The 57,671-nt window shown below is 68.0% G+C and carries 45 protein-coding genes and 1 pseudogene (1 of these 46 running past the window's edge); 35 read left to right on the top strand and 11 right to left on the bottom strand.

All coding sequences use genetic code 11. The annotated features are described in order from the left end of the window. The 5 genes in view from atpD to FVP33_RS17020 are tightly spaced (at most 55 nt apart) and all read left to right on the top strand, a layout consistent with a single transcriptional unit that may run on beyond the window. Window positions 1–866, top strand: the 3' portion of a protein-coding gene (atpD, locus tag FVP33_RS17040) for a F0F1 ATP synthase subunit beta (protein WP_187270780.1). The gene continues 622 nt to the left of window position 1, outside the view; the window shows 866 of its 1,488 coding nt (coding positions 623–1,488); the start codon falls outside the window, past its left edge; its stop codon occupies window positions 864–866. Window positions 867–868: 2 nt separating this feature from the next. After that, on the top strand, window positions 869–1,135 hold the full coding sequence (locus FVP33_RS17035) for a F0F1 ATP synthase subunit epsilon (protein WP_147784893.1): 267 nt from the start codon (window positions 869–871) through the stop codon (window positions 1,133–1,135). 13 nt (window positions 1,136–1,148) lie between these two features. Further along, a complete protein-coding gene (locus tag FVP33_RS17030; protein WP_147784892.1) occupies window positions 1,149–1,670 on the top strand; it encodes a P-loop nucleotide/nucleoside kinase family protein in 522 nt (173 codons plus the stop codon). Continuing rightward, the gene (locus FVP33_RS17025; RefSeq protein WP_147784891.1) at window positions 1,670–2,419 is read left to right on the top strand and encodes a YaaA family protein; all 750 of its coding nucleotides are present in this window, start codon (window positions 1,670–1,672) and stop codon (window positions 2,417–2,419) included. Before FVP33_RS17030 ends, FVP33_RS17025 begins: the two co-directional genes overlap by 1 nt. A gap of 55 nt (window positions 2,420–2,474) precedes the next feature. Continuing rightward, entirely contained in the window at window positions 2,475–2,930 is a 456-nt protein-coding gene (locus FVP33_RS17020; RefSeq protein ID WP_147784890.1) for a DUF5684 domain-containing protein, read from the top strand. Between the two features lie 12 nt (window positions 2,931–2,942). Here FVP33_RS17020 and FVP33_RS17015 read toward each other — a convergent pair whose 3' ends face one another. Continuing rightward, window positions 2,943–3,551, bottom strand: a complete 609-nt coding sequence (locus FVP33_RS17015) for a DNA-3-methyladenine glycosylase I (protein WP_147784889.1) — start codon at window positions 3,549–3,551, stop codon at window positions 2,943–2,945. 32 nt (window positions 3,552–3,583) lie between these two features. Then, a complete protein-coding gene (locus FVP33_RS17010; RefSeq protein WP_147784888.1) occupies window positions 3,584–4,099 on the bottom strand; it encodes a methylated-DNA--[protein]-cysteine S-methyltransferase in 516 nt (171 codons plus the stop codon). A gap of 134 nt (window positions 4,100–4,233) precedes the next feature. On the opposite strand from FVP33_RS17010, the gene FVP33_RS17005 reads away from it, so the two are divergent. After that, window positions 4,234–5,205, top strand: a complete 972-nt coding sequence (locus FVP33_RS17005) for an aldo/keto reductase (protein ID WP_147784887.1) — start codon at window positions 4,234–4,236, stop codon at window positions 5,203–5,205. Window positions 5,206–5,322: 117 nt separating this feature from the next. Here the strand turns inward: FVP33_RS17005 and FVP33_RS17000 are convergent, their stop codons facing one another. Next, complete coding sequence (locus FVP33_RS17000) at window positions 5,323–6,237, bottom strand: NADP-dependent oxidoreductase (protein ID WP_147784886.1); 915 nt, start codon at window positions 6,235–6,237, stop codon at window positions 5,323–5,325. A gap of 80 nt (window positions 6,238–6,317) precedes the next feature. Between FVP33_RS17000 and FVP33_RS16995 the strand changes: the two genes are divergently transcribed. From FVP33_RS16995 to FVP33_RS16985, 3 genes are read left to right on the top strand one after another with little or no spacing between them, the layout of a single operon-like run. Then, window positions 6,318–6,908 carry a TetR/AcrR family transcriptional regulator gene (locus tag FVP33_RS16995; RefSeq protein WP_246142394.1) on the top strand — a complete coding sequence of 197 codons (591 nt, stop codon included), beginning with the start codon at window positions 6,318–6,320 and terminating at the stop codon, window positions 6,906–6,908. A gap of 2 nt (window positions 6,909–6,910) precedes the next feature. Then, a complete protein-coding gene (locus FVP33_RS16990) occupies window positions 6,911–8,644 on the top strand; it encodes an ABC transporter ATP-binding protein (RefSeq protein ID WP_147784885.1) in 1,734 nt (577 codons plus the stop codon). Then, window positions 8,641–10,623, top strand: a complete 1,983-nt coding sequence (locus FVP33_RS16985) for an ABC transporter ATP-binding protein (protein ID WP_147784884.1) — start codon at window positions 8,641–8,643, stop codon at window positions 10,621–10,623. Before FVP33_RS16990 ends, FVP33_RS16985 begins: the two co-directional genes overlap by 4 nt. A gap of 3 nt (window positions 10,624–10,626) precedes the next feature. Here FVP33_RS16985 and FVP33_RS16980 read toward each other — a convergent pair whose 3' ends face one another. The 4 genes from FVP33_RS16980 to FVP33_RS16965 all read right to left on the bottom strand — a co-directional run bounded on the left by FVP33_RS16980 (window position 10,627) and on the right by FVP33_RS16965 (window position 15,191). Then, entirely contained in the window at window positions 10,627–11,688 is a 1,062-nt protein-coding gene (locus tag FVP33_RS16980) for a hypothetical protein (RefSeq protein ID WP_147784883.1), read from the bottom strand. A gap of 48 nt (window positions 11,689–11,736) precedes the next feature. Further along, window positions 11,737–13,107, bottom strand: coding sequence for an NAD(P)/FAD-dependent oxidoreductase (locus FVP33_RS16975; RefSeq protein ID WP_147784882.1), 1,371 nt, complete (start codon window positions 13,105–13,107; stop codon window positions 11,737–11,739). A 192-nt stretch (window positions 13,108–13,299) separates the two neighbouring features. Further along, window positions 13,300–14,721 (bottom strand): aspartate aminotransferase family protein, encoded by a 1,422-nt coding sequence (locus FVP33_RS16970; protein ID WP_187270778.1) that lies wholly within the window; start codon window positions 14,719–14,721, stop codon window positions 13,300–13,302. A 2-nt stretch (window positions 14,722–14,723) separates the two neighbouring features. After that, window positions 14,724–15,191 carry an Lrp/AsnC family transcriptional regulator gene (locus FVP33_RS16965; RefSeq protein ID WP_147784881.1) on the bottom strand — a complete coding sequence of 156 codons (468 nt, stop codon included), beginning with the start codon at window positions 15,189–15,191 and terminating at the stop codon, window positions 14,724–14,726. 125 nt (window positions 15,192–15,316) lie between these two features. Between FVP33_RS16965 and FVP33_RS16960 the strand changes: the two genes are divergently transcribed. The 10 genes from FVP33_RS16960 to FVP33_RS16915 all read left to right on the top strand — a co-directional run bounded on the left by FVP33_RS16960 (window position 15,317) and on the right by FVP33_RS16915 (window position 34,364). Next, the gene (locus FVP33_RS16960; RefSeq protein ID WP_147784880.1) at window positions 15,317–16,750 is read left to right on the top strand and encodes an aminobutyraldehyde dehydrogenase; all 1,434 of its coding nucleotides are present in this window, start codon (window positions 15,317–15,319) and stop codon (window positions 16,748–16,750) included. 35 nt (window positions 16,751–16,785) lie between these two features. Next, window positions 16,786–17,418: an FHA domain-containing protein gene (locus FVP33_RS16955; RefSeq protein WP_147784879.1), complete on the top strand. Its 633-nt coding sequence runs from the start codon at window positions 16,786–16,788 to the stop codon at window positions 17,416–17,418. A gap of 35 nt (window positions 17,419–17,453) precedes the next feature. Further along, the gene (locus FVP33_RS16950; protein ID WP_147784878.1) at window positions 17,454–18,284 is read left to right on the top strand and encodes a PP2C family protein-serine/threonine phosphatase; all 831 of its coding nucleotides are present in this window, start codon (window positions 17,454–17,456) and stop codon (window positions 18,282–18,284) included. Window positions 18,285–18,448: 164 nt separating this feature from the next. After that, entirely contained in the window at window positions 18,449–19,867 is a 1,419-nt protein-coding gene (locus FVP33_RS16945; RefSeq protein ID WP_147784877.1) for a serine/threonine-protein kinase, read from the top strand. Between the two features lie 9 nt (window positions 19,868–19,876). Then, on the top strand, window positions 19,877–25,768 hold the full coding sequence (locus FVP33_RS16940) for an Ig-like domain-containing protein (protein WP_147784876.1): 5,892 nt from the start codon (window positions 19,877–19,879) through the stop codon (window positions 25,766–25,768). Window positions 25,769–25,808: 40 nt separating this feature from the next. After that, entirely contained in the window at window positions 25,809–26,780 is a 972-nt protein-coding gene (locus tag FVP33_RS16935) for an AAA family ATPase (protein ID WP_147784875.1), read from the top strand. Continuing rightward, the gene (locus tag FVP33_RS16930) at window positions 26,777–28,195 is read left to right on the top strand and encodes a DUF58 domain-containing protein (protein ID WP_246142393.1); all 1,419 of its coding nucleotides are present in this window, start codon (window positions 26,777–26,779) and stop codon (window positions 28,193–28,195) included. The genes FVP33_RS16935 and FVP33_RS16930 overlap by 4 nt, the downstream gene beginning before the upstream one ends. Then, window positions 28,192–30,513: a transglutaminase-like domain-containing protein gene (locus FVP33_RS16925; RefSeq protein ID WP_147784874.1), complete on the top strand. Its 2,322-nt coding sequence runs from the start codon at window positions 28,192–28,194 to the stop codon at window positions 30,511–30,513. Before FVP33_RS16930 ends, FVP33_RS16925 begins: the two co-directional genes overlap by 4 nt. Window positions 30,514–30,524: 11 nt before the next feature. After that, a complete protein-coding gene (locus FVP33_RS16920; RefSeq protein WP_147784873.1) occupies window positions 30,525–31,427 on the top strand; it encodes a double zinc ribbon and FHA domain-containing protein in 903 nt (300 codons plus the stop codon). A gap of 93 nt (window positions 31,428–31,520) precedes the next feature. Then, on the top strand, window positions 31,521–34,364 hold the full coding sequence (locus tag FVP33_RS16915; protein WP_147784872.1) for an FtsK/SpoIIIE domain-containing protein: 2,844 nt from the start codon (window positions 31,521–31,523) through the stop codon (window positions 34,362–34,364). A 22-nt stretch (window positions 34,365–34,386) separates the two neighbouring features. Here FVP33_RS16915 and ald read toward each other — a convergent pair whose 3' ends face one another. Beyond that, complete coding sequence (gene ald / locus FVP33_RS16910; RefSeq protein WP_147784871.1) at window positions 34,387–35,502, bottom strand: alanine dehydrogenase; 1,116 nt, start codon at window positions 35,500–35,502, stop codon at window positions 34,387–34,389. A gap of 248 nt (window positions 35,503–35,750) precedes the next feature. Here ald and FVP33_RS16905 point away from each other — a divergent pair, with 248 nt between their 5' ends. The 5 genes from FVP33_RS16905 to FVP33_RS16885 are packed head-to-tail and all read left to right on the top strand — an operon-like array spanning window position 35,751 to window position 41,311. Beyond that, window positions 35,751–36,959 carry an ABC transporter substrate-binding protein gene (locus tag FVP33_RS16905; RefSeq protein ID WP_222706782.1) on the top strand — a complete coding sequence of 403 codons (1,209 nt, stop codon included), beginning with the start codon at window positions 35,751–35,753 and terminating at the stop codon, window positions 36,957–36,959. Beyond that, the gene (locus FVP33_RS16900; RefSeq protein WP_147784870.1) at window positions 36,959–38,158 is read left to right on the top strand and encodes an ABC transporter ATP-binding protein; all 1,200 of its coding nucleotides are present in this window, start codon (window positions 36,959–36,961) and stop codon (window positions 38,156–38,158) included. The genes FVP33_RS16905 and FVP33_RS16900 overlap by 1 nt, the downstream gene beginning before the upstream one ends. Before the next feature lie 2 nt (window positions 38,159–38,160). After that, window positions 38,161–39,093, top strand: coding sequence for an ABC transporter permease (locus FVP33_RS16895; protein ID WP_147784869.1), 933 nt, complete (start codon window positions 38,161–38,163; stop codon window positions 39,091–39,093). A gap of 32 nt (window positions 39,094–39,125) precedes the next feature. Further along, window positions 39,126–39,956 carry an ABC transporter permease gene (locus FVP33_RS16890; RefSeq protein WP_147784917.1) on the top strand — a complete coding sequence of 277 codons (831 nt, stop codon included), beginning with the start codon at window positions 39,126–39,128 and terminating at the stop codon, window positions 39,954–39,956. A 2-nt stretch (window positions 39,957–39,958) separates the two neighbouring features. After that, a complete protein-coding gene (locus FVP33_RS16885; protein WP_246142392.1) occupies window positions 39,959–41,311 on the top strand; it encodes a transaminase in 1,353 nt (450 codons plus the stop codon). Window positions 41,312–41,333: 22 nt separating this feature from the next. Here FVP33_RS16885 and FVP33_RS16880 read toward each other — a convergent pair whose 3' ends face one another. Both FVP33_RS16880 and gabT read right to left on the bottom strand, forming a co-directional pair. Beyond that, window positions 41,334–42,317: an asparaginase gene (locus FVP33_RS16880; protein WP_147784868.1), complete on the bottom strand. Its 984-nt coding sequence runs from the start codon at window positions 42,315–42,317 to the stop codon at window positions 41,334–41,336. Continuing rightward, the gene (gene gabT / locus FVP33_RS16875; RefSeq protein ID WP_147784867.1) at window positions 42,314–43,675 is read right to left on the bottom strand and encodes a 4-aminobutyrate--2-oxoglutarate transaminase; all 1,362 of its coding nucleotides are present in this window, start codon (window positions 43,673–43,675) and stop codon (window positions 42,314–42,316) included. Before gabT ends, FVP33_RS16880 begins: the two co-directional genes overlap by 4 nt. Window positions 43,676–43,745: 70 nt before the next feature. Between gabT and FVP33_RS16870 the strand changes: the two genes are divergently transcribed. The 11 genes from FVP33_RS16870 to rbfA all read left to right on the top strand — a co-directional run bounded on the left by FVP33_RS16870 (window position 43,746) and on the right by rbfA (window position 57,083). Continuing rightward, window positions 43,746–44,213 (top strand): OsmC family protein, encoded by a 468-nt coding sequence (locus FVP33_RS16870; protein ID WP_147784866.1) that lies wholly within the window; start codon window positions 43,746–43,748, stop codon window positions 44,211–44,213. 127 nt (window positions 44,214–44,340) lie between these two features. Then, on the top strand, window positions 44,341–45,306 hold the full coding sequence (locus FVP33_RS16865) for an FKBP-type peptidyl-prolyl cis-trans isomerase (RefSeq protein ID WP_147784865.1): 966 nt from the start codon (window positions 44,341–44,343) through the stop codon (window positions 45,304–45,306). A 91-nt stretch (window positions 45,307–45,397) separates the two neighbouring features. After that, window positions 45,398–46,486, top strand: coding sequence for a 1-deoxy-D-xylulose-5-phosphate reductoisomerase (gene dxr / locus FVP33_RS16860; RefSeq protein ID WP_147784864.1), 1,089 nt, complete (start codon window positions 45,398–45,400; stop codon window positions 46,484–46,486). A gap of 64 nt (window positions 46,487–46,550) precedes the next feature. Next, entirely contained in the window at window positions 46,551–47,879 is a 1,329-nt protein-coding gene (locus FVP33_RS16855) for a M50 family metallopeptidase (RefSeq protein ID WP_147784863.1), read from the top strand. Window positions 47,880–47,946: 67 nt separating this feature from the next. Continuing rightward, complete coding sequence (ispG, locus tag FVP33_RS16850; protein WP_187270776.1) at window positions 47,947–49,095, top strand: flavodoxin-dependent (E)-4-hydroxy-3-methylbut-2-enyl-diphosphate synthase; 1,149 nt, start codon at window positions 47,947–47,949, stop codon at window positions 49,093–49,095. Window positions 49,096–49,143: 48 nt separating this feature from the next. Beyond that, window positions 49,144–50,916 carry a proline--tRNA ligase gene (locus FVP33_RS16845; RefSeq protein ID WP_147784862.1) on the top strand — a complete coding sequence of 591 codons (1,773 nt, stop codon included), beginning with the start codon at window positions 49,144–49,146 and terminating at the stop codon, window positions 50,914–50,916. A 227-nt stretch (window positions 50,917–51,143) separates the two neighbouring features. Then, window positions 51,144–52,073 (top strand): hypothetical protein, encoded by a 930-nt coding sequence (locus FVP33_RS16840; protein WP_147784861.1) that lies wholly within the window; start codon window positions 51,144–51,146, stop codon window positions 52,071–52,073. Window positions 52,074–52,317: 244 nt separating this feature from the next. Further along, window positions 52,318–53,313, top strand: a complete 996-nt coding sequence (gene nusA / locus FVP33_RS16835; protein ID WP_147784860.1) for a transcription termination factor NusA — start codon at window positions 52,318–52,320, stop codon at window positions 53,311–53,313. 76 nt (window positions 53,314–53,389) lie between these two features. Further along, window positions 53,390–53,716 (top strand): YlxR family protein, encoded by a 327-nt coding sequence (locus FVP33_RS16830; protein WP_147784859.1) that lies wholly within the window; start codon window positions 53,390–53,392, stop codon window positions 53,714–53,716. 74 nt (window positions 53,717–53,790) lie between these two features. Then, window positions 53,791–56,508, top strand: coding sequence for a translation initiation factor IF-2 (gene infB, locus FVP33_RS16825; RefSeq protein WP_147784858.1), 2,718 nt, complete (start codon window positions 53,791–53,793; stop codon window positions 56,506–56,508). Window positions 56,509–56,639: 131 nt separating this feature from the next. Continuing rightward, window positions 56,640–57,083: a 30S ribosome-binding factor RbfA gene (gene rbfA, locus FVP33_RS16820; protein ID WP_147784857.1), complete on the top strand. Its 444-nt coding sequence runs from the start codon at window positions 56,640–56,642 to the stop codon at window positions 57,081–57,083. On the opposite strand, the pseudogene FVP33_RS16815 reads toward rbfA, so the two are convergent. Further along, window positions 57,080–57,647 (bottom strand): annotated as a pseudogene (locus FVP33_RS16815) (integrase core domain-containing protein); the annotation flags it as partial. The gene rbfA and the pseudogene FVP33_RS16815 overlap by 4 nt on opposite strands. Window positions 57,648–57,671: the final 24 nt, after the last annotated feature.

Below are 57,671 nucleotides of genomic sequence, written 5' to 3'. Positions count from 1 at the left end.
GAGTCGGCGAGCGCACCCGTGAGGGCAACGACCTCATCTTCGAAATGGAAGAGGCGGGCGTCTTCGACAAGACCGCGCTCGTGTTCGGCCAGATGGACGAGCCGCCGGGGACGCGTCTTCGCGTCGCGCTGTCGGCGCTCACCATGGCGGAGTACTTCCGCGATGTGCAGAACCAGGATGTGCTGCTCTTCATCGACAACATCTTCCGGTTCACGCAGGCTGGCTCCGAGGTGTCCACCCTGCTCGGGCGCATGCCGTCCGCCGTGGGATACCAGCCGACCCTCGCCGACGAGATGGGCATCCTGCAGGAGCGCATCACCTCCACGCGCGGACACTCGATCACCTCGCTGCAGGCCATCTATGTGCCGGCCGACGACTACACCGACCCGGCGCCGGCCACGACCTTCGCGCACCTCGACGCCACCACGGAACTGAGCCGCGAGATCGCGTCGCAGGGCCTGTACCCGGCCGTCGACCCGCTCACCTCCACGAGCCGCATCCTCGACCCGCGCTACCTGGGCGCCGACCACTACCGCGTGGCCACGAACGTCAAGGCGATCCTGCAGAAGAACAAGGAACTGCAGGAAATCATCGCGATCCTCGGTGTCGATGAGCTCTCCGAGGAAGACAAGATCACCGTCTCCCGCGCCCGCCGCATCCAGCAGTTCCTGTCGCAGAACACCTACATGGCGAAGAAGTTCACCGGTGTCGAGGGATCGACAGTGCCGCTCAAGGACACCATCGAATCCTTCGACGCGATCGTGCGCGGAGACTTCGACCACGTCGCAACGCAGGCCTTCTTCAACGTCGGCGGCATCAACGACGTCGAAGAGCAGTGGGCGAAGATCCAGAAGGAGAACGGCTAAGCATGGCCGAGCTCCAGGTGACAGTCGTGTCGGCTGACCAGTCGGTCTGGTCCGGCGCGGCGTCGATGGTCGTGGCTCGCACGACGGAGGGCGAGATCGGCATCCTTGCCGGGCACGAGCCCCTGCTCGCGATCCTCGCCGCCGGCGAGGTGCGGATCACCGATCCGCGCGGCACGGTCGTGCGGGCGAAGGCCGACGACGGATTCCTGTCGGTCGAGCACGACACCGTGACGATCGTCGCGCGGTACGCCGAGCTCGCCACGGCGTAGCCGGAGTCCGCACGTGCTGATCGCGATGGCCGGGCTTCCTGGGTCTGGCAAGAGCACGATCGCCGAGATCGTCGGCGGTCGACTTCGCGCCTCGGTGATCTCGGTCGACCCGATCGAGTCCGCGATCCTGAGCGCGGGCATCGACAGCGACCAGCCCACGGGGCTCGCCGCGTACCTCGTGGCCGAGAAGCTCGCCGAGTTCGTGATCGACGCCGGCCACGATGTGATCGTGGACGCGGTCAACGCCGTGGACCCGGCGCGGGAGCAGTGGGTGAACCTGGCGCGTGATCGCGGCGAGGTTCTCAAGTTCATCGAAGTCATCTGTTCCGACCTCGAACTTCATCGCTCGCGGCTCGAGTCTCGCGAGCGTCGGCTGCCTCACCTCTCCGAGGTGAACTGGAACGCGGTGGAGCAGCGCGTGGACGAGTACGACCCGTGGAGCGGGCCGAGCGCGGCCGTCGCCCGCATCACCCTCGACTCCGTGAACCCGATCGGGTTCAACGTCGACGCCGCGATGGCATTCATCGCGTCCTGATGCTGATTCTGCTTCCCCCCTCCGAGACGAAACGAGACGGCGGGGCAGAGGGGTCGACCCTCGATCTGACGCTGCTCGGGCATCCGGAGCTCTCGCGCCCCCGCAAGGCGGTGCTCGCGTCCACTCGCCGCCTTTCGCGCAATCGGGCTACCATGTCCACCGCGCTGGGGCTCGGCCCGCAACAGGCGTTCGAGGTCGACCGAAACCGGCAGTTGTCGACGTCGCCCACGATGCCCGCGCTGCTGAGGTACACCGGGGTGCTCTACGACGCCCTCGATGCCGCGTCGCTCGACGGGCCGGCCCTCGCGTTCGCCGCCGAGCATGTGGTGGTGCATTCCGCGCTGTTCGGACTGGTCGCGGCGGACGATCCCATTCCCGCGTACCGCCTTTCGCACAACTCCCGACTGCCCGACCTCGCGCTCCGTTCGACCTGGCGCGACGCCGTGTCGTCGGTGCTCGCCGGGCGCGACGGGCTCATCGTCGACTTGCGTTCGGAGGCCTACGTGCAGCTCGGCCCCATCCCCTCTGACCGGCACGCCTTCTTCGTGCGGGTGTCGGCGGAGGGACCGGACGGCCGGGTGCGGGCGCTCAACCACTTCAACAAGAAGGGCAAGGGCCTGTTCGTGCGGCGACTCGTCGAGACCGGAATCGACCATTCGTCGGTCGAATCGCTTCTCGATTGGGCGGCGGCGGACGGAATTCAGCTCACGAAAAAAGGTGAGTCGGAGCTCGAACTCGTGGTTTACTGACGTCGGGCCTCGTCGTGGGCCCGTCGCACCGGCGAACTATCGAAGAGGGGTTCAGATGAACGACAACGGATACGGAGCGGGCGCGGCGGCGGCCGCGGCACTGGTGCTGGTCATCATCGTCGTCTACCTGGTGGTGTTCCTCGGGGTCTATGCCCTCGTCGCCTGGATGCTGTCCCGGGTCTTCGCCAAGGCCGGCGTGCTCCCGTGGAAGGCCTGGGTGCCGGTGTTCAACTACTGGGTGTTCTTCGAGATGGGCGGACAGCTGGGCTGGCTCGCGCTGCTGAGCCTGATACCCGGCGTGAACATCGTCGCGGCGGTGTTCGCCTGCATCGCCGCCTGGCACGTCGGCTCGGCCTTCCAGAAGCCCGGGGTGGGCTGGCTTCTGCTCTACATCTTCCTGCCGGTGATCTGGATCGGGATCATCGCCTTCGACGGCTCCCGGTGGGAGCCGGAGAAGATGGCCGTTCGACCCCTCTACGGACCCAACGTTCCCTCGCCGACGGCCGCGTGACCCCGAGTCGACTCAGGTCGCCCGCCAGCACCCCTCGACATGGTCGTCGACCATGCCCGCAGACTGCATGAGCGCGTAGAGAGTCGTCGGACCGACGAACCGCAGGCCCAGTGACCTCAGCGCCTTGCTCATCGCCGTCGACTCGGGAGTCACGGCGGGGATGTCGCCGAAGCCCCGGGGGCGGGGTCGCTGCGCGCCGGGTGCGAAGCTCCACATCAGCTCGTCCAGGGCGCCGGGAGTCTGGCGCACCAGCTCCTGCACGATGCGCGCGTTGCCGATGGTCGCACTGATCTTCGCCCGGTTGCGGATGATGCCCGGGTCCTGCATGAGCGCCTCGGCCTCGGCATCGTCCATGGCGGCCACCCGGTCGATGTCGAAGTCGTGGAACGCCAGCCGAAATGTCGGCCGGCGGCGGAGGATCGTGATCCAGGACAACCCGGCCTGGAATCCCTCGAGGCTGAGTTTCTCGAAGAGCGGCCGGTCTCCGTGCAGTTCGAACCCCCACTCCTCGTCGTGGTAGCGACGGTATTCCGGATCGCTCGAGCCCCAGGCGCAGCGCGGCACGCCGTCGTCGCCGACGGCGACGGCTGCCCTTCCCTCGCTCTGGGTCGGCGGTTGCACGTCGCCCGACCTCGGTGTCGGCTCCGGCTCCGTCACGAGGCGTGCACTATCCCCTCGTGGTCGAGGAGCCACACCTTGGTCGGGATGCCGTTGCCGCCGCTGTAGCCGGTGATGCGCTGGTTGGAGGCGAGCACCCGGTGACAGGGGATGATGATCGGCACGGGGTTGGCGCCGACGGCTCCGCCGACCGCCCGACCGGCGGAGGGTCGGCCCGTGGCGCGACCCAACTCGCCGTACGAGATCACCTCGCCGAACTCGAGCTCGGTGAGCTCCGCCCAGACCGCCTGCTGGAAGGCGGTGCCTGTCACGGCCACCGGAACGTCGAAGCTGGTGCGGGTGCCCGCGAAGTACTCCTCGAGTTCGACGGCCGCCCGATCGAGGACATCATCGCTCGTCTCGGGGAATTCCTCGAGCGGGAGGTGGCCGGCTCGCTCGATGGTGAGGGAGGTGACGGCGGTGCCGTCTCCGGTCAATTCGATCCTGCCGATGGGAGACTCCAATCGACGAAGTTGCGCGGGCGGCGTCGGCCCGATCAGTTCTGAGGTCATGACTCGACTGTAGCCGCGGCCTCCGACCTCACTCCGGCGGTTTTCGGACATCGGCTGCGGAGCCCGGAAGGGAGGTGCCGGTGGGGGACTGGAGGACGTCGCAGCATCCGGCCGCCGCGATCTAGGCTGGAGGAATGACTGAAATCCAGTACCGCAACCTCGGCCGGTCCGGCCTCATCGTGTCCACGGTCGGGCTCGGCTGCAACAACTTCGGGCGTCCGAAGACGACGACGGAGAGCCAGGCCGGCACCGACGCCGTCATCTCGGCGGCGATCGACGCCGGGGTCACCCTCTTCGACACCGCGGACATCTACGGCGGCGAGCGCGGCCTGAGCGAGACGCTCATGGGCAAGTCGCTCAAGGGCCGCCGGGGCGACATCGTGCTCGCCTCCAAGTTCGGCATGGACATGGCCGGCTCAAACGGACCCGACTGGGGCGCCCGCGGTTCGCGACGGTACGTGCGCCTCGCGGTCGAGTCGTCGCTGCGTCGCCTGCAGACGGACTGGATCGACCTCTACCAGCTGCACGCCCCCGACCCGAAGACGCCCATCGAGGAGACCCTCTCGGTGTTGGACGACCTCATCGCCGAGGGCAAGGTGCGCTACATCGGCCACTCGAACCTCACCGGCTGGCAGATCGCGGACGCCGAGTACACGGCGATCCTGGGCGGGCATCCGAAGTTCATCTCCGCCCAGAACGAGTATTCGCTGCTCGCGCGCGGTGTCGAGGCGGAGGTGCTCCCGGCGGCGAATCACTACGGACTCGGATTCCTCCCGTACTTCCCGCTCTACAACGGGCTGTTCACCGGCAAGTTCAGTCGGGAGGGCGGACCGGCAGACAGCCGGATCATGGCCATCCGTCCGCACCTGCTCGAGACCGCCCCCTGGGACACGATCGAGAAGTACGAGGCGTTCTGCGCCGACCGCGGCGTGAGCATGCTCGCCGCGACCTTCTCCTGGCTGCTCGCCCAGCCCGGCCTCACGAGCGTGATCGCCGGCGTCACGAAGCCGGAGCAAATCGTGCAGAACATCGCCGCGGCCAACGAGTGGCAGCCCACCGTGGCCGACATCGCCGAGATCTCGGAGCTCTTCGCGAACCCGAGCTGACCGGAGTCGAGGCGCCGCGCACCGACTCGGCCGTCAGCAAGTGTCGGCTGGGGGCCTCTGGCGAGCACTTGGTGACGGATGAGCGGGGCCGGCCGATGCGGACCCGGCCGGCCGGGGTCAGTCGGTGAGAAGCACGATCTTGCCGAGTAGATGGCGAGACTCGAGTCGCGTGTACGCCTCGCGAACCTCGCCGAGCGGGTAGGTCGCTGCGACCGGCAGCACCAGGTCGCCGTCGGCCACGAGCCTCGCGAGTTCGGCGAGTTCGGCCGAGTTCTTCTTGCCGCCGCCGACCGCCTGGATGCCGTACTCGTCCACTCCCGCGTGGTAGACGATCGTGTTGATGCGCTTCGGGTCGACGCCGAGCTCGAGGCCGAGAAGCACGGTCTCCTCTCCGGCGTTGTCGAGCACGGCCGTGATGCCCTCGGGGGCCGCGGCGCGAACCCGATCGGCGAGACCGGGGCCGTAGGTGACCGGGATCACGCCGAGGCTGCGCAGAAACTCGTGGTTGGCCTCGCTCGCCGTGCCGATCACGGTCGCGCCGGCGCGGATCGCGAGCTGGCACTCGAGCAGTCCGACGCCGCCGGCGGCCGCGCTGACGAGCACGGTGTCGCCGGGGCCGGGGGAGACGGCATCCGTCGCCCTCCTCGCGGTGTTGCCGACGAGGCCGATGCCGGCGGCCGTCGCCCAGTCGAGGCCCGCCGGCTTGGGCGCGAGTTGGCTGGGCGGCACGACAACGTAGTCCGCCTGCGCAGCGAAGGAGACCCAGCCGAGCACCTCGTCACCGACCGCGAAGCCCTCGACGCCGTCGCCGACCTCGTTGACCACTCCGGCGAATTCCTGGCCCTGGCCGCTCGGAAGCTTCTTCGAGGGGAGGTAGGAGGCATCTTGCCGCACCTTGAAGTCGAACGCGTTCAGCCCGGCCGCACGCACGCGCACCCGCACGGTGCCGGTGCCGGCGTGCGGCTCGTCCACCTCGACCACGTCGAGGACTTCCGGACCGCCATGGCGACTGAACTGTACTGCTCTCGACACGGTGTGCTCCCTAGAATCGAATTCCTTCCATTCTGCCTCCCAGTATTGTGAGTGAGCACTCACTCATTTAGAATTCCGACGTGGAGTTGACGAAGATCAGCCGGGCGCGGCCTCTCCCGCTCGATGACCGACGGGCGATGATCGTCGATGCCGTGATCCCGCTGCTCCTCGAACACGGCCGAGACATCACGACCCGGCAGATCGCCGACGAGGCGGGAATCGCCGAGGGAACCATCTTCCGCGCCTTCGGCGACAAGGAATCGATCATCCAGGCCGCCGTGGACAAGTTCCTCGACCCGCTGCCGTTGCGCACCGCACTCCGCTCGATCGACCCAGATCTCCCGCTCGAGCAGAAGGTGCACGACATCCTGTTCCACCTGAGGGCCCGGTTCGCCGGAATCATCGGCATCATGTCCGCGATTGGCATGACCGGTCGCCCGCCGGGCCACGGAGGACGCAACGAGTTCGCCGAGATCGTGGCCGAGGTGCTCGAGCCGGAGGCGGCGAGGCTGAGACTCGACCCGACGAAGGTCGCCTACCTCGTGCGGATCATCGCCTTTGCCTCGTCCATCGGCCCCTTCAACGACGCTCACCCGCTCTCCACCGACGAACTCGCCGACATCATCCTGCACGGGATCGTCACCCGACCCGACAACGACAACGAGGAATGACCATGCTGCTTAAGGTCCTGCGCACCTACCTCCGACCCCACGGGCGTCTGCTGCTCGGGGTCGTGGTGTTCCAGTTCGCCCAGTCGATCGCGTCGCTGTACCTCCCCAGCCTGAACGCGGACATCATCGACAACGGAGTGGCGAAGGGCGACATGGCGTACATCCTGCGCCTCGGCGTGGTGATGCTCCTCATCACACTCGGCCAGGTCGCCTGCGCGATCATCGCCGTCTATTTCGGTGCGAAGGCCGCCATGGCGCTCGGCCGCGACCTGCGCGGGGCGGTGTTCCACCAAGTGGGCGCCTTCTCCGAGCGGGAGGTCTCCAAGTTCGGCGCGCCGTCGCTCATCACGCGAACGACGAACGACGTGCAGCAGGTGCAGATGCTCGTGCTGATGACCTGCACACTGCTCGTCTCGGCCCCGATCCTCGCGATCGGCGGTGTCATCGCCGCCCTCCAGCAGGATGTCGGGCTCTCCTGGCTGCTCGTCGTGGCCGTTCCGGTGCTCCTGCTGTCCATCTCGCTGATCATCGTGCGGATGGTGCCCCAGTTCCGCCTGATGCAGAAGAAAATCGACACGGTCAACCAGGTTCTGCGCGAGCAGCTCACTGGCATCCGCGTCGTGCGCGCCTTCGTGCGGGAGACGGTCGAGACCGAGCGCTTCGAACAGGCGAACATGGGCGTCACGCTCACGGGACTTCGCTCCGGCCGGCTCTTCGCCCTGGTCTTTCCCGTGGTGATGCTCGTGGTCAACGTCACGAGCGTCGCCGTGCTGTGGTTCGGCTCGTTCCGCATCAACGACGGTTCCATGCAGATCGGTGCCCTCATCGCCTTCCTGAGCTACCTCATCCAGATCCTCATGGCGGTGATGATGGCCACCTTCATGTCGATAATGATTCCGCGGGCGGCCGTCTCGGCCGACCGCATCGCCGAGGTGCTCGACACCGAGTCGAGCGTGCTGCTGCACCACGCCCCGGTGACGTCGCTGCGGGGCAAGGGCACCGTGCAGTTCCGCGATGTGACCTTCTCCTACCCGGGCGCTGAGGCCCCGGTGCTCCACCATCTCGACTTCGAGGCCGTGCCCGGACGCACGACCGCCATCATCGGCAGCACGGGCGCGGGCAAGACGACGCTCGTGAGCCTGATCCCGCGACTCTTCGACGCGACGGGAGGCTCGGTGCTCGTCGACGGAGTGGATGTCCGCGAGCTCGAGCCCGACCTGCTCTGGAGTCGCATCGGCCTCATCCCGCAGAAGCCGTACCTGTTCTCCGGCACCGTCGCCTCCAACCTCCGCTACGGAAAGCCGGATGCGACGGACGAGGAGATCTGGGAGGCGCTGGACATCGCCCAGGCGAGGGACTTCGTGGCCGACATGCCGGAGAAGCTCGAGGGGCCGATCGCCCAGGGCGGCACGAATCTCTCGGGCGGTCAGCGCCAGCGCCTCGCGATTGCGCGGGCGCTCGTGAAGACCCCCGAGATCTACGTCTTCGACGATTCGTTCTCGGCCCTGGACACCGCGACCGACGCCCGGCTCCGTCTGGCACTCGGGCAGCGGGTCGCCAACGCGACCGTCATCGTCGTGGCCCAGCGGGTCTCGACCATCATCGGCGCCGACGAGATCCTGGTGCTCGAACACGGGGAGATAGTGGGCAGGGGAACGCACGACGAACTCATCGGGTCGAACCCGACATACGCCGAGATCGTCGGCAGCCAGCTGCGAGCGGAGGAAGTGGCATGAGCCAGACATCGACACAGAGCTCATCCGCCCAGGGCCGTCCCCCGATTCGTCGCGGGCCGGGAGGCGGCGGGCCGTGGGCCGGCATGAGCATGCCAGTCGAGAAGTCGATGAACTTCCGGGCGTCGTCGAGACGACTCCTCGGGCAGTTGCGCCCGGAGCGTCTCAAGGTGATCGGCGTGGTGCTTCTCGGCATCGTGAGCGTCGGGCTCTCCGTCGCCGGGCCGAAGCTCCTCGGCAACGCGACGAACCTCATCGTCGACGGATTCTTCTCCTCGAAGTTTCCCGTTGGAACGACGAAGGCGCAGATCATCGCCGGCCTCAAGGCGAACGGGCAGGACGCCCAGGCGAGTCTCCTCGGCGGCGTGAACCTCAACCCGGGCCACGGCATCGACTTCACGGCCCTCGGCAACCTGCTCGTGATGATCCTCGGACTCTATGTATTCGCCTCGGCGTTCCAGTGGCTTCAGGGATTCGTGCTCAACGGGGTCACCCAGCGCACCGTCTACCGCATGCGCCGCGACGTCGAGGCCAAGATCAACCGGTTGCCGCTCGGCTACTTCGACAAGACCCCCCGGGGCGAGTTGCTCAGCCGGGTGACCAACGACATCGACAACATCTCGACAACCCTGCAGCAGACGCTGAGCCAGCTCATCACCTCGGTACTCACGGTGCTCGGAGTGCTCGTGCTGATGTTCACCATCTCGTGGGAGCTCGCGCTCATCGCCCTCGTCACCGTGCCGCTCACGCTCTTCATCACGGCGACGATCGCCAAGCGCTCACAGAAGAAGTTCGTGGCGCAGTGGGCCCACACCGGAGCGCTCAACGGCCAGATCGAGGAGGCCTTCACCGGGCATGCCCTCGTGAAGGTGTTCGGGAGACAGCGCGAGGTGACCGCGAGGTTCGCCGAGAAGAACGAGGAGCTGTTCCAGGCGAGCTTCAGCGCCCAGTTCATCAGCGGCATCATCATGCCGTCGATGATGTTCGTCGGCAACCTCGTCTACGTCGCGATCGCCGTCGTCGGCGGTCTGAAGGTCGCGTCGGGATCTCTCGGGATCGGCGACGTGCAGGCGTTCATCCAGTACTCCCGCAACTTCACGCAGCCGCTCAGCCAGCTGGGCTCGATGGCCAACCTGCTGCAGTCCGGTGTGGCGAGCGCCGAGCGAGTCTTCGAACTGCTCGACGCCGAGGAGCAGTCGCCGGATGCCGTCGGTGCGACCTCTCCGGCGGCCGGTCCCGGTCGGCTGGCCTTCGAACACGTCAGCTTCCGCTACGACCCGGAGACCCCGCTCATCGACGACCTGTCGCTCGTGGCGAATCCCGGGCAGACCATCGCGATCGTCGGCCCGACCGGTGCGGGCAAGACCACCCTGGTGAACCTCATGATGCGCTTCTACGAGCTCGACTCCGGGCGCATCACCCTCGACGGCGTCGACATCACGACGATGACGAGGGACAGCCTCCGGTCGAAGCTCGGAATGGTGCTCCAGGACACCTGGCTGTTCGGCGGCACCATCCGGGACAACATCGCCTACGGACGCTCAGGAGCCACCGAGGACGAGATCCTGGAGGCGGCGACGGCCTGCTACGTGGATCGCTTCGTTCATGCGCTGCCGGACGGCTACGACACGGTGCTCGACGACGAGGCGTCCAACGTGAGCGCGGGCGAGAAGCAGCTCATCACGATCGCGCGGGCCTTCCTCGCGAAACCGAGTGTGCTCATCCTCGACGAGGCGACGAGCTCGGTCGACACGCGCACCGAGCTGCTGGTGCAGCAGGCGATGCAAGCGCTGCGCACGGACCGCACGAGCTTCGTCATCGCGCACCGGCTGTCCACGATTCGGGATGCCGACCTGATCCTGGTCATGGAGTCCGGCGCCATCGTCGAGCAGGGCACGCACACGGAGTTGCTCGCCGCGGAGGGGGCGTACTTCCGGCTGTACAACGCGCAGTTCGCGGCACCGGCCACCGCCGAGCTCTAGGGCCTACTTGCTCGGCAGGGCCGGCTGCAGGTTGAGTCCCTTGTAGAGCTCGTTGGTCTGGTCGGTGAGCGAGGTGAGGGCCGCGTGGTCTGCGTTGTACTCGTTGTGCTTGGCGACGACGTCGGCGTACTGGGCGTCGAGCGCCGCCCGCCGCGCCTCCAGGGAGCGCGTGGCCCGGCCGATCTCCGCGTTCGAGGTCCAGTCGGTGCGGGCGTTGAACGCGAGAACGTCGGCGTTGAGCCCCTCATAGCCGGAGGAGTACGCGGCGTACTCGGTGTCGATCTCGGCCTTGAGCGCGGCCATGGCGGTGGAGAGCGCGGCCGAGCGGGCCTGCAGGTCGGTGAAGACCGCATCCGACTTCTCGTGCAGGGCGACGACCGCCGCGCGGTCCGTGAAGTACTGGGCGTAATGCGCCTCGAGGGCCGGCCCGATCGATGCGACCTCGGTGCCGATGATGGAGTGCAGCTCGTTGTCGCGCTCGCCCGGTTCCGCCTTCGCGTAGTACGCCATCCGGCTGGTGAAGTCGGCGTTCCCGGCGAGCCGACTCGCGGCCGCCTCGAGCTCGGGGATGAGTTGCTGGCGGTCGAGCGTGTTCATCCGGTCCCAGGCCGCATGCAGCATCTCGTGCGCGCCGACGACGTCTTCGAGGCCGGCGAGGCGGTCGTCGGTGACGTCGAAGAGGTGGATGGTGCGCCCGGTCGGCAGGTAACAGCCGAGGATCCCGCTTCCCTCCTGTTCGCTCGCGCAGCTCGAGTCGAAGAGGGCGGCGGGCTCCACCGCCGGCTTGCTCGCGAAGAAGAGGAATCGTCCCTCCGCGGTCATCCGCGATCCGTCGGCGATCGACTCGGTCGCGGCGGAGGGGGTGAAGGTCCAGACCGTGTACTGGTCGACGAGGCGCTGGAAGCTCACGACGCCCCAGGCGCCCGCGGCGACCAGGAGGAGGGCGATCACCGTCGGGACGACCCTGGAGAGCCCTCGGCGACGTCGCCTCGGCGCGGAGTACGCCTCGTCGGCCCCCTCGAACAGTGTCATGGTCTCCTCGATCGCGCCGTTCGCCGTCCCCATCGGCTTCGAAATGCTAGCAGGATCGCCTCGGCGTTCCCCCGGGCGGCGTCAGTGTCCGACGAGCGGTCCCATGATTTTCGCGAGCACCGACGCGCGTCCGGTGATCCGCTCCTCCACGTCGGCGGCGCCCATCGCGGCAAGCCCGAGATTGGAGCCGATGAAGCGCAGCGGTTCTGGCTCCCAGTCGGGCGAGACGTGGTTGGCCCAGGGGAGCCTGGTCAGCTCGCTGTCGCGCTCGAGAATGAGGTCGGCGAGGGTCCGGCCGGCGAGGTTGGTGGTGCTCAGGCCATCGCCGACGTAGCCGCCGGCAAAGGCGATCCCGCTCGCGCGGTCGAAGCCGGCCGCGGCGTGCCAGTCGCGCGGCACGCCGAGCGGGCCGCCCCACCGATGGGTGACCGCCGCACCCCTCGCGGCCGGGAACAGGTCGACGAGGGTCTTGCGCAGATGCTCGAAGACGTGCGGAACCCGGTCGTAGTCCGGACGGATGCTGCTGCCCCAGTGATAACGCGCCCCGCGGCCCCCGAAGGCGAAGCGATTGTCGGCGGTGCGCTGCCCGTAGATGAGCAGGTGGCGGTAGTCGGTGAAGGTCTGCCCATGCTCGATCCCGATCTCGGCCCAGACATCCTCGCCGAGCGGCTCGGTGGCGATCATGAGCGAGTAGAGCGGCAGGATTCGGCGCCGGGTGCTGGGCAGCGTCGCGCCGTAGCCCTCGGTTGCGACGACCACGACGGGCGCGCTGACCGTGCCGCGGGTCGTCCTGACGCGGTGCTCGGCCCAGTCCAGAACCTCGGTGTCCTCGAAGATCGTGACGCCGAGACCCTCGACGGTCTCGGCGAGTCCGCGCACGAGTCTGGCGGGCTGCACCCTCGCGCAGGCCGGGTCGAAGGCCGCCCCGAGGGCGCCGGCCGCGTTCGGGATCTCGCCGGCACGTCGAAGTTCCAGCCGGTCCACGCCGAAGCGCGCGGCCTCCGCCACCTCCGCTTCCGCCTCGCGCAACTGCAGCGGGCTGCGCGCGAATGCCAGGGTGCCGCCCCGCACGAAGTCGCAGTCGATGCCCTCCGCCGCGGCCACCCGTCCGACCTCGTCGACGGTGTCGACCATCGCCCGTCGCATGGCGATGGCGGCATCCCGTCCGTGGCGGCGCTCGAGCGAGCCGGCGCTCGCGGGGAAGAGGGCCGAACACCAGCCGCCGTTGCGTCCCGATGCCCCGAAGCCCGCGATCGCCTTCTCCAGCACGACGATGCGCAGCGCCGGGCTCGCCTTCGCGAGGTAGTACGCGGTCCAGAGGCCGGTGAGACCGCCACCGATGATCGCGACGTCGGCATCCCGGTCGCCGGGCAGGGCCGCCCGCGGCTCGAGGGCGTCGGCGCCCGACTGCGCCAGGGAATCGAACCAGAAGCTCAGGTCCCGGTAGGTCACGAACGCGCCCCGATCATCGTCGACATCCCCTCTTGTCCTGTCCCTGCCGCCCCTTCGTCCCCTTCCGAAATCCATGCATCTCTCGGCGACACGCCGTAATTCGTGTCAGCTGAGCCGTGTCGCCGGAAGAATGCATGGATTTCGGAAGCACGGTTCGCGCGACCGCTCGGGTGGCGCGAACCGGGCCAGAGGCTAGAGGCGGGTCCAGGCCTCGGTGAGCACGCCGCGCAGGATGCTCTCGATCTCGTCGAACTCCTTCTGGCCGACCGTGAGCGGTGGCGCGAGCTGGATGACGGGGTCGCCGCGGTCGTCGGCGCGGCAGTACAGCCCGGCCTCGAAGAGCGCCTTGGACATGAAGCCCCGCAGCAGGCGCTCCGACTCGTCGTCGTCGAAGGTCTCGCGAGTGGCCTTGTCCTTCACGAGCTCGATGCCGAAGAAGTAGCCGTCACCGCGCACGTCGCCGACGATGGGCAGGTCGAGGAGCTTCTCGAGGGTCGCGCGGAATGCCGGCGAGTTCTCGCGAACGTTCTCGTTGAGCTTCTCCTCCTCGAAGATGTCGAGGTTGGCGAGCGCGACGGCGGCCGACACGGGGTGACCGCCGAAGGTGTAGCCGTGGTAGAACGACGTGTTGCCATGCTTGAACGGCTCGTAGACCTTGTCGCTCACGATCGTGGCGCCGATCGGGGAGTACCCGCTCGTCATGCCCTTGGCGCACGTGATCATGTCGGGTTCGATCCCGTAGGTGGTCGAGGCGAACATGTTGCCGATCCGCCCGAATGCGGTGATGACCTCGTCGGCGACGAGAAGCACGTCGTACTTGTCGCAGATCTCGCGAACGCGCTTGAAGTAGCCGGGCGGGGGCGGGAAACATCCACCCGAGTTCTGCACGGGCTCGAGGAAGATGGCCGCGACGGTCTCGGGGCCCTCGAACTGGATCATCTCCTCGATGCGGTTCGCGGCCCACATGCCGAAGATCTCCAGGTCATCGGTCGGCGCGCTCATCTCGGCCGCACGGTAGAAGTTCGTGTTCGGCACCCGGAAACCACCGGGGGTGACCGGCTCGAACATCTCCTTCATGGCCGGGATGCCCGTGATGGCGAGCGCGCCCTGCGGGGTGCCGTGGTACGCGACATTGCGCGAGATGACCTTGTGCTTGGTGGGGCGGCCCTGGAGTTTCCAGTAGTACTTGGCGAGCTTGAAGGCGGTCTCGACCGCCTCGCCGCCACCGGTCGAGTAGAACACCCGGTTGAGGTCGCCCGGCGCGTACGACGCGAGTCGGTCGGCGAGTTCGATCGCGTTCGGGTGCGCATAGGACCAGATCGGGAAGAATGCCAGCTCCTCGGCCTGCTTCGCCGCGGCGTGGGCGAGACGCTTGCGCCCGTGGCCGGCGTTGACCGTGAACAGTCCGCTCAGGCCATCGATGTACTTCTTGCCCTTGCTGTCCCAGATGTGGTGGCCCTGGCCCTTGACGATGATGGGTACGCCGTGACCGTCCTCCATCACGGACTGGCGTGCGAAGTGCATCCAGAGATGGTCCTTCGCCTTGCGCTGAAGGTCGGCTTCGTCGTGGTCGAGCGGACGGGTTGACGGCTCGACGGGGGTTGGCATTGTCATGGTTATCTAGTTCCCCAGTTGTAGAACTGCTTCTGCAGTTTGAGATAGACGAATGTTTCTGTGGATTGGACCCCCGGGATTCCCCGGATTTCCTTGTTGAGCAGATCGATGAGGTCTTCATCGTTCTCGCATACGACCTCGACGAGGATGTCGAAGCTCCCGGCCGTGAGCACGACGTAGTCGACGGCGGAGATCTTGGCGAGCTTCTCGGCCACCACGGTCGTGTCGCCACTCACCCTCACTCCGACCATCGCCTGGCGGTAGAAACCGAGCTGCATCGGGTCTGTCACGGCCACGATCTGCATCACCCCGGAATCCGTGAGTTTCTGCACTCGCTGCCGCACGGCGGCCTCGCTGAGCCCCACCGCCTTGCCGATCTCGGCGTAACTGCGCCGCCCGTCGGCCTGCAACTGTTCGATAATCGCCTTCGAGACATCGTCGAGTTGGAGGGGTTTGGGATTCACGCTCATAACGTGATTCTGTCAGTGGATCGGGGCACTGACAAGTGAATCCGTAAGTCAAAGGGGCGTTTCGCGACGGAATCGGTGGAAAACGAGGAATGGCGCGCGCGAATAGACCTGACTATGTTGTGAACATGAGTGACCAACTTCGCAACTTCATCAACGGCGAATACGTCGCCGCCCACGCAGAATCGTCGTTCGAACTGATCGACCCGGCGACCGAGCAGGCCTACGGAACGTCGCCGGTATCCAGCCGCGAGGACGTCGACACCGCGTACGCCGCCGCGGCATCCGCCTTCGAGGAATGGGGGGAGACGACTCCGGCCGAGCGCCAGTTGGCACTCTTCCGCATTGCCGACGCCATGGAGGCACGGGCCGAAGAATTCGCCGACCTCGAATCCCGGGACACCGGCAAGCCGCGGGCGTCCCTGGTGACCGACGAGATCCTGCTGTCCGTCGACCAGATCCGCTTCTTCGCCGGCGAGGCCCGTCACCTCGGCGGCATGTCCGCGGGGGAGTACCTGAAGGACCACACATCGTTCGTGCGTCGCGAGCCGATCGGCGTGATCGGTCAGGTGACCCCCTGGAACTACCCCCTGAACATGGCGGTCTGGAAGTTCGCGCCGGCACTCGCGGCGGGCAACACGACGGTGCTCAAGCCCTCGGACACCACACCCTCCTCCACGCTCCTCCTCGCCGAGGTCGCCGCCGAATTCCTGCCGCCGGGCGTGCTCAACGTGATAACCGGAGACCGCACGACCGGCGCCGCGATGATCGAGCACAAGACGCCGCAGATGGTGTCGATCACCGGCTCGGTGCGGGCCGGAATGGAGGTCGCCAAGTCCGCGGCGAATGACCTCAAGCGGGTGCACCTCGAACTCGGCGGCAAGGCGCCGGTCGTCGTCTTCGACGACGCGGACATCCCGTCGGCGGTGCGGGGGATCGTCTCGGCCGGCTACTTCAACGCCGGGCAGGACTGCACCGCCGCCACCCGGGTGCTCGTGCAGGCCGGGATCCACGACGAATTCGTGGCCGCGCTCGCCGCGTACGCGAGGGACAACGCGAAGACGGGGTCGCCGAGCGCCGCCGACGTGTTCTTCGGCCCGGTCAACAACGCCCACCAGCTCGCCCAGGTCGAGGGGATCATCGAGCGCCTGCCCGACAACGCCGTGCTCGAGCTCGGCGGTCACCGGCAGGGCTCGACCGGCTACTTCCACGAGGCCACAATCGTGTCTGGGCTGGTGCAGTCGGATGAGGCGATCCAGAACGAGATCTTCGGTCCGGTGATCACCGTGCAGAGGTTCAGCACCGATGCGCAGGCCCTCGAGTGGGCGAACGGCGTGCAGTACGGACTCGCCTCGAGTGTCTGGACGAAGAACCACGGGCGTGCGATGCGCTTCGCCAAGCACCTGGACTTCGGTTGCGTGTGGATCAACACCCACATCCCCATCGTCGCCGAGATGCCGCACGGCGGATTCAAGCATTCCGGCTACGGCAAGGATCTCTCGTCGTACGGCTTCGAGGACTACACGCGAGTCAAACACGTGATGAGTTTCATCGGCGAGTGACGGTCTGAGCCCGGTTTGGCCGCAGAATAGAGCGCATGGACGCCGAGGACGATAACACGGTCATCAGACCGCGGGCGATTCCGGAGGTCGATGCGGCGATCCCCGACGATGACACCATCATCCGCGAACGGGTGCCGTTCGCGGACCTCGCCCCGATCTTCGAGGAAGTGGCGCGACGGGCGGGCCTGGCCTCCGCACCGTTCGCCCTTGTCGAGCCGAACCGTGCCTCGCCGGCGGCATCCGTGCCGGTGGTCGAGCGTGCGCGGCCCCAGTTGCCGCCGGTCGACGACTCCTCGCGCACGGCGCCGGTCTACCGGTTCAGGGTGAACAACCACGAGCCGATCGCGCTCGACGCGCCGGCGATTCTCGGCCGGAAGCCGAGTGCGCCCCGCGTCACGAGGGGGCCGCTCGCGCGCCTCGTGCGGGTGCCCTCCCCGCTGCGGGAGGTCTCCAGCACGCACCTCGAGCTGCGCCAGCACGGCTCATCGGTGATCGTCACCGACCTCGGGTCCACCAACGGCACCATCATCACCGTGCCCGGGTTTTCGGCCCAAAAGCTGCTGCAGGGCGAGTCGGTGGTCGTCTCGGCGGGCACGGTGGTGGATATTGGTGACGGCAACCTCGTCGAGATCCTGCCGGTCGAGCGCGTGTCTGCGGCCGGCGGATGATGCACAGGCATCGCAACCTGCGAAAGGCATGACTTGTGACTGAGCTTGGACGAAGTGAAGGACGACGCTCCGTTGAGGTGCCCGGGCGACCGGATGCCTCTCTCGTGATCGCCTGGGGCGCGGCGACCGACACGGGCCGCAAACGGCACCATAACGAGGACAGTTACCTCGCCGAGTTGCCTCTGTTCGTGGTCGCGGACGGCATGGGCGGCCACTCCGCCGGCGACGTGGCGAGTGCGGCGGTCGTGTCGAGGCTCGAGAAGGAGATCTCCTCGGACTTCGCGGAGATCGGTGCGGTCGAACGCGGGTTGCATGCCGCGACCGAAGACATCGCGCTCGCCGCGGATGAGAAGGAGCTCGGCGTGGGCACCACGGCCACCGGAGCCGCCCTCACCCTCGAGAACGGTGAACCATGCTGGATGGTCTTCAACGTGGGCGACTCTCGGGTCTACATGTTCGAGAACAATCTCCTCAGCCAGGTGTCCATCGACCACTCGGTGGTGCAGGAGTTGGTGGATGCCGGCCTCATCCGTGCCGAGGACGCCGAGTTCCACCCGGACAGCAACGTGATCACGAGGGCGGTGGGGTTCAACGCGGCCCCGTTGCCGGACTACTGGATCGTGCCGATTCGACCCGGGCTGCGGCTGCTGCTCTGCTCGGACGGACTGACGAAGGAGCTCGACTCGGAGCGGATCCGCCTGCACCTCGCGGCAGCGCTCGCCCCCGCGGAGACCGCCCAGGCCCTCGTGGACGCGGCCGTCGCCGCCGGCGGGCGCGACAACGTCACCACGATCGTGGTGGATGTGGTGGAAAGTTCCGGGCTCTACGACCTCGAGCACACGGTGCCGAGGCCAACCAGGGTGTGACGACGGCGACCAAATCACCCCCGAAGGGGGGACAAAAACAGGCGCTTCACCAGCGGATTTGTTCGACGGGGCAGATTCGGCAGGTGCCTACAATGGGACACCGGGTCGTGCGACCAGGAAAATCGCCGCGACAGTATTCCGGCGAGCGCTGCAAAGGGGGGCTCATGGCACGACGATTGCCGTCGCAGCCTCCCGTGCTGCCCGGTTTCTCGCACATCCACATCCTCGGCTCCGGCGGCTTCGCCGACGTGTTCCTCTACGAGCAGAACATGCCGAGGCGCCAGGTCGCCGTGAAGGTCATGCTGAGCGAGGTCGTGAACGACCAGGTGCGGCAGATGTTCCAGGCCGAGGCGAACCTCATGGCCCAGCTGAGTTCGCACCCGTCGATCCTCACCGTCTACCAGGCGAGTGTCTCGTCGGACGGCCGACCGTACCTCGTGATGGAGCTGTGCTCCTCCTCGCTGAGCGAGCGCTATCGCCGCGAGCGACTGCCGGTTCCCGAGGTGCTGCGAATCGCGGTCAAGATCGGCAGCGCCATCGAGACCGCTCACCGCGCCGGGGTGCTGCACCGGGACATCAAGCCCTCCAACATCCTGCTCACCGCGTACGGGCATCCCGTGCTCTCGGACTTCGGAATCGCCTCGACCCTGAGTGAGGCCGAGACCCAGGAGTCGGTCGGCCTCTCCATCCCCTGGTCCGCGCCCGAGGTGCTGATGGATGAGACCTCGGGCTCGATCGAGTCCGAGGTGTGGTCGTTCGCGGCCACGGTGTACTCGCTGCTGGCCGGCCGTTCGCCGTTCGAGGTGCCGGGCGAGTCGAACAAGTCGGCCGACCTCATCTCGCGGATCAACCGCGCAAAGGTGCAGCCCATCGGCAGGTCCGACGTGCCGCCGAGCCTCGAGCGGGTGCTGCAGAAGGCGATGTCGCGCAAGCCGGAGGCTCGTCCGCTCACCGTGCTGGAGCTCGTGCGTGAGCTCCAGGCGATCGAGACCGAGCTCGGCGTGCCGCAGACGCCGATCGAGGTCGCGATGGACGACTGGGCTCTCGCCACGGTCTCCGATCTCGAGGACCGCACCCGCATCCGTGCCGTGCCGGGCTCCACGGCCCCGCCAGCACGTCGGCGCCGGCGGCGTGTCCAGCCCGGCGTCTATTCCCCGGTCGGCACCGTGCTGCGGCAGACGGCGGGGTCTCCGCACAACAGTGGAACCCAGCCTCTGACCCAGAGCAAGGGGATGCAGGCGCTCGCGTGGGGCCTGGTGGCGAGCGCGGTGCTCGTGATCGCCCTCGGTGCGACCGCCACCCTCGTGCTCATCAAGGCGAACACGAGCGACATTCCCCGGGTGACCGACATCTCGGCCAAGTCCGCCGCCTCGTCCATCGAGTTCAGCTGGACCGATCCGGGCATCAAGGCGGGCGACTCGTACCAGATCACCACGAGCGACGGCCGGTCGAGCATCCAGCGCCTGGCGGCGTTCGCCGTCGAGGCGAAGCCCGGCGACCGCGTCTGCATCACCGTCACCGTGAACCGCGAGGGCAAGATCGGCCCGGAGAGCGGCGAGAAGTGCGTGGACTTCGGCAAGTGATCGGTTCCCGTGTTTAGGCAGTGGCTCGGATCCCACAAGTCGCTCGTCGCCACCGCGACGAGTGGCACGGTCATCGCCGCCCTGCTCGCCACGGTCGCGTTCGTTTCCACCGGCTACACGGCTCAGCGACTCGATCTCGGCGACGGCTCGGTCTGGGTCGCCAACGGCACAAAAGAGGTGATCGGCCGGGCGAACACCCAGGTGCTCGCGCTCAACACGGTGGTTGCAAGCACGGGCGCGAACATCGACGTCGTGCAGAATGGTGCGACCGTGCTGTTGTTCGACCACAGCAACGCCAAGGTCGATGTGGTGGACCCCGCCACCTCGAAGGTCCTCGACAGCGTGCCTCTCCCGCCGCAGAATCCCCAACTGTTCCTCGCCGGCGACAACGTCGTCGTCGGGTCAGGAGGCACCGGCGAATTCTGGATTCTGCCGGTCGCCCAACTGCCGACCTTCAGTGCCCAGACCCAGCCCACGTTGAGCCTGGGCGCTGACACGGTCGCGAGCGTCACGCCGGAGGGCGTGCTGTACGCGTTCTCCCGGGCCGCCCACCAGGTGTACCGGGTGGATGCCGCCCACGGCGACACCGTCGACCAGACGAACTCCGCGAACTTCGGCGATGCCCAGAGCACCTTCTCTATCAGTTCGGCGGGCGGGCGCTGGGCCGTGCTCGACTCGGCGAGCCGCGTGCTCCACACCGCCGCCGGCAGCGTCGACCTCACCGCCGAGATCGCGATCACCGACAATCCCGTGCTTCAGCAGCCGACGGCATCGGGCGACGCGGTGCTCGTCGGCTACTCCGGCGGCCTGTTGCGGGTGCCTCTCGGCGGCGGAGACCCGGTGCGCCTCGAGACCGGGAAGACCGGATTCGCCGCGGCGCCGATGATCGTCGGAGGCTGCACCTTCGCGGCCTGGTCGGGCGGAGGCGCCTGGCGCAAGTGTGGAACCGAGGCGGCGCGGACGCTGCGCCTGCCGTCGGTGGCCTCGGCGTCCAGCCGGCTCGCCTTCGAGGCGAACGGCGGAAATGTCGTTCTCAACGACCCTCGCGGCGGCGCGACCTGGGCGGTGCAGCAGGGCGGCGAGCTCATCAACAACTGGTCAGAGCTCATCACCGTGAAGCAGGACCAGCAAAAGGTCGACACGAACCAGGAGGACACGCCGCCCAACTACGAGAAGGCACAGGTGCCGCCGGTCGCGGTGAATGACGCGTTCGGGGCGAGGCCGGCACGCACGAGCATGCTGCCCGTGCTGCTGAACGACTACGACGCGAACGGCGACGTGCTCGTGATCACCGCGGTCACCGCCGTGGACGAGAACGTCGGACGCGTGGACATCATCAACAACGGGCAGCAGCTGCAGGTGACGCTGAGCCCGGCGGCCACCGGGACTCTCACCTTCGGCTACACGATCAGCGACGGGCGCGGAGGCTCAGCGAGCGCGACCGTCACCGTGACCATGCGCACCCCGAACGAGAATTCGCCGCCGCAGCAGGTGCGGCAGACGAAGGCCATCGTGGCTCAGGGCGGTCGCGTGACGGTCAAGACGGTGCTCGGCGACTGGGTGGATCCGGACGGGGACGCGTTCTACCTGTCCAACGCGGCGACCGAGGCGCCGGACCGAGTGAGCTACAAGCCGGAGGGCAGCGTCGTCTTCACCGAGGGTGGAGCGCCCGGCGCGCTGCGTTCGGTATCACTTGTCGTCTCGGACGGCCGGGCGAACGGCGCGGGCAGTCTCACGGTCACCGTGAAGCCGTCCGGCCAGGTACCGATCATCGCCGACCCCTTCGTGGTTCCCGCTTATGCGGGCCAGGAGGTCACGGTGAACCCGCTCGAGCACGTGCGCGGCGGCAGCGGCACACTCCGGCTCGCGAGTGTGCCGGCCAAGACCGGCGCCACCATCGTGGCGAGTCTCGAGGCCGGCACCTTCCGCTTCTCGAGCACCGAGGTGGGAACCCACTACCTCGAGTACGTCGTGAACGACGGGGACCAGACGGCCACCGGGGAGATTCGGGTCGAGGTTGCCGCACCGCCCGACGCGAACAGCAAGCCGATCACCATTCCGAAGACCATCTTCGTGAAGACGCTCAGCAGCCAGACCATCGACGTCGCCTCCACGGACATCGATCCGGGCGGCGCGGTGCTGTTGGTGACCGGCGTCTACAACATCGCGCCGAACGCGGGCATCCGGGCCGAGGTGATCGAGCAGCGGTCCATCCGGGTCACGCTCGTCGCCCCGCTCGAGTCCGGCCCGGTGAGTTTCAACTATCGAGTGAGCAACGGGCTCGCCGAGTCCGAGGGAATCGTGACCGTCGTCGAGATCCCCGTGCCCTCCCAGCTGCAGCCGCCCATCGCCAACGACGACGCCGTCACCGTGCGCGTCGGCGACGCGATCGACATCCCCGTCCTCAACAATGACGTGCAGCCGGACGGGGAGAAGCTCACCCTCAACCCGGTGCTGACCACGAGTCTCGGCAACAGTTCCGGGCTGCTCTTCACCTCCGGTGACGTGCTTCGTTACCTGGCCCCGCAGAAGACGGGAGACTTCACCGCGATCTACGAGGTCTCCGGACCGGATGGCCAGGTCGCGCAGGCCCAGGTGAAGATCGCGGTTCGAGAGGCCGTCGAGGCCACGAACAACCCGCCGGTGCCCGTCACCATCGTCTCCCGGGTCTTGGCGGGGGAGACCGTGCGCATCAAGGTCCCGCTCACGGGGATCGATCCGGACGGCGACTCCGTGCAGTTGCTCGGGCAGGCCACGAGCCCGCTGAAGGGGTCCGTGATCGACGTCGGCACCGACTTCATCGACTACGAGGCCGGCAGTTATTCGGCCGGCACCGACACCTTCACCTACACGGTGATCGACGCCCTCGGCGCCCGCGCCGTCGGCACCGTGCGAGTGGGGATAAGCCCGAAACTGGACGGCGCCCGCAACCCGGTCGCGATCGAGGACGAGGTGACGACACGGCCGGGCACCACAGTATCCATCCAGGTGCTCGCCAACGACTCGGACCCGGACGGCGGATCGCTCAAGATCATCAAGGTCGAGCCGAACGCCAAGGACATCGTCGCCTCGATCGTCGGGGACGTTGTGAAGGTCACCCCGCCGAGCGCCCCGGGCACCTACGGACTGGTCTACACGATTCAGAATGCCTTCGGGGGCACCAGCTCGAACTTCATCACCGTGACCGTCGACCCGAATGCTCCCCGTGCCCATCCGGTGGTGAGCGACACGGTCCTCACGCTCACCGACATCCTCGGCCGCGAAACGGTCGACGTGAACGTGCTCGCCAAGACCTTCTTCGCCGACGGTAACGCCAACACCCTCAAGGTCTCGCTGTTGCCGGGCTACGACACCACCGCCACGGTGACCTCGACCAAGCGCATCCGGGTGTCCGTGCAGAACAAGAGCCAGATCATCCCGTTCGCCGTGGCGAACCCCGACGATTCGAGGGTGGTGTCGTATGCCTTCGTCTGGGTACCGGGGCTCGACGACGCCCTGCCGCAGCTCAATCGCAAGGCACCGCCGCTCACGGTGGCGAGCGAGTCGACGCTCACCATCGACCTCGCGGACTACGTGCTCGCGATCGGCGGGAAGAACGTTCGACTCACCGATTCCACGAGTGTGCAGGCCACCCACGCCAACGGCGACCCGCTCGTCGTCAACGACCACACCCTCAGGTTCACCTCAGCCGAGAAGTACTTCGGGCCGGCCTCGATTTCGTTCACGGTGACCGACGGCGACTCGGTGAACGACCCGAACGGGCACGTCGCGACTCTCGTGCTCCCGATCAAGGTGACCGCCAGAGCCAACCAGCCGCCCTCCTTCGTGGGTGGTGTCATCGACTTCGAACCCGGGGAATCCAAGGTCCTCGACCTGGTGAAACTCACGAACTATCCGTACCCCAAGGACGTCGCCGAGCTCGCATACACGGTGCTCAGCCCCCTGCCCGATGGCTTCAGCTACACCCTCGCTGACCAGACGCTCACCATTCGCGCGAACGAGGGCGTTCCGAAGAACTCGACGACCTCCATCCTGCTCGGCGTGCGGGACGCCCTCGCGGCCGGTCAGTCGGGTCGGATCCAGCTCAACGTGGTCGCGTCCACCCGCCCGCTCGCCAAGCCCGCGCCGGACTCGGTGCTCGCGCAACGCGGCCAGACGACCACGGTGGACGTGCTCGCCAACGACGAGCCCACTAACCCCTTCCCCGGCAAGCCGCTCAGCGTCGTCGCCATTCGCGGGCTCGACGGTGGACAGCTGCCGGATGGGCTCTCGATCTCGCCGAGCGCTGACAAGCGGAGGCTCACCATCACCGTGGCCTCCTCTGCCGCGCCCGGCGACACCAGCCTGCAATACCAGGTCGCCGATGCCACTGGCGACCCGGACCGGTATGTCTGGGGATCCGTGAAGGTGTCCGTTCAGGACCGGCCCGATCCGGTCGTCGCGGTGCAGGCCACCGCCTTCGGTGACAGGATGATCACGCTTCGCTGGAGCGCGGGGGCCGCGAACAACTCGCCGATCACCGGCTTCGATGTTCTCGAGTACAGCCCGTCGCTGGTGTTGCTGTCCACCACGCCGTGCGCTGCGGCGATCTGCGACATCGCGACGCCGGGCAACGGACCGGACAACGCGGTGCGTCTGCGGGTGGTGGCGAAGAATGCGATCGGAAACTCAGACCCGGTCGGGCTCGGAACCACAGTGTGGTCGGACATCGTGCCTGGCGCGCCGGCCTCGGTCGGCGCCGACCCGCTCGATGGCGGGCTTCGGATCTCCTGGACCGAGGTCACCACCGGTTCCGGCGGCAGCCCGGTAAACAGCTACCACGTCACGGCCGGCTCGCGCGCGGTCGACGTCGACCCGTCGGCGTGCTCCGGGTCGACCTGCACCGTGGACGTCAACGGCCTCACCAACGGCCAGACCGTGCCGGTGAGCGTGAGCGCCCGCAACTCGGCGTACGCCCCGCTCACCACCTGGACCTCCTCGGGCACGAGCGCGACCCCGGCCGGCGCGCCGATCGCGGTGGCCGCACCGACGGCGGCGGCTGTCGACACGTCGATCTCGCTCGACTGGGCCGGCGTCTTCACCGACAACGGGCGACCGATCAGCGGCTACACCGCCGTGGCGTACACCGGGGCGGCCCCGACCTGTGCCAGGACCAACCCTCCCGGCTCGATCTCGAGGTCGGTGGGCACGGCAACCTCGACCACCTTCACCGGCCTCTCGAGCGAGGCGAACTACTCCCTCGTCGTCTTCGCGACCAACAGCATGGGGTGCTCGCCGAGCGCGGCGGTCACCGCCCACACGAGCCCCGGAGTGATCACCGGGGTGTCGACAACCGGCCCGTCCCAGACCGGGAACGTCTTCAATTTCATTCTGACCGGCGCTTCGAGTGGCCCGACCGACTTCACCAGCGACTACTCGTTCTTCTACCGGCTGGTCAGCGGCGGAGTGCCATCCACCTCAGGCTCGGTCGGCATCGGAGACCCACTCACCGCCACGTCGCTCTACGGCCAGGACGTGTCGGTGCAGCTGCGCGCGTGTCGCAGCTACGGTGGCGCCGCCGCGATCTGCCAGTCGCAGTGGTCGGCATCGTTCCACCTCGGCACGCCCGTCGATCCGCAGGTCTCGAGCCTGGCCTTCGCTCTCACCGGGGATGGCGTGATCGACCAGAGCGGAACGTTCACCTGGGCGAACTGGCCGGCGGGCGACTACGAGGCGATCCAGTACCGCTGCGGAGACACTCCCGGCGGACCGTGGCAGACTGCGAGCGCGGCCGACCTGAGCGAGGCCGGGCAGTGCCAGGCCGACGGCTCCCTCGGTGCGCCGCACCTCGACATCCGCGTGGTGGCCAACGGCGGCAAGACCTATGACATAACGTACGACACGAGCGGGAAGCCGCAGTAGTGCCCCGCTCGGCCGCCCCAACGAGAAGGTAACAGACAGTATGACGATGACAGCCGAACAGGCCACCTGGTTTTCGGAGCGCTTCAACCGGCTCGTCTCGAATGTGGACCAGGTACTGCTCGGGAAGACCTTCGTGATCAAACTGTCGTTCACGGCCCTATTGAGCGAGGGCCACCTCCTGCTCGAGGACTTCCCGGGCACCGGCAAGACCTCCCTCGCCCGTGCCATGGCGCAGAGCGTCGACGGGTCGACCAACCGCATCCAGTTCACGCCCGACCTGCTGCCGGGGGACATCACCGGGGTGAGCATCTACGACCAGGGCGCCAACGACTTCGAGTTCCACCGCGGGCCGGTGTTCGCCAACATCGTGCTGGCGGACGAGATCAACCGCGCCAGCCCCAAGACCCAGGCCGCGCTCCTCGAGGTGATGGAGGAGGGACAGGTCACCGTCGACGGGGTGACCCATGACGTCGGGGCGCCCTTCATGGTCATCGCCACCCAGAACCCGATCGAGCAGGCGGGCACCTACCGGTTGCCCGAGGCCCAGCTCGACCGCTTCATCATGAAGGCGTCGATCGGCTACCCGGACCACGCCTCCACCGTGCGGATCCTCGAGGGAGCGGGGGTCAAGGCCCACGAGACGATCCTGCCGCCCATCGCGTCGGCCCAGGTCATCGTGGAGATGGGCGCGCTCGCTCGCACCGTGCACGTCGACCCCTCGATCAACGACTATGTTTCGAGGCTCGTCGAGGCGACGCGATCCACCGCCGAGATCCGTCTGGGGGCGAGTGTGCGCGGCGCGCTCGCGCTGATCCGCACGGCGAAGACCCTCGCGGCCGCAAACGGTCGCCACTACGTGATTCCGGACGACGTGAAGGCGCTCGCCGAGCCCGTCCTCGCCCACCGGCTCCTCCTCGACCCGGAGGCGGAGTTCGACGGCGTGACCGCGTCAAGCGTGATCGCCCAGATCCTGATCGAGACACCACCGCCGAGTGACAGGCAAGCGGTGTGACCGAGAGAAGCGACTTCCTGCGGTTGCCGGAGCGCTCGGCCCGCTCGACCACCTCGACCTCGTCCGCGCGAGCCGATACCGCGCACTTCACGACGACCGAGGGACTGACAAACGCCCGAACCCGCATCGTCGGCACGCGGACCGGACTCATGGCGGACGCGATCGTCGTCGGGGTGCGGCTCGTGCGGGCTCTGGGCCTGGTCGTCGGCAGGGTATCGCGACGAGTGTCGGCGGTCATCACTCCGCTGGGCTGGGTGATGCTCTTCGCCGTGCCGATCGCGTTCGTGCTTGGATACCAGCTCGGCTGGATCGAGCTGGTGGCCGTCGGGTTCGCGGGGAGCGTTCTGATCGTCGTCGCGGCGCTCTATCTCATCGGCCGCAATGCCGTCAGGATCGAGTTGACGGTTCCGCACAGCCGAGTCGTGGTGGGGGAGAGGGCCACGGGCGTCGTGACCGTGACCAACCCCGTGCGTCGCCGGATCGCCGGGGTGAAGGTCGAGGTGCCCATCGGCACGGGACTCGCCGAGCTCGCCATGCCGAGCCTCGACCGCGGTGCGAGCTCCGAGCACGAATTCGTGGTGCCCACCGCCCGGCGGGGAATCCTCTCGATCGGACCGGTTCGCACGGTGCGCGCGGACCCGGTGGGCCTCGTGCGTCGGGAACTGGTGTGGACGGGCGCCGTTCAACTGTTCGTGCACCCCCGCACCATCGGCATTCCCAGCACCAGCACCGGGTTCATCCGCGACCTCGAGGGCAACCCCACGCGCGACATCTCCAACAGCGACGTCTCGTTCCACGCCCTGCGCGAGTATGTTCCTGGCGACGATCGCCGCTACATCCACTGGAAGAGCACGGCCAAGACCGGCACGTACATGGTGCGCCAATTCGAGGAGACCCGGCGAAGCCACCTCGTGATCGCGTTGAGCCTGGCCACCGCGAACTACGCGACGGACGAGGAATTCGAGATGGCGGTGAGCGTGGCCGGTTCGCTCGGTGCGCGCGCGATCCGGGATGCCCGGAATGTCTCGGTCGTCGTGAGTGAGAAGACGCCGGAATTCGCTAAGCGGAAGGTGCTCGCCGTGCGGCACCTCAACACGCTCACGAGGACGAGACTGCTCGATGACCTCTCGGTGGTCGAACACGCGGAATCGGCCCTCGGAATCCTCGATGTCGCGCGGGTCGCGGCGGACGAGGTGATCGGCATCTCCGTGGCCTTCCTGGTCTGCGGTTCGCTCGCAACGCCCACCGAGTTGCGGGCCGCCTCCACCAAGTTTCCGCCCGGCGTCGAGGTCGTCGCCATCGTGTGCGACCCGGAGACGGTGCCCGGGCTCCGCAGGGTGGCCGGCCTCAGCGTTCTCACCATCGGATTCCTCGAGGATCTTCAGAAGTCGCTCGCCCGGTCGGCGGCGGCATGACCTCCCGCCGGGCGCTGCCCCAGTCCTTCGTCGTGGCCAACACCGCGATGCTGTGGCTGGCGACCGCGATCGCGAGCGTCGAACTCTGGCCGATCTACCAGAGCCCCCAGTTCGTCGTGGTCGTGCTCGTCGCGATGGGCATCGGTACCCTCATCGCGATCGGCGGGGCGCGCTACCGCTGGTCGAGTCTCGTGGTGCTGCTCGTCACGGTCGCGGCCTACTTCGCGATCGGTGTTCCGCTCGCCATTCCGAGCCGTGCCCTGTTCGGTGTGCTGCCCACTCTCGACGGGCTGGCCGAACTCGCCACCGGCACCGCGCTGAGCTGGAAACAGCTCGTCACCATCACTCCGCCCGTCGGCAGCTACCAGGCTCTGCTCGTGCCGGCCCTGGTGCTCGTGCTGGTGACGACCGTCGTGGGACTGTCGACCGCCATCCGAGGCCGGTGGGGGGAGCTCGGCGCGCTCGGGCCCATCACTCTCTTCGTGGCCGGGATCCTGTTCGGTCCGGCCACGGCAGTTCTCCCGCTTCAACTCTCGCTCGGCCTCCTGGGCGTTGTGTTGCTCTGGATCGCCTGGCAGCGCTGGTATCGCCGCCGCGAGCAGGTCCGAGCGCTCGCCGCGCAGGGTACGGTGCCGGGTGGTGCCCCTGTCGAGGCGACAGCCGACCGCGGGCTGATCGCCGCCCGATCGCTGATCGGTGCCGTGCTCATCATCGCCCTCGCCGCCGGATCGTCGGTGGCCGCGGCTCTCGCCCTGCCCCCGACCACCACCCGCCAGGTGATCCGCACGGCCATCGAGCAGCCATTCGACCCCCGCTCCTATCCGAGCCCGCTGAGCGGCTTCCGCCGCTACGAGGAGTCCGGAACCGCGGACAGCACCATGCTCACCGTGGCGGGCCTGCCGGCCGACGGCCGCATCCGCATCGCCACCCTCGACAGCTACGACGGCATCGTCTACGCCGTGGGCAGCGGCGCGGTCTCGAGCGAGTCCGGCTCCTTCACCCGGGTGCCGTACACCTTCGACCAGTCGGCGGTCACCGGTCGCCGGGTGACCGTCACGGTCACCGTGGGTTCGTACACCGGTGTCTGGGTTCCCACAGTGGGCAAGTTCGAGAGCATCGCCTTCGCGGGAAACGACGCCGCCGCCCTCCGAGACTCGTTTTACTACAACAACGCGAGCGGCACCGCGGCCGTGGTGAAGCAACTGCATGCCGGCGATTCCTACACGCTCAGCGCGGTACTTCCCCGGCAGCCAGACAGCGGCCAGCTTGCCAGCGTCGGCCCGGGGGCGGCAGTGGTCCCGCGGATCGGCGTGCTTCCCGAAAACCTGCTCGCCACGCTCGACGGCTGGGTGAAGGGGGTCGACGGAGGGGGAGCGCGCCTCGTCGCCATGATCGCGGCCCTCAAGAAGGCGGGCTATCTGAGCCATGGCGTCTCGGCGGACGAACCGGCCAGCCGATCCGGGCATGCCGCCGACCGGATCACCCAACTGCTGACCGACCAGCGGATGATCGGGGACCAGGAACAGTACGCCGTCACGGCGGCCCTCATGGCGAGGCAGCTCGGCTTCCCGGCGCGGGTCGTCTTCGGCTTCGCGCCCAAGGACGCGAACGCGACCGGAGTCACCAGGGTGCTCGGCAAGGACGTGTCGGCGTGGATCGAGGTGGACACGGCGCAGTACGGCTGGGTGGCGATCGATCCGACTCCGCCGGTGCGGGAGATCCCGGCAGCGCAGCCCAAGGATCCGACGACGATCGCCAGGCCGCAATCGCCCGTGCAGCCCCCGGTCGAGGACCAGAAGACCGACAACAGCCCGGTGCCCCCGGACAGCACCCAGGACGAGCCCGTCAACCTCAGCCCGATCCTCGTCGTGCTGCTTGCCGTTCTCCGGATCCTCGGCTGGGTGGCGGTGGGCGCGGCCATCCTCCTTGCCCCCTTCGCCGCAATCGTGGCGGCGAAGCTGAGAAGACGTGTCCTGCGCAGGAGGGCACCGACTCCTCTGCAGCGCATCAGCGGCGGCTGGCAGGAATTCGAGAATTCGGTCATCGACCGCGGATACACCCCGCCGCCGTTCCCCACCAGGACCGAGGTGGCGGCCACCGTGGGAGGCATGAAGCCGCTCGTGCTCGCGACGGTCGCGGACCGGGCGATCTTCTCCCCGAACGAACCGCGCGCGGAGGAGGCCGACCAGGTCTGGCGGTCCGTGGAGGCGATGATCATCACCATCGATCGGGGGCGAACGCGACGGCAGCGCATCCGAGCAGCGATCTCCCTGCGATCCCTTGGTGGTTATAGTGTCAAGAAGCTGTTCAAGCGTTAGAGGGTTGCACGGTGAGATGCACGTATTGCGGGACTGAGTTGCCGGTGGGGGCCCTGTTCTGCGGCGAATGCGGACGTGCGGTGGCGCAATCGCAGCTACCGACCGGTCGGTTGCCGCGGGTTCAGACTCCCGCGGTGCGCACAGACGTGCTCGGGGAATCGAGTCGACCGGTGGCGCAGCCGCTCGTCACGCCAGGAAGCGTGCTGCTCTGCGAGCAGTGCGGCAGCCTGATGGCTGCCGACGACATCTTCTGCGGCGAGTGCGGCAATGTGTCTCGGGCGGTGAGCGACACGTTCAGTCGCCCGCGCGACACCGTCGTCATCGATCGAATCGAGCGTGTCGAGGCGCGCGAGATGCCCGTCGCGCGCGAGCCGGATCCCGCGCCTCCCGCGGTGGATGTTCTCCCGGTAGCCGAGGCTCTGGCACCGGCCGAACAGTCGACACCGGAACAGTCGTCATCGGGACGGGAATCGGCCGGCACCCCAACGCCTCCGACTGATGCCGTGGCAGGACCCGTGGCGCCCACCCCGTCGCCTCAGGCCGACGCGGGCGACGTGGAGGCGACCCGGATCGTGCGGCGGGAGAACGGCGTGCGCTTCGTGCTCCAGTTCAGCACGGGGGAGAGTTTCACCGTCTACGGCACCGGTCTCATCGGTCGGAACCCCAAGGTGGAGCCCGGGGAGTACGTCGACCAGCTCGTGCGTGTGCTCGACCCGAGCCGGTCGGTCTCCAAGACCCACCTCGAGTTCGGGCAGGACGACGGTAGCTTCTGGATAGTCGACCGGTTCTCCGGGAACGGGACGATCGTGCGCGAGCCGGATTCGGCCCCCGTGCGGTGCGAGCCGAACAAGCGACACCGGATCATGCGGGGCACGCGGGTGGAAATCGGCGAGCAGTTCTTCATCGTGAGCTGACCCCTCCTCCACCAGCACGCACCGTCCGCGTCGGGATCCACGCCTCCTCGCCCGACTCTCTCGCGCGACGGCCGGCGTGATTGCCTGTCTGGTGTGTCCAGCAGTCCCCCCGAAGCTCGCGGAATCACCTTGCCCCTCGCGCCGGAGAGCCCACAGCGCCATGCGCTGCCTCTCGTCGCCACCGTCGCCCCGGTGGTGGTCTCGCTGGGGATGTGGGCGATCACCGGGTCGCCGTACGCCCTCGCCTTCGCGGTGCTCGGCCCGGTGATCGCCGTCGCGAGCCTCGTCGACGGTCGGCTGCACGGCCATCGGCACGCGAAACGCGAGTGGAAGCGGTTCGACGAGCAGGTGGCGAGCACCAGGAGCCTCATCGACGAGTTCCACGCCGAGGAGCGAGCGAGGCTCGTCGCCGAGGTCGACCGCATTCGCGGCGCTCCAGACGATGCGCCGGGAGACCCGGAGCGGTGGCGCCTCGACGACCGCCCCGGCGTCCGGGTCAGCCTCGGACTTCGAGTCGGCGCGAGCTCCGTCCGGATCGCGGAGGCGCCGGCTTCGCCGGCATCCTCGGCGGCGGCGGAGCGCCTGGCCGAACTGCGTGCCTACGCCGCCGACCTGGCCGACATTCCGTTGCTCGTCGACCCGTTCCTCGGAATCGGGGTGTGCGGCCCGTCCGCTCTCGTGAACGCGGCCGCGCGGGAGATCCTGCTCCAACTCGCCGGGTCACTCCCGCCCCAGGAGTTCTCACTCGCCGTCCCGCCCGGCCCGGCCTGGCAGTGGCTGCGGTCGTTGCCCCACCGGGTGCTCGACGCGCCAGCCGGTGCGAATCGGGTCGAGTGGATCTCGGACCTCCGCACCGCGCTCGTGGCGGTCGCAACAGGGGCGACGGCCCTCCCCGCCGAGTGCCGCGTGGTGCTCGAGGTGCGCGCGGGCACGACGGCGCGGTTGTTGAGATGCCCGGGAGTCGAGGGCCAGCCCATCGTCGCGGTCTTCGCCTCCGGGGAGGCCGCTCTCGAGCGCGCGCTGTTTCTCGCCGCGGCCGCCGGGGCTCGCGGCCTCGGTCGAGCGGGAGGGAGCGACGCGCCCGGTCCCGTCTTCGCGGCGCTCCCGGTCGGCTCGACGGCCGAGACCTCTCTCGAGTGCGTCTTCGGCACAAGCGAGGGTGAACCCTTCGCGGTGGATCTCGTCGCCCACGGCCCGCACGCCGTCGTCGGCGGCACGACGGGCAGCGGCAAGAGCGAACTGCTGCAGAGTTGGATCCTGGCGATGGCCGCGGCGCACGGCCCCGCCGAGGTCACCTTCCTGCTCGTCGACTTCAAGGGCGGAGCCTCGTTCGCGGCGATCGCCGGGCTCCCGCATGTGGTGGGCGTCGTCACCGATCTCGACGAGCGGGTGGCGGCGAGGGCGATCCTCAGCCTGGGCGCGGAGATCCGGTTTCGGGAGGCGTTCCTTGCCGGGCTGGGCGCCCGGGACATCGGAGGGATGCCGCCGGGGAAGACACTCGCGCGTCTCGTGATCGTCGTCGACGAGTTCGCCGCGATGGTCGTGGACAGGCCGGAATTGCACGCTCTCTTCGCCGACCTGGCGGCGCGCGGGCGCTCGCTCGGCATCCACCTGATCCTGTGCACCCAACGACCGGCAGGGGTCGTGCGGGATGCGGTGCTCGCGAACGCGAGGCTGCGGATCTCGCTGAGGGTGAACAACGCGGCAGACAGCGTGGCGGTGGTCGGCTCGGCCGTCGCCGCCGCGCTGCCGGCGGGCCGGCCGGGAGCCGCCGTGGTGAGCCTCGACGGCGAGGCCGCGCGACCGATCAGGGTCGCTCTCGTGACCGGCGACGATGTGCGCCGGGTCGCTGCCGCGCGCCCACGAGGCGATATCGCTCCGCGTCGACCCTGGTGTGACGACCTTCCGGCCGTTGTCCCGGTGTCCGCGCTGTCCGTCGGCCCGAAGGGGGTGCCGATCGGTCTGCTCGACCTCCCCTCTGAACAGCGCCAGGCCAGTGCCGCCTATGACCCCGTCGACCAGGGGAACCTGCTCGTGGTCGGCGGTCATCGTTCGGGCAAGTCGAATCTGGTGCGCGTGCTCGCGTCGGCCGCGGTCGTGAGGGTCATGCCCGCGTCGATCGACGAGGCGTGGGAGTTCCTCGAGCGCGAACTCGCCGGGCGCCCGCCGGCACTCGTCGTGGTGGACGACCTCGACTCGATAGTCGCCCGGCTGCCCGATGAGCATCAGCAGCCCTTCGTGGACATGCTTCTCGCTGTGTTGAGAAGCGGCTCGTCCGGTCGGGGTGTCGCGCTCACGGTGCGCCGAATCCCGGCGGCGCTGCACGGCGTCGCCGAGCTGTGCGACTCGAGACTCATTCTGCGCCTACCCGGGCGGCAGGACCACCTGATGGCCGGGGGAGAGGCGGCCGGTTTCGACCCGACGGCTCCTCCCGGTCGGGGCGAGTGGTTCGGCAACCGTGTGCAGCTCGCACTCGCCCCCGCCGACCCGCTCGAGCCCGACCCGCTCGAGCCCGACTCGGTCGAGGTGGAGCGGGTCGACTGGTCGGACGGCACGCGTCGCGCGGTGGTGTCGACCACGCCCGAGGCGTTCGAGCAGGCCATGAGGCGGGCCGGGCACCCCGAGCCGGTGCTGCAGTTGCGGGCCGGGGACGCGAGCGCGCTGGCGGCGCCCACCGTGGAGGTGACCGGCGTCGGCGCGCACGCCGTGATCGTGGGCGACCCGGACGCCTGGCAGGCCGCGTGGGGGCTCGCCTCGAGCATCCGCGGCTCCGTGTCGTTTCTCTTTCACGCCTGCACTCCGGCCGAGTTCCGGGCGGTCAGCGGCCAGCGCCGCCTGCCGCCGCCGATAGTTCGGCGGTCGACTGACGGGTGGCTGCTCGCGCCGGACGGGTCGCTCCGCCGGGTGCGCGCGCTGGACGACCTGGAGCCGGGTTGAACCGCTCAGTGCGTGCGACAGGTTAGGCGAGAACGCTCTCGATGGACTGGAACGGGAGGCCGTTCGCCGTGGCGACCGGCCCGTTGACGAGGTGGCCGGCGTGGGTGTTCAGGCCGAGGGCGAGGGCGGGATCGGCGCGCAGGGCGTCCATCCAGCCGAGGCTCGCGATGGAACGCACGTACGGCAGCGTCGCGTTGGTGAGCGCATAGGTGGAGGTGTTCGGCACGGCGCCCGGCATGTTCGCAACGCAGTAGAACAGCGAACGGTGCACCGTGAAGGTGGGGTCCGCGTGTGTGGTGGGGTGGCTGTCCTCGAAGCAGCCGCCCTGGTCCACGGCGATGTCGACGAGCACACTGCCGGGCTTCATCCGCGACACGAGGTCGTTGCTCACCAGCTTCGGGGCCTTCGCCCCCGGCACCAGCACCGACCCGATCACGAGGTCGGCCGAGATGCAGGCCCTCTCGATCTCGAAGCTGTTCGACGCGATGGTCTGCACGCGACCCGCGTACAGGGCGTCGAGTTCGCGCAGTCGCTGGATGTTCGTGTCCAGCACGACGACCTCGGCGCCGAGTCCCACTGCAACGCTGACGGCGTTGGTGCCGGCGACGCCGCCGCCGAGCACCACCACCCGGGCCGGACGGGTGCCCGGCACGCCGGGAATGAGCAATCCGGGTCCGCCGTTGGGCTTGAGCATCGCGTTCGCCCCGACGATGGGAGCGAGCCTGCCGGCGACCTCGCTCATCGGGGCGAGGAGGGGAAGGGCCCTCGACGGCAGTTGCACCGTCTCATAGGCGATCGCGGTGACCTTCGCGGCGAGGAGCTCGTCGGTGAGTCGGCGCTCGGCGGCGAGGTGAAGGTAGGTGAAGAGCAGCAGGCCGTCGCGGAAGTGGCCGTATTCGCTCTCCACCGGCTCCTTCACCTTGAGCAGGAGATCGGCGGCGGCCCACGTCGTCGCTGCGTCGGCGGTGATCGTCGCGCCGGCCGCCAGGTATTCCTCATCGGGGATGGACGAGCCGAGCCCGGCTCCCGCCTGGATCAGCACCTCGTGTCCATTGGACGTGAGGTCGTGTACCCCGGCCGGGGTGATGGCCACTCGGAACTCGTTGTTCTTGACCTCTGTTGGCACTGCGATCTTCATTGCACTCCTGACTCGACACGACCCTCGGCAGTCAACGACGTTGTTGATGCAACTCCAAGCGTAGTCTCGGCGGACACACGAATCCGCACCTTAAATGGGCATTTAGGTGCTGATTTCGTAAAGATTGTGTTTCGTGATGGGGGATTTGCCCCATTTTGGATGCGCTTCGCCCCGCCTCTGTGCAAGTATCAACGCATGCGGTACGCCGGTGTCCGCGTCTTGTTTCCGTCGCTGAAGGAGTGCCCTCGATGACCAGATCAATGCCCCAAGACCCGATGATCCAGCGATTGATCCAACAAGCCAGGCAAGCACCGATCACGAGGCGCAACATCCTGCAGGGGGCCGGAATCGGTGCGGCTGCTCTCACCCTCGCGGCCTGCTCGACCGGGGGATCGACGAAGCCGACTCCGGCGAAGGACAAGTCGGCCTCGGTGAAGGCGCTCAACTGGGCGAACTGGGCGGCGTACCTGGACGAGGACGACAAGGGGAACTACCCCACGCTGGTCGAATTCGAGAAGCAGACCGGCATCAAGGTCAAGTACGACGTGGCCGTCGACGACAACAACACCTACTACGGCAAGGTGAAGGGCCAGCTCGCCCTGGGCCAGGACATCGGTGCCGATGTGGTGTGCCTCACCGACTGGATGGTCGGTCGCCTCATCCGGCTCGGGTACACGCAGGAATTCGACAAGTCGAAGATCCCCAACGCCAAGAACCTCACCCCGACGCTGCAGAATCCCGACTTCGACCCGGGACGCAAGCAGTCGCTGCCCTGGCAGGGCGGGTTCGCCGGTATCTGCTGGAACAAGGAGAAGTTGCCGAACGGCCTCAAGTCGGTCGACGACCTGTGGGACAAGTCGCTCAAGGGTCGGGTCGGTGTGCTGTCCGAGATGCGCGACACCATGGGCCTCATCATGATGCAGAACGGTGTCGACATCTCGAGCAAGTGGGGCGACAAGGAATTCGACAACGCCATCGAGGTCTTCAAGAAGCAGGTCTCTGACGGCCAGATCCGCAACATCAAGGGCAACGCGTACCTCGAAGACCTCAAGAGCGAGGACACCCTCGCCGCAATCTGCTGGTCCGGCGACATCACCGTGATCAACGCGGAGGCCGGCAACAAGTGGGAGTTCGCGATCCCGACCGCCGGAGGCACTCTCTGGAACGACAACTTCATCATCCCGGTCGGGTCGAGCGAGAAGGCCAATGCCGAGAAGCTCATCGACTACTACTACGAGCCGGAGGTCGCCGCGCAGGTGGCCGCGTGGGTGAACTACATCACCCCCGTCGTCGGGGCAAAGGAAGCGATGCAGAAGATCGACCCGGCGCTCGCCGACAACCAGCTCATCTTCCCCAACGAGGAGACGCTCGCCAAGACCAAGATCTTCCGCTCCCTCACGGGCGCCGAGGAGAGCAAGTACGGTGCGGCCTTCCAGGCCGTGCTGCTGGGGTCGTAATGGCGGGCGGAGTCTTCGCCGAGTCCGGCGCCGACCTGGAACTCGTGGGCATCCAGAAGCGATTCCCCGGGTTCACCGCGATCGAGGGCATGGATCTCACGATCCCGGCCGGCTCGTTCTTCGCCCTGCTCGGACCGTCGGGCTGCGGCAAGACGACGACGCTGCGTCTCGTCGCCGGCCTCGAGGAGGCGACTGCCGGTCGCATCCTCATCGGTGGCAAGGACGTCACGGACACGAAGCCGTACCAGCGACCGGTCAACACGGTGTTCCAGAGCTACGCGCTCTTCCCGCACATGACGATCATCGAGAATGTGGCCTTCGGCCTGCGTCGCCGCAAGATCGCGGATGCGACGGGCAAGGCCCACGAGGCGCTCCGCCTGGTCGAGCTCGATCATCTTGCAGCTCGACGTCCGCAACAGCTGTCCGGCGGACAGCAGCAGCGCGTGGCCCTGGCCAGGGCGATCGTGAATCGCCCGGCGCTCCTGCTTCTCGACGAGCCGCTCGGCGCCCTCGACCTCAAGCTCCGCCGGCAGATGCAACTGGAGCTCAAGTCGATCCAGGAGGAGGTGGGGCTCACCTTCCTGCACGTGACCCACGACCAGGAGGAGGCCATGACCATGGCCGACACCGTCGCCGTCATGAACAAGGGCAAGATCGAGCAGCTCGGCGCGCCCGAGGTGCTCTACGAGCTTCCGCGCACCGCCTTCGTCGCCAACTTCCTCGGCCAGTCGAACCTCTTCACCGGTCCCGTCGAGGGCACGACCGGCGACAGCATTTCGGTCAACGTCGAGGGCAACAGGATCGTCGTTCCCAAGTCGCGCGCCCAACGTCACTCCGGGGAGGTCACCGTCGGTGCCCGGCCGGAGAAGCTGACGCTGCACGTGACCGAGCCGAAGCCCGAGGCCGGCACGAACCTGCTCGGCCCCGGCCGGGTCATCGACGTGTCCTTCAGCGGAGTGAGCACCCAGTACATCGTCGCGATCCCCGGCCTCGGCTCGATCGTGGTCTTCGCGCAGAACATGGGCGTGGGTCCGCTGGTCGGCGAGGGCACGGAGACCTGGGTGAGTTGGAAGGTCGAGCACGGATTCGGGCTGGAGGATGAGGCGCCCAGGCAGCCGCGCTTCAGCTCGGACACCGACACGGCATCCATCGCGCTCGAGAAGAAGCGCGCCCTCATGTCGGAGCTCGAGGAGGCATAACCGTGGCCTTTTCAGCATTCGCCAGCGCGGCGCCCGCCCAGGAGCCGGCGCCGAAACGCCGAAGCAAGATCGCGCTCCTGCTTCTCGCCCCCGGCGTGCTCTACCTCGTGATCTTCTTCCTGGTACCGCTCTTCACCCTCGTGACGACCGCGCTGCAGGCGCCAACGGCCTCCGGTGACATCGGGCAGTACGTTCCCGGCTTCGAGATCGGCAACTATGCGACGGTACTCGCGCAGTACAGCCCCCAGATCCTGCGGTCGTTCGGCTACTCGCTCGTCGCGACGGTGTTCGCGCTGCTGTTCAGCTACCCGCTGGCCTACTTCATCGCGGTGAAGGTGCGGCACCGGCCGCTCCTGCAGAACCTCCTGCTGGTGCTGGTGATCGCGCCGTTCTTCATCAGCTTCCTCTTGCGCACGATGGCGTGGAAGTCGATGCTCTCCGACGAGTCGTTCCTCGTCTCGGCGCTCAAGGGACTGTCCCTCATGGCGCCGGACGCGCACATCACCGGAACCCCGTTCTCGGTGATCTTCGGGCTCACCTACAACTTCATCCCGTTCATGACGCTTCCGCTGTACGCGGTGCTCGAGCGGCTCGACACCCGCTACCTGGAGGCCGGCAGCGACCTCTATGCGCGGCCGTTCACCACCTTCCGCACGATCACCCTCCCGCTCTCGGCGCCCGGCATCATCTCGGGCGTGCTCCTCACGTTCATCCCGGCCGCCGGCGACTACGTCAATGCGAGCCGGCAGTTTCTCGGTGGCACGGGGACGACCATGATCGGCAACGTCATCGACAGCAACTTCTTCGACTTGCAGAACTACCCCGCCGCCGCCGCGCTGTCGATCATCCTGATGTCGGCGATCCTCGTGCTCGTGATCGTCTACATCCTGCTGTCGGTCTATGTCTGGAAGACCGGAACGGAGGGGCTGCTGTGACGCTCCAGGAGGCTCGGGCCCTGGGCACGGTGATGGAGACGCCGGCACCGCGGCCGTCCCGGGCCCGATTCAGCCTCGGCCGCTGGCTGCTCCCCGTCTACTCGGCGCTCGCGTTGATCTTCCTGCTCGTGCCGATCGTGTACACGTTCGTGTTCTCGTTCAACGATTCGCTCAAGTCGAACATCTCCTGGCGCGGGTTCACCCTCGACAAGTGGACGAACGTCTGTGCAGCGCAGGGGGTCTGCGAGGCGTTCGGCAACAGCATCCTGATCGGCGTCATCGCCACCCTCGCCGCGACCACCCTCGGCACAGCGATCGCGATCGCCCTCGTGCGTTACCGCTTCCGCTTCCGCACCGGGGTGAACCTGCTGCTGTTCCTGCCGATGGCGACGCCCGAGGTCGTGCTCGGCGCCGGACTGGCCGCCGAGTTCCTCGGCCTGGGCGCCGACATGGGACTCGTCACGATCATCCTCGCCCACACGATGTTCTGCATCAGCTTCGTCGTCGTGACGGTCAAGGCGAGGGTCACGAGCCTCGACCCGGCGCTCGAGGAGGCCGGACGCGACCTCTACGCCTCACCCGGCCAGGTGTTCTGGCGCATCACCTTCCCGCTGCTGCTGCCGGGCATCGTCGCGGCGGCCTTGCTCTCCTTCGCCCTGAGCTTCGACGACTTCATCATCACCAACTTCAACTCCGGCACCACGGACACGTTCCCCAAGTTCATCTACGTGTCTGCCGCGCGCGGCGTGCCGGCCGAGGCGAACGTCATCGCGTCCGCGGTCTTCATCCTCGCGATCGTGCTCGTGCTCGCCCAGCAGATCTCCGCGGCGGCGAGGCGCAAGCGGCTCGCAAAGGTGCAGTAGCCGTGTACCAGGATCGAGAGCGCCTGGCCGAACTCTGGCGCGTCGAGATGCAGACCTTCGCCGCGGCGAGGCCGCGCTCGGAGGCCCTCTTCGCCGAGGCGCTCCCGCACTTGCCGGACGGCGTGCCCATGCTCTGGATGGCGAAGTGGCCCGGACCATGGCCCGTCTACGTCGAGAGCGCGAGCGGCGCGCACTTCGTGGACGCGGACGGCATCGACCACGTGGACCTCTGCCTCGGCGACACCGGAGCGATGTGCGGCCACGCCCCGCCGGCCGCGGTCGCGGCGATCACCGCCCAGCTGGGTCGCGGCTCGACGTTCATGCTCCCCACGGCCGACGCCGCCGCGGCAGCCACGCTCCTCGCCGAGAGGTTCGGCGTGCCGAGCTGGCAGTTCAGCCTCTCCGCCACGGACGCCAACCGCAGCCTCATCCGCTACGCGCGCCAGGTCACGGGCCGCCGCAAGATAGTCGTTCACGACTACTGCTACCACGGCACCGTCGACGAGGCCTATGCCACCCTCGACCACCGGGGCGCCGTGGTCGAACGCCGAGGCACGATCGGTGCTCCGGTGCCGCCGTCGCTCACGACCGCCGTCGTTCCGTTCAACGACGTCGCTGCCCTCGAGCGCGTGCTCGCCACCGGTGAGATCGCCGCCATGCTCATGGAGCCGGCGCTGACCAACATCGGAATCGTGCTGCCGGCGCCCGGCTACCACGCCGCCGTCCGCGAGCTGTGCACGAAGTACGGCGTGATCCTCATCATCGACGAGACGCACACGCTCTGCGCCGGCCCCGGCGGCATGATCGCCCGGGACGGACTCGACCCGGATGCCGTGGTGGTCGGCAAGAGCATCGGCGGTGGAATCCCGGCCGGCGCCTACGGAATGACGGCATCTTTTGCGGCCCTCGTGCGCGCGAGCCTCGACCTCGAGGACATCGACGTCGGTGGGGTGGGCGGCACCCTCGCCGGAAATGCGCTCTCCCTCGCCGGCATCCGAGCCACTCTCTCGGAGGTGCTCACCGCCTCCGCGTTCGTGGGCATGATCGACCGGGCCACCGAGTGGACGGTCGGGGTGCAGGCCGCCATCGACGAGTTCGACGTGCCGTGGCAGGTGACCCAGCTCGGGGCCAGGTCCGAGTACAGCTTCCGCCGCACCCCGCCCGTCGACGGGGCGGAGGCCGCCGCGGCAGACGACTTCGAGCTGCAGCAGTACCTGCACCTGCACGCCCTCAACCGGGGCATCCTCATCACACCGTTCCACAACATGGCGCTGATGAGTCCGGCCACCACGGCCGCCGACGTCGAGCGTCACACGGCGGCGTTCCGCGAGGCGGTGGCGGCGCTCTTCGCGTAGAGCCGCGTCGTCCGTGCCGGAGTCAGCGCTCGAGGACGAGTTCCGACGCCCGCAGGCGTCCAACCGGCACTCCGCCGCCGAGCACCTCGTCGGTGGTGAGGGCGATCACCCGGTCGGCGTCCGGCCGCGCGACCGCGCCGATGGACGCGAGCAACTCGATGGCGACAAGGGTCGCCGCTCGAGCCCCGCCGTCCAGGATCTTGAGAGCCACGGCGGTGCCGTCGGCCAGTCCCATCACCATCACGCCCTCTGCGCCGCCCTTCGCGACGATGCCGAGTTCCTCGATCACGACGGTGTTCGGTCTGCCGACGCCGTCGATGGCCCAGGCGTTCTCGCGGATGGCCGCCGACAGCCTCGCGGCGTGCTGGTCGCCCCTCGAGCCCGTCGCCGACGCGACCCGGCCCACGGCCGTGGCGAGCCCGCGGAGGCTGGTCGCGAAGACGGGGGCGCCGCATCCGTCCACCCCGACCCTGTCGATCTTCTCGCCGGTGAACTCCTCGATCGTGGAGCGGATGAGCAGCTGAAGCGGGTGGCTCTGTTCGAGGTAGGTGTCCGTCGGCCAGCCGTTCGTCACGCAGGCCAGAAGGAAGGCCGCGTGTTTGCCCGAGCAGTTCATCTGCAGTCGGCTGGGGGCGGCCGAGGCGTGCCGCGCGGTGCCGTCGAGGGGCCAGTCGATCGGGCACTGCAGCGCCTCCGCGCCGACCCAGGCTCGCGCGAGAAGCTGCTCGACGATGCGCAGGTGGTCGACCGTGCCGCCGTGGCTCGCCGAGGCGAGCACGAGTTGGGCGCCCTCGAGTTCGACCCCCGCCCGGAGCACGGCGATCGCCTGGAAGAGCTTGAGCGAGGATCGCCCGAAGATCAGCGCGTTCCCGTTGCCCAGTTGCCGCGTGACGGAGCCGTCAGCGGAGACGACGACGGCCGCGCCGATGTGCCTGGACTCGTCGAAACCGGATCGCGAGACGATCGCGAGCTCGACGGCCTCGGCCGCCAGCAGCGGGTGGCTCACAGGGCGGCGAAGGCGTCGTCGAGCACGCCGATCGCGTCGCGCAGCAGCTCGTCGGTTATGGCGAGGCTAGGCAGGAAGCGGATGATGTTGCCGAACGTGCCGGCGCTGAGCAGCAGCACCCCGTGCTGCGCGGCGTAGGTGGTGATCGCCGACACGGCGGCGGGGTTCGGCTCCTTGGTGGTCGATCCCGTCCCCGGGAGCACGAGCTCGATGGCGAGCATCGCTCCGATGCCGCGCACGTCGCCGATCACGTCGTACTTCCCCTGCAGGGCGAGCAGAGCCGGCAGCAGCACCCCCTCGATGCGCTTGCCGTCCGCGAGCAGGTTGCGACTCTCGATGGCGTCGAACACCGCCACCGCGGCGGCGGCCGCCACCGGGTTGCCGGCGAAGGTGCCGCCGAGCCCGCCGGGATGCGACGAGTCCATGATCTCCGCACGGCCGGTGACACCCGCGATCGGCAGACCGCCGGCGATGCCCTTCGCCGTAAGCACCATGTCGGGCACGACGCCGAAGTGCTCGCTCGCGAAGTACGCGCCGGTTCGGGCCATGCCGCTCTGGATCTCATCGGCGATGAAGACGATTCCGTTCGCGGTGCACCACTCCTGCAGGGCAGGAAGGTACCCCTCGGCCGGTACGACGAAGCCGCCCTCGCCCTGGATCGGCTCGACGACGAGGCAGGCAAGGTCGGATGCGCCCACGGTCTTCTCGAGATAGCCGATCGTGCGCCTCGCCGCCTCGGCACCGCTCAGGCCGTCCCGGAACGGGTAGGAGTTGGGGGCGTGATGGACGGAGCCCGCAAAGGGGCCGAAGCCTGCCTTGTACGGCATGGCCTTGAAGGTCATCGCCATCGTGAGGTTGGTGCGACCGTGGTAGGCGTGCTCGAGCACGGCGACGCCGGGGCGTCCGGTGAACTTGCGGGCGATCTTGACGGCGTTCTCGACGGCCTCGGCACCGGAGTTGAGCAGCACCGTCTTCTTGGCGAAGTCGCCGGGGGTGTGTTCGGCGAGCAGCTCGGCCACGCGCACGTACGACTCGTACGGGGTGATGGTGAACATCGCGTGGGTGACGAGCGAGAGCTGGGCGGTGGCGGCCGCGACGACGGCCGGGTCGGTGTGACCGATCGTCATGACGCCGATTCCGGAGCCGAGGTCGATGTATTGGTTGCCGTCCGCATCCACGACGATCGCGCCATGGGCCCGCGCGATGTAGACCGGGAGAGCCGAGGAGACGCCGCCCGGGATGACCGCGAGGCGTCTCGCGTGAATCGCCTGGGAACGAGGTCCGGGGATGGCGGTGAGGACTCGCCGTTCCTGGACGATCGGATCGGTGGTCTGCAGGGGAGCGAGCGTGTCAGTCATGGTGCCTCGAGCCTATCGCCGCGGCTCGAGAAACTCGATGGGCGGCGGCTGAGGGGGTAGCGTGGAATGAGTGATCCTCCAACACAACTACGCGGTCGAAATCGAGTGGCTCGGCAACCGCGGCACCGGCACGAGCGACTACAAGTCCTATGGCCGCGATCATGTGGTGCGCGCGGACGGCAAGCACGAGATCAGCGGGTCGAGCGACCGCACCTTTCACGGCGACGCGGACCGGTGGAACCCCGAGGAGCTTCTCCTCGCCGCGCTCAGCCAGTGCCACATGCTCAGCTACCTCCATGTCGCGGCCGCCAACGGCGTCGTCGTGACGGCGTACACGGATGCCGCGGAGGGCACAATGGTGCAGACCGCGGACGGGGGTGGCCACTTCACCAGCGCCACACTGCGCCCGATCGTCACGATCTCCTCCGGTGACCCCGCCCTGGCGCTCGAACTCCACCACGAGGCGGGCGCGAAGTGCTTCATCGCGAACTCCGTCAACTTTCCGGTGCTGCACGAGCCGCGCATTTTCGCCGAATAGCAGTCTCCGGGCGGAGTCGCCGCGGCTATTTCGGCTCCGGTACGCTTGATTCAGGCCCTGATCAGGTTCCGTAAAGGTCGGTCGGGAATACTTGCCGAAACCCTCCCGAACTTCAGAAAGCAGATTTGTGTCGAAATTCCTCAGCTCGATCGCTCTCGCAGGCGTGCTTGCACTCTCGCTCGCCGCGTGCTCGGCCACCTCTAACGCCGACAGCTCCTGCGTCGCGACAAAGGCCGGTGCGAGTTCGGACAAGGTGTCGGTGAAGGGCAAATTCGGCGCGGAGCCGACGGTGAAGTTCACGACGCCGCTCACGGCGAAGGCCACCGAACGCACAGTGGACATTGCGGGCAAGGGCACGGTCGCCCAGTCGGGCAGCGCCGTCAGCATCAACTACACGGTCTTCAACGCCACCACCGGCAAGAAGATCGACTCGACCGGATTCGGCAAGGCCAAGGCCCAGCCGCTCACCCTCGACAAGAAGAGCCTCATTCCGGGGCTCTACAAGGCCGTCGCGTGCTCGCCGCAGGGATCGCGCGTGTCGGCGATCATCCCGCCCGCCGACGCCTTCGGCAAGACCGGATCGCCGAGCCTCGGCATCGGTGCCAAGGACTCGATAATCTTCGTCATCGACGTCGTGAGCGCGAAGAAGCCGGTCTCGGTCCTCAAGAAGGCGAACGGGACCGCGCAGCCGGCGCCCGCCGGCCTGCCGACGGTGAAGCTCGCCGCGAGCGGTTCACCGACGATCACGGTGCCGAAGACCGACGCGCCGGCGACCCTTCAGATCGCCGACCTCAAGAAGGGCAGCGGCGCCACGGTCAAGGACGGGGCATCCGTCACCGTGCACTACACGGGAGTCATCTGGGGTACCGGAAAGGTCTTCGACTCCAGCTGGACGAAGGGCACCCCGGCGACCTTCCAGACCACGGGCGTGGTCCCCGGATTCGGTAAGGCCCTCGTCGGCCAGAAGGTCGGCTCGCAGGTGCTCGCCGTGATCCCGCCCGCCGACGGCTACGGAGCGGCAGGCCAGGCCCAGGCCGGAATCAGCGGCACGGACACCCTGGTGTTCGTGATCGACATCCTCGCCACCCAGTAGTCGCACAGAACGAGACGAGAGCGTCGTCGCCGCCCCACCGGGCGGCGGCGGCGCTCTCGTCGTTTGGTGCGGGGGATGAAAGGATGGCGTCATGCGCCGAGTAATCATCCTGGGGTCGACCGGTTCGATCGGAGTGCAGGCGCTTGACGTGATCGCGGCCCACCGCGACCTGTTCGAGGTCGTGGGGTTGGCGGCGGGCAGAAACCGGGCGGCGATGGACGAGCAGTCGCGCGTCTTCGGCGTCGAACACACGGCGCTCGGCGAGATCGAGGCCGAGCAGCTCGTGCGCACGGTGGCCGCGGATGTCGTGCTCAACGGCATCACCGGGTCGGTCGGACTCGGCTGCACGCTTGCCACCCTCGAGGGCGGCACGACGCTCGCCCTCGCAAACAAGGAGAGCCTCATCGTGGGCGGCGACCTCGTCACCGCCCTGGCGAGCCCCGGGCAGATCGTTCCGGTGGACTCCGAGCACTCGGCCATCGCGCAGGCCCTGCGCTCGGGGACTGCCGCAGAGGTGCGGCGACTCGTGCTCACCGCCTCCGGTGGGCCGTTCAGGGGCCGCAGCCGCGAGTCGCTGAGCGACGTGACGCCCGCCGAGGCGCTCGCGCATCCGACCTGGGACATGGGGCTCGTCGTCACCACCAACTCGTCGACCCTGGTGAACAAGGGGCTCGAGGTGATCGAGGCCCACTACCTCTTCGACGTGCCGTACGACCGGATCGATGTGACGGTGCATCCGCAGTCCATCGTGCACTCGATGGTGGAATTCATCGACGGGTCGACGATCGCCCAGTGCTCGCCGCCCGACATGCGGCTGCCGATCTCGCTCGGCCTCGACTGGCCGCACCGCGTGCCCGGCGTCGGGGTACCCCTCGACTGGACAACCGCGAGCAGCTGGACCTTCGAGCCGCTCGACACCGAGGCCTTCCCGGCGGTGGAGCTCGCCAAGAGCGTCGGGAGGGTGGGCGGCACGTTCCCGGCGGTGTTCAACGCGGCGAACGAGCAGGCGGTGTGCGCGTTCCACGCCGGTCGGATCGGCTATCTCGACATCCTCGACACCGTCGCGGCAGTCGTGGACGCGCACAACCCGCACGAGGGTGCGCTCACCATCGACGCCGTTCTCGACGCCGAGCGCTGGGCCCGGGAGGCCGCAGAGCGGATGCTCTCCGCCCGCGGGTAGCCCCTTGAAAGCGGGGGCCGCGCACACAGCCAGTTGCTAGTGTCACGCGCTTATCCTTGGATCCGTGGAAACCGTCCTGCTGTACATTCTTGGCATCCTTGTCGTGCTCGTCGGCATCGCCGTGTCCATCGGGCTCCACGAGGTCGGCCACCTCGTGCCGGCGAAGCTCTTCGGTGTGCGCGTCGGCCAGTACATGATCGGGTTCGGTCCGACCCTTTTCTCCCGCAAGCGGGGCGAGACGGAGTACGGCGTCAAGGCGATTCCCCTCGGCGGCTACATCTCGATGACGGGCATGTATCCGCCGGCCCGCGAGGGCGGCAAGGTCAGAAGCGCGAGCACTGGCTTCTTCCAAAGCCTCGTGCAGGACGCCAGGAGCGCGAGCGCCGACACGATCAGGGAGGGCGACGAGAACCGCGTCTTCTACAAGCTTCCGGTCTACAAGCGCGTGATCATCATGCTCGGCGGCCCGTTCATGAACCTCGTGATCGCCGTCGTGCTGTTCGCGATCGTGCTCTGCGGGTTCGGCACCCAGCAGCTGAGTACCACCGTCGGCAGTGTGTCGGCCTGCGTTGTTCCGGCCTCGAGCGCGAGCCAGAAGTGCACTCCGGATGCCGCGGCGGCTCCGGGGGCGGCCGCCGGGATCAAGCCGGGCGACAAGATCCTGAGCATCAACGGCAGCACCATCGACAGCTGGACCCAGGCGACGTCGATCATCCGCAAATCGGCGGGGGACTCGCTCGCGATCACCGTGCTGCGCGACGGCAAGAAGGTGGACCTCACCGCGACGCCGCTGCTCACCGAGCGCTACGTCTACGACGCCGCGGGCAAGGTCGTCGAAGACGCGAGCAAGAAGCCGGTCACCGAGAAGGTCGGCTTCCTGGGCATCGGCGCCGCCTACGAACTCAAGAAGCAGCCCGTGTCCGCAGTGCTGCCCGCGGTCGGCACGACCATCGGCCAGGACGTGCACCTCATCCTCAACCTCCCGGCCCGCCTCGTGGATGTCGCGAACGCCGCGTTCGGCCCGGGCGCCCGCGACCCCAACGGACCGGTCAGCGTGGTCGGCGTCGGCCGCCTCGCCGGCGAGATCACGAGCATCAACACGATCCCGTTCGTCGAGCGCTTCTCCTACCTCCTCGGCATCATCGCGTCGCTCAACGTCGCGCTGCTCGTGTTCAACCTCGTGCCACTCATGCCCCTCGACGGCGGCCACGTCGCCGGCGCGCTGTGGGAGGCCATCCGACGCTTCTTCGCCAAGCTCTTCAAGCGCCGCGACCCCGGGCCGGTCGACACGGCCAGGCTCGTGCCGCTCACGTTCGCCATCGTGATCGTCCTCGGCGCGATGAGCGTGCTTCTGATCTACGCGGACATCGTCAAACCCATCCCCATCGGTTAGCCCCGCCGCGGCGCCGATGGCGCACCCGCCCAGCGGGCGTTCACCGGGGACGCTTAGAATCGGAGGCGTGCCAGCAATCAACTTGGGTATGCCCTCCACTCCGCCCGTATTGGCCCCGCGTCGCAAGACCCGCCAGATCTCCGTCGGCAAGGTGAAGGTGGGCGGCGACGCCCAGGTCAGCGTGCAGTCGATGACCACCACGCAGACCACCAACATCAACGCGACGCTGCAACAGATCGCCGAACTCACGGCCACCGGCTGTGACATCGTGCGCGTGGCCGTTCCGCACCAGGACGACGCGGACGTCCTTCACATCATCGCGGCGAAGAGTCAGATCCCGGTGATCGCCGACATCCACTTCCAGCCCCGGTACGTGTTCACCGCGATCGATGCCGGGGTCGGCGCCGTGCGCGTCAACCCGGGCAACATCCGCAAGTTCGACGACCAGGTCGGCAAGATCGCCGCGGCGGCCAAGGCGGCCGGCGTGAGCATCCGCATCGGCGTCAACGCCGGCTCGCTCGAGCCCACCATTCTGCAGAAGTACGGCAAGGCCACCCCCGAGGCACTCGTCGAGAGCGCAGTCTGGGAGGCGAGCCTGTTCGAGGAGCACGACTTCCACGACTTCAAGATCTCGGTGAAGCACAACGACCCCGTCATCATGGTGAAGGCCTACCGGTTGCTCGCCGAGCGCGGCGACTGGCCGCTCCACCTCGGCGTGACCGAGGCCGGGCCGGAGTTCCAGGGCACCATCAAGTCCGCGACGGCGTTCGGCATCCTGCTCTCCGAGGGCATCGGAGACACCATCCGGGTGTCCCTCTCCGCCCCTCCCGTGCAGGAGGTGAAGGTGGGGCTGCAGATTCTGCAGTCGCTGAACCTGCGCGAGCGCAAGCTCGAGATCGTGTCCTGCCCGAGTTGCGGTCGCGCCCAGGTGGATGTCTACCAGCTCGCCAACGACGTCACGGCCGGCCTCGAGAAGATGACGGTTCCGCTCCGCGTCGCGGTGATGGGCTGCGTCGTCAACGGACCGGGGGAGGCCCGCGAGGCGGACCTCGGCGTGGCGAGCGGCAACGGGCGGGGCCAGATCTTCGTCAAGGGCGAGGTCATCAAGACCGTGCCGGAGTCGGAGATCGTCGCGACCCTCATCGAGGAGGCCAACCGGCTCGCCGCGGAGATGCCGGCCGGAGCCGTCGGGTCTCCCGAGGTTGTCACCGCCTGAGCCGACCCGTCCGCGGATCGCCCATCCGTGCCCGGTAAAGTAGCAAGGGTGCCAACACGCCTCTCCCAACTCTTTGTCCGCACCCTCCGCGAAGACCCGGCAGATGCCGAGGTGGCGAGCCATCGCCTTCTCGTGCGAGCCGGCTACATCAGGAGGCAGGCCCCCGGCGTGTTCGCCTGGCTGCCGCTCGGGCTCAAGGTGCGTCGCAAGATCGAGGCGATCATCCGCGAGGAGATGGCGAATGCCGGCGCCCAGGAGGTGCATTTCCCCGCCCTGCTGCCGCGTGAGCCCTACGAGGTCACCAACCGCTGGACCGACTACGGCGACGGTATCTTCCGCCTCAAGGACCGCAAGGGGGCGGACTACCTGCTCGCCCCGACCCACGAGGAGGTCTTCACGCTCCTGGTGAAGGACCTCTACTCCAGCTACAAGGACCTGCCCCTGTCGATCTACCAGATCCAGGACAAGTACCGGGACGAGGCGCGACCCCGCGCCGGCCTGCTCCGCGGCCGCGAGTTCACCATGAAGGACGCGTACTCCTTCGACTACACCGACGCCGGCCTGGACGAGTCGTACCAGAGGCAGCGCGACGCCTACGAGCGAATCTTCGCTCGCCTCGGCCTGGACTACGTCATCGTGGAGGCGGATGCCGGAGCGATGGGCGGATCACGCAGCGAGGAGTTCCTGCACCCCACCCCGGTGGGCGAGGACACCTTCGTGCGATCGAACGGCGGCTACGCGGCGAACGTGGAGGCGTTCCGCACGATCGCCCCCGAGTCCCGCTCGTACGAGAAGCTCACCCCGGCCGAGGTGCTCGACACCCCCAACACGCCCACGATCCAGACCCTCGTGGATGTCGCCAACGAGAAGCACCCGCGACCGGACGGCCGCGCGTGGACGGCCGCCGACACGCTGAAGAACATCGTGCTCGCCCTCACCGCCCTCGACGGCACGCGGGAACTCGTGGTGGTCGGCCTGCCCGGCGACCGGGATGTCGACCTCAAGCGCGCGGAGGTGGCGTTCGCGCCCGCCGAGGTCGAGGCGGCAACCGAGGCCGACTTCCAGAAGCACCCGGGGCTCGTGAAGGGCTACATCGGTCCCTGGACCGCGGCCGGGCCTGTGCTCGGAATTCGCTCGGAGACCGGCATCCGGTTCCTCCTCGACCCCCGCGTGTCCGACGGCTCCGGCTGGATCACCGGTGCGAACGAGCACGGCAAACACGTCTTCGGGCTGGTGGCCGGCCGCGACTTCGAGGCGGATGGCGTGGTCGAGGTCGCCGAGGTGCTTGCCGGCGACCCGGCGCCAGACGGCTCCGGCCCCGTGGAGTTGGCTCGCGGCATGGAGATCGGTCACGTGTTCCAGCTGGGCCGCAAGTACGCGGAGGCGCTCGGGCTCAAGGTGCTCGATGAGAACGGCAAGCTCGTCACGGTGACCATGGGGTCCTACGGCATCGGGGTCACGCGCATTCTCGCCGTCATCGCGGAGGCCAACAACGACTCGAGGGGCCTGATCTGGCCGCGGAACGTCTCGCCGTTCGACGTCCACGTGGTGGCGGCGACGAAGGAGCCCGAGGTGCACGCGGCCGCGGAGAAGCTCGTCGCCGAGTTCGAGGACGCCCGGTTCGACGTGCTCTTCGACGATCGCCCGAAGGTTTCGCCCGGCGTGAAGTTCGGGGATGCCGAACTCATCGGCGTGCCGGTGATCGTGATCGTGGGCAAGGGCATCGCCGAGGGCAGGGTCGAGTTGTGGGATCGCCGCACCGGAGTGAAGACGCCCGTGGGCATCGGCGAGGTCGTGGACGCCGTCGCCGCGCTCGCCTGAGCCCCGCCTGAGGTAGCCCGTTCGTTGCGCGCGCCGCTGGCGCGCGCCGCGTCGATATCGCTGAGTGGGCAAAAGTGGCGCCATAGCACCACGGATGGCGCCACTTTTGCCCACTCACCGAGCCGGGTGAGGTGCTGGGGGCGCCGCGGTGTGTCGCGGGGCGCAGCGGGCGCCTCCGCCTGTGGAGAACGGGCGCGCCGACCGGCGACGGATGTCGAGGATGAGTCATGCCGAGAATCGTCCCGATCCCGCGCCGTCTCCTCGGCACCGCGTTTCTCACGAGTGACACCGTCGGCCACTCGCTCACCCGGGGGCGCCTTCGCGGCGCGGATGTCGCGCATCCGTTCCACGGTGTGAGTTGCCTCGATCTCGACCTCGCCTCGATCCTCGGACTGTGCCGCGCCTACGAGCCGAGACTCGGGCCGGGGGAGGTCTTCAGCCACAGCACCGCCGCCGCGATTTTCGGAGTCCCTCTGCCCGAGTCGATCGAAGTTGCACCGCTCCACGTCTCCTCGAGGGGGTCGGTGTCTCGGCCGCGGTCCCGAGCGGTGGTCGGTCATCGGCTCACCGTGGGGGACTTCGCGATGTTCGGCGGCCTCTCGGTCACGGATCCGGCCACGACCTGGTGCCACCTGGCCGCGTTCCTCTCCCGCGAGGATCTGGTCGCGGCGGGCGACTTCCTCGCGTCAGGGAGGCGATTGCCGGGAGGTTCTCGCACGGAACCACTCACCTCGATTGCCCTCCTTGAGATCGCCGTGCGGCGATTCCGCGGCGGTCGAGGGGTGACGAGGCTCGTGTGGGCCGTGTCGCGAATCCGCTTCGGCGTTGACTCGCGTCCCGAGTCGCTCACCCGGCTGCTGCTCGTCGCAGCGGGCATCCCCGAGCCGCGGGTGAATGCCCCGACGCCGGTCGATGGTGGCCGACTCGTCCTGCACGCCGACCTCACGCTCGAGGAGTGGAGGGTGGTGTTCGACTACGAGGGAGACGGGCATCGCACCGATGCGCGAACCTTTCGCAACGACATCGAGCGCCGTGAACTCTTCGAAGCCGCGGGCTGGCGGCACGTGCGGGTCACCGCCGACCACGTGTTCGTGCGACCGGGGCCGTTCACCGACCGGGTGAAAGGCATCCTTCGAGAGCGCGGATGGCGCGGCTGAGGCCGACGGCGATCCACCGAGTGGGCAGAAATGGCGCTTCCCGCGCGCCGGTGGCGCCAATTCTGCCGAGTCGACGCGAGAGGCGACGGGAGATGAGTTGAGGAGACGGAGTCAGGGAGCGGGCAGGCAGGGGGCGGGGGACCGGCGGCGCAGGGGAGCACCGCCGGCGGGCTGCTAACTTAGAGGGATACGTCGTGTGCGCGGTTCGTGCACGACGGACTAGTTGAATAGTGGAGGCCCTCGGGTGGAGATTGATCTGAGCGTTTTACGCCTCATGGAGCGCGAACGCGAAATTCCCTTCGATGAACTCGTGGTGATCATCGAGCAGGCGATTCTCACGGCCTATCTCAAGCACACCGGAGCCGTCGAAACCAAGGACGGCAACCCGCAGGCGCGCGTGGTGCTCGACCGCAAGTCCGGACACGTGAGCATCTTCGTTCCGGAGCTCAACGATGAGGGCGAAGTCATCGGCGAGGCGGAGGATGTGCCGAGCGACTTCGGTCGGATCGGGGCGTTCGCCGCGAAGCAGGTGATCAACCAACGCCTGCGCGACATCGGCGACGACAAGGTGCTCGGCGAGTTCAAGGGACGCGAGGGCGACATCGTCGCCGGGATGATCCAGCAGGGTCCGAACCCCCGGATGATCCATATCGACCTCGGCACCGTCGAGGCGATCCTGCCGCCCGAGGAGCAGGTGCCGGGTGAGGTCTACGCGCACGGCTCCCGCATCCGCGTCTACGTGACGAGCGTGAGCAAGGGCGTCAAGGGGCCCCAGATCACCGTTTCGCGCACGCATCCGTCTCTCGTTCGCAAGCTCTTCGCCCTCGAGGTGCCGGAGATCGCGAGCGGCGTGGTGGAGATCGTGTCCTTGGCCCGCGAGGCCGGGCATCGCACCAAGATCGCGGTGAAGGCCAACGAGCCGGGAGTCAACGCCAAGGGTGCCTGCATCGGCGAGATGGGGCAGAGGGTTCGTGCCGTCACCGCCGAGCTGAACAACGAGAAGATCGACATCGTCGACTACCACGAGGACCTGGCGACGTTCGTCGCGAACGCCCTGTCGCCGGCCAAGGTGACGTCGTCGTACGTGATCGACGCCTCGACCAAGGCGGTTCGGGCGCTCGTTCCGGACTACCAGCTCTCGCTCGCCATCGGCAAGGAGGGCCAGAACGCCCGCCTCGCCGCCAAGCTGACGGGCGCACGGATCGACATCCAGCCCGACTCGATTCTCGAGGACAGCTGATACCCCGGCCCCGGCGGCCCGGGGCGGCGCGCGAGGGAATAGGCCGGCACGGCATCCGGTTGACGAAGGGGATAGTATGAAACCTGTAAGAACGTGTCTTGGCTGTCGTCAGCGTGCCGAACGATCCTCTCTTCTGCGGGTCGTTGCGCGTGACGGTGAGGCTGTCGTGGATTTCTCAGCGACACTCCCCGGTCGAGGCGCTTGGGTGCATCCCACCGTTGACTGCGTCGGAACCTCGATCACTCGCAAGGCTTTTGGCCGAGCGCTGAGGGTCGACGGCGTGCTCGCGATGCAGCAACTGAGCGAAGCGGTACAGACCAGCACCACCCACCAGTCGGAACCGCACGGTTCCAAAGAAGAACAGGCTGAACGGCAAAGTGACCAACTAATGAGCGACAACTAATGAGTGACTCGAAATGAGTCCCGTCCGTAACTAAGGTCTTCTCCTCATCGGGAGTTGGCCCGACAAGGAGAACAGTGGCAAAACCACGCGTGCACGAGATCGCAGCAGAACTCGGCATTGACAGCAAGAAGGCCCTTGAGAAGCTCAAGGAAATGGGCGAATTCGTCAAGGGACCTTCCTCAAGCATCGAACCACCGGTTGCCCGCAAGCTTCGTGCTGCGCTCGCCGCCGACGGTATCCAGGCGCCGGAGAAGGTGGCCGCCCCGGCCCCCGCCCCGGCTCCGCGTCCGGCCCCCGTGGTCGAGGCGCCCGCCGCCCCCGCCCCGGTAGTTGTGGCGCCCGCCGCTCCTGCCCCGGCTGCGGAGGCCGCACCCGCCGCGCCGGCCGCACCCGCGGTGACGCCAGACGCGGCCGCTCCGGCCACCCCGGCGGCGCCCGCCGCCGCTGGGTCGAACATCCCGCGCCCCGGCACAGCGCGACCGGGCAACAACCCGTTCGCGAGCACGCAGGGCATGCAGCGCCCCGGCGCGCCGCGTCCCGGCAATAACCCGTATGCGAGCACCCAGGGCATGAACACGCGCCCCGCGGCCAGCCCCAGTGGCATCCCGCGCCCGGCCGCACCGCGCCCAGGCGCACCGCGACCCGGCGGACCCGGCCAGGGCCAGCGCCCGGGCGGATTCGGCCAGCGACCGGCTGCGGCCGGCGGTGGATTCCAGCGTCCAGGTGGCGCCGGAGCCCGACCCGGCGGAGCCGGTGGCGGCTTCCGTCCGGGTGGAGCACCCGCCGGAGCACCAGGGTCCAACTTCGGCCCGAACCGCCCGGCCGGCGGTGGAGGTCGCGGTCGCGGCCCCGGCGGCGGCACGGCAGGCGCGTTCGGTCGCGGAGGCGGCAAGAGCAAGGCCCGCAAGTCGAAGCGTACGAAGAGAGCAGAATTCGAACTGCGCGAAGCCCCGTCGCTGGGTGGCGTCAGCGTCCCCCGTGGCGACGGCAAGACCGTCGTTCGCCTGCGTCGTGGCGCGTCCATCACGGACTTCGCCGACAAGATCGACACGAGTCCCGGAAACCTCGTCACCGTGTTGTTCCACCTCGGCCAGATGGCCACGGCGACGGAGTCGCTGGACGAGGCGACGTTCGACATCCTGGGCGACGAGCTCGGCTTCAAGATCGAAATGGTCTCGCCGGAGGATGAGGACCGCGAGCTTCTCGCAGGCTTCGACCTCGACCTCGACCAGGAGCTCGAAGACGAAACCGATGAGGACCTCGTCGCGAGGCCGCCCGTCGTCACCGTCATGGGTCACGTCGACCACGGTAAGACGCGTCTGCTCGACGCGATCCGCAACGCCAACGTCGTCGCCGGCGAGGCCGGTGGCATCACCCAGCACATCGGTGCCTACCAGGTCGTCGCCGAGCACGAGGGCGTCGAGCGCGCCATCACCTTCATCGACACACCGGGTCACGAGGCGTTCACCGCCATGCGTGCCCGTGGCGCGCAGGTCACCGACATCGCGATCCTCGTGGTCGCGGCCGATGACGGCATCATGCCGCAGACGATCGAGGCTCTCAACCACGCCCAGGCGGCCAACGTGCCGATCGTGGTCGCGGTGAACAAGATCGACAAGGTCGGGGCGAACCCGGCCAAGGTGCGCCAGCAGCTCACCGAGTTCGGCCTGGTCGCCGAGGAGTACGGCGGGGACACCATGTTCATCGACGTCTCTGCGCTCAACAAGATCGGCATCCCCGAACTGCTCGATGCAGTGCTCCTGACGGCGGATGCCGGACTGGACATGCGCGCGAACCCGAACAAGGATGCGCGCGGCGTGGCCATCGAGGCCAAGCTCGACAAGGGACGTGGCGCGGTCGCGACCGTACTCATCCAGTCGGGAACTCTCGAGGTCGGCGACGCGATCGTGGCGGGGACCGCCTACGGACGCGTTCGTGCGATGTTCGACGAGAACGGCACGGCGGTGCAGTTCGCCACCCCGGCCCGCCCCGTCTCCGTGCTCGGACTCACGTCGGTGCCCCGCGCCGGTGACACGTTCCTCGTCACGGACGATGACCGCACCGCCCGCCAGATCGCCGAGAAGCGCGAGGCAGCGGAGCGCAACGCCCTGCTCGCCCGCAGCCGCAAGCGGATCAGCCTCGAGGACTTCACCAAGGCCCTCGAAGACGGCAAGGTCGAGTCGCTCAACCTCATCATCAAGGGTGACGTCTCGGGTGCCGTCGAGGCGCTCGAGGAGTCGTTGCTCAAGATCGAGGTGGACGACAGCGTGCAGCTGCGCATCATCCACCGCGGCGTGGGTGCCATCACCGAGAGCGACGTCAACCTCGCGACGATCGACAACGCGATCATCATCGGGTTCAACGTGCGACCGGACACCAAGGCTCGGGAGCGTTCGGCTCGCGAGGGTGTCGACGTGCGTTTCTACTCCGTGATCTACGCCGCGCTCGAAGACGTGGAGAACGCGCTCAAGGGAATGCTCAAGCCCGAGTTCGAAGAGGTGCAGTCCGGCGTCGCCGAGATCCGCGAAGTCTTCCGCTCGTCCAAGTTCGGAAACGTGGCGGGTGTCATCGTGCGCTCCGGCACGATCACCCGCAACGCGAAGGCACGAGTCATCCGCGACGGCGTCGTGGTCGGCGACAACCTGGCCATCGAGTCGCTGCGTCGATTCAAGGATGACGTCACCGAGGTGCGCACGGACTTCGAGGCCGGCATCGGTCTCGGCAAGTTCAACGACATCCAGATCGGCGACGAGATCGAGACGATCGAGCTCAAAGAGAAGGTGCGGGTCTAACACCCGTCCGCAGTCGGCTACGGCCGGTGCCCGGGAAACAGGCGGAGCTCCGCAAGCTCCGCAAGCCTGTTTCCCAGGCACCGGCCTCCGCCGTCCGCTACCAGTTGTTTGAGAAGGAAAAGGGAAAGACTATGGCTGATCCGGCTCGCGCCGCCAAGATGGCGGACCGCATCAAGGTGATTGTGGCCAAGACGCTCGAGCGGGGCCTCAAGGACCCGCGGCTGGGCTTCGTCACGATCACCGACGTCAAGGTGACGGGCGACCTCCAGCACGCGTCCGTCTTCTACACGGTCTACGGCACCGATGAGGAGCGGGCGGATTCCGCGGCCGCGCTGAAGTCGGCGACCGGCATGCTCCGCAGCGAGGTCGGCAAGAACATCACGGCGCGGCTCACCCCGTCGCTCGAGTTCATCGCCGACGCCATCCCGGAGAACGCCAAGCACATCGAGGCGCTTCTGGCCGAGGCCCACAGCCGCGACGCCGAGCTCGGCAGCCTCAAGAGCACTGCACAGTACGCCGGCGATGAGGACCCGTACGTGAAGCCGCGCGAGTACGCGGAAGACGACGAGGACTAGGTGTAGTTCCCGGGGACGTTGTGAACGCGTTCGATTGGTGATTTGCCGCCGATGCCGGTGTGGGGTCTGGTGATTGTAGTCATGGAGCCACTGCTGGTAGGTCGCCGCTCGGGCCTCGTCGCTTGTAGGTGTGGGCGTAGGCCCATTCCTGGGCGAGGGTGCGGTTGAATCGTTCGACTTCCCGTTCGTCTGTGGCCGGTAGGGGCGGGTGAACGTGTGGCTGATCGTCTCGCCCAGCGCGGCGGTGAAGGCACCGGATCGGTAGCAAGAGCCGTTATCGGTGAGGACACGTTTGACGGTGATGCCGTGGTTTTCGAAGAACGTGTTCGCGCGGATCCAGAACCCGGCGGCGGTCTCTTTCTTCTCGTCGGTGAGAATCTCGGAGTAAGCCAGGCGGGAGTGGTCGTCGACCGCGTGGTGCAGGAACGAGTAGCCGCGACCCTGTTTTTTGTTGTTGCGGTTGCCGATGGTGCGGCCGAGCATCCGGTGGCCGCCACCATCGGGGATGCGGCCCTGTTTCTTGATATCGACGTGGACAAGATCGCCCGGCGCGGCATGCTCGTAGTGGACCGGTTTCGCCTATCTGAG

The sequence above is a fragment of the Lacisediminihabitans profunda genome (assembly GCF_008040105.1).
In the GTDB taxonomy this organism is placed as follows: domain Bacteria; phylum Actinomycetota; class Actinomycetes; order Actinomycetales; family Microbacteriaceae; genus Lacisediminihabitans; species Lacisediminihabitans profunda.
This window is presented reverse-complemented; position numbering and strand designations above follow the sequence as displayed.

Excerpts from the sequence above, each read along its gene's own strand:
- FVP33_RS17035 (WP_147784893.1), top strand. The coding sequence starts at position 869 with ATGGCCGAGCTCCAGGTGACAGTCGTGTCGGCTGACCAGTCGGTCTGG.
- FVP33_RS17025 (WP_147784891.1), top strand. The coding sequence starts at position 1,670 with ATGCTGATTCTGCTTCCCCCCTCCGAGACGAAACGAGACGGCGGGGCA.
- FVP33_RS17020 (WP_147784890.1), top strand. The coding sequence starts at position 2,475 with ATGAACGACAACGGATACGGAGCGGGCGCGGCGGCGGCCGCGGCACTG.
- FVP33_RS17010 (WP_147784888.1), bottom strand. The coding sequence starts at position 4,099 with ATGACCTCAGAACTGATCGGGCCGACGCCGCCCGCGCAACTTCGTCGA.
- FVP33_RS17005 (WP_147784887.1), top strand. The coding sequence starts at position 4,234 with ATGACTGAAATCCAGTACCGCAACCTCGGCCGGTCCGGCCTCATCGTG.
- FVP33_RS16990 (WP_147784885.1), top strand. The coding sequence starts at position 6,911 with ATGCTGCTTAAGGTCCTGCGCACCTACCTCCGACCCCACGGGCGTCTG.
- FVP33_RS16985 (WP_147784884.1), top strand. The coding sequence starts at position 8,641 with ATGAGCCAGACATCGACACAGAGCTCATCCGCCCAGGGCCGTCCCCCG.
- FVP33_RS16980 (WP_147784883.1), bottom strand. The coding sequence starts at position 11,688 with ATGGGGACGGCGAACGGCGCGATCGAGGAGACCATGACACTGTTCGAG.
- FVP33_RS16970 (WP_187270778.1), bottom strand. The coding sequence starts at position 14,721 with ATGACAATGCCAACCCCCGTCGAGCCGTCAACCCGTCCGCTCGACCAC.
- FVP33_RS16965 (WP_147784881.1), bottom strand. The coding sequence starts at position 15,191 with ATGAGCGTGAATCCCAAACCCCTCCAACTCGACGATGTCTCGAAGGCG.
- FVP33_RS16960 (WP_147784880.1), top strand. The coding sequence starts at position 15,317 with ATGAGTGACCAACTTCGCAACTTCATCAACGGCGAATACGTCGCCGCC.
- FVP33_RS16955 (WP_147784879.1), top strand. The coding sequence starts at position 16,786 with ATGGACGCCGAGGACGATAACACGGTCATCAGACCGCGGGCGATTCCG.
- FVP33_RS16945 (WP_147784877.1), top strand. The coding sequence starts at position 18,449 with ATGGCACGACGATTGCCGTCGCAGCCTCCCGTGCTGCCCGGTTTCTCG.
- FVP33_RS16935 (WP_147784875.1), top strand. The coding sequence starts at position 25,809 with ATGACGATGACAGCCGAACAGGCCACCTGGTTTTCGGAGCGCTTCAAC.
- FVP33_RS16925 (WP_147784874.1), top strand. The coding sequence starts at position 28,192 with ATGACCTCCCGCCGGGCGCTGCCCCAGTCCTTCGTCGTGGCCAACACC.
- ald (WP_147784871.1), bottom strand. The coding sequence starts at position 35,502 with ATGAAGATCGCAGTGCCAACAGAGGTCAAGAACAACGAGTTCCGAGTG.
- FVP33_RS16905 (WP_222706782.1), top strand. The coding sequence starts at position 35,751 with ATGACCAGATCAATGCCCCAAGACCCGATGATCCAGCGATTGATCCAA.
- FVP33_RS16900 (WP_147784870.1), top strand. The coding sequence starts at position 36,959 with ATGGCGGGCGGAGTCTTCGCCGAGTCCGGCGCCGACCTGGAACTCGTG.
- FVP33_RS16890 (WP_147784917.1), top strand. The coding sequence starts at position 39,126 with ATGGAGACGCCGGCACCGCGGCCGTCCCGGGCCCGATTCAGCCTCGGC.
- gabT (WP_147784867.1), bottom strand. The coding sequence starts at position 43,675 with ATGACTGACACGCTCGCTCCCCTGCAGACCACCGATCCGATCGTCCAG.
- dxr (WP_147784864.1), top strand. The coding sequence starts at position 45,398 with ATGCGCCGAGTAATCATCCTGGGGTCGACCGGTTCGATCGGAGTGCAG.
- FVP33_RS16840 (WP_147784861.1), top strand. The coding sequence starts at position 51,144 with ATGCCGAGAATCGTCCCGATCCCGCGCCGTCTCCTCGGCACCGCGTTT.
- FVP33_RS16830 (WP_147784859.1), top strand. The coding sequence starts at position 53,390 with ATGAAACCTGTAAGAACGTGTCTTGGCTGTCGTCAGCGTGCCGAACGA.
- rbfA (WP_147784857.1), top strand. The coding sequence starts at position 56,640 with ATGGCTGATCCGGCTCGCGCCGCCAAGATGGCGGACCGCATCAAGGTG.